The sequence below is a fragment of the Mycobacterium sp. IS-1556 genome (assembly GCF_001499985.1).
GTDB lineage: Bacteria > Actinomycetota > Actinomycetes > Mycobacteriales > Mycobacteriaceae > Mycobacterium.
Genome location: NZ_LQIM01000009.1, coordinates 1 through 56,113, shown reverse-complemented (window position 1 = coordinate 56,113; position 56,113 = coordinate 1). Strand labels below are relative to the sequence as shown.

The window sequence follows — 56,113 nt, the reverse complement described above, 5'->3', positions numbered from 1 at the left end:
CCGTCACCCAGAACACTTGGCAGATGGGCGAATTCGGGAACCTGCTCGGCGACACCGATGCGGATCAGCGCCTGATACAGCGCTATCTGACGCGGGGTTGACGACAGCAGGTCCTCACCGCGCAGCACATGGCTGATCTTCATCAGCGCGTCGTCGACCGGATTCACCAACGTGTACAACGGCTCACCGTTGCCACGGGTCAATGCGAAATCGGGGACCGACCCGGCGGGGAACGTCGTTTCTCCGCGCACGAGATCGCGCCAGCCGATGTCCTCGTCCGGCATCTTCAACCGCACGACCGAGCGCCTGCCCTCGGCGCGCAAGGCCGCACGCTGCTCCGCGGTCAGGTTGCGGTCGAAGTTGTCGTAGCCCAGTTTCGGGTTTCGCCCGGCAGCCAGATGCCGCGCCTCGACTTCCTCAGGCGTGGAGAACGACTCGTACGCGTCACCGGTCTCGAGGAGCCGGGCGATCACGTCACGGTAGAGGTCGAGCCGCTCGGATTGCCGGTACGGCCCATACGGTCCACCGACTTCGGGCCCCTCGTCCCAGTCCAGACCCAGCCAACGCAGCGCATCGAGCAGCGCGCGGTAGCTCTCCTCGGAGTCGCGCGCCGAATCGGTGTCCTCAATGCGAAATACGAATGTTCCGCCGGTATGGCGGGCGTAGGCCCAGTTGAACAATGCGGTGCGGATGAGGCCGACGTGCGGTGTACCCGTCGGCGACGGGCAGAACCGCACCCGGACGGCGTTTTCGGTTGTCATGTTTTCCCTTTGCGCACAACTGGATTCGTCAGTGTGCCGATGCCCTCGACGGTGATACTGACGGTATCGGAGTCCTCGATCGGCCCGACCCCCTCCGGTGTGCCGGTGAGGATCAGGTCGCCGGGCAGCAGCGTCATCACCCGCGAGATCCACTCGACGATGGCCCCGACGTCGTGAATCATGTTCGAGGTCCGGCTGTTCTGTTTGACCGCACCATTGACCTCGGTGCGGATCGCCAGATCCGCGGGGTCGACGTCGGTGACGATCCACGGCCCGATCGGGCAGAACGAGTCGTGGCCCTTCGCGCGGGTCCACTGCCCGTCCTTCTGCTGCTGGTCGCGCGCCGAGACGTCGTTGCCGATGGTGTAGCCGAGGATGTTCTCCGCGGCCCGCGCGGCAGGTACGTCCTTGCAGGGCCGGCCGATCACCACGGCCAGTTCACCTTCGAAATGGACGGGATTGGCGTCGGCGGGCAGTTGGATCGGCACGTTCGGGCCGATGATCGCTGTGTTGGGCTTCATGAAGATGACCGGCTCCTCGAACGACGTCACGCTGTGTCCGGTGCTGCTTCTCGCCTGCGCAGCCATCTCCTCGATGTGCGCGGCATAGTTCTTGCCGACACAGACCACCTTGCTGGCCAGGATGGGCGCGAGCAGGCGGACATCGGCGAGCGGCCACTGCCTGCCGGTGAACTGGGGGGCACCGAACGGATGCTCCGCGATCTCCCGCGCGACTGCCTGGTCGGGATCGTCGGGCGGGCCCTCGACGCTGACGAAGGCGACTCCGTCGGGACTGGCGATTCGGCCAAGGCGCATGCCGTCAGCCTAGTGGGGGTGGTCATCGCGGCCGCGGACCGCTCCCCCGCCGCCGATGTCTCACTACATGAGAATGGGATTCAGCATCGTGAGAAGCCTGTGCCACCATGGACCGATGCCCGTCGAGTCGATCAGCCGTGCGCGGCGCTGGTCGCTGCTGGGGACCGCGCTCGCGGCGACGACGAGCGCCAACGTGTTCATCAACGGCGCGGCGTTTCTCATTCCGACGCTGCACACCGAACGCGGACTCGACCTCGCCGCGGCCGGGCTGTTGTCGTCGATGCCGAGCCTCGGTCTGGTGATCACGTTGATCGCGTGGGGCTATGTGGTCGACCGCGTCGGGGAACGCTTCGTGCTGACGGTCGGCTCGGGCCTGATCGCCGCCGCGGCGTTCGCGGCGGCCTCGGTGGATTCACTGTTCGCGATGGGCGCCTTCCTGCTTCTGGGCGGAATGGCCGCCGCCAGCAGCAATTCGGCAAGCGGGCGGTTGGTGGTCGGCTGGTTCCCGCCGGATCAGCGCGGGCTCGTGATGGGCATCCGCCAGACCGCGACGCCGCTCGGCGTCGGGTTCGGCGCGCTGGTGATTCCGCGGTTGGCCGAAAGCCACGGTGTGTCAGCGGCATTGCTGTTCCCGGCGATCGTATGTGCCGTCTCGGCGGCGGTCTGCGCGGTCGCGGTGATCGACCCGCCCCGGCCGCCGCGCTCCGAAGCGCCCGCCGATCATCTGGCCAACCCCTATCGCGGATCGTCCGTGCTGTGGCGCATCCACGCCGTGTCGGTGTTGCTGGTCGTTCCGCAGGCCGTCCTGTGGACGTTCACGTTGGTGTGGCTGATGACCGACCACGGTTGGTCGGCGGCCTCGGCGGGCGTCCTTGTCACCGTGGCTCAAATACTCGGTGCCGGTGGCCGTATCGCCGCCGGGCACTGGTCCGACCGACTGGGCCAGCGGTTGCGGCCGATCCGGTGGATCGCTGCGGGCGCCGCCGTCTCCATGGGCCTGCTGGCGCTGTCGGACTGGCTCAGCTCACCGGTGAGCGTGGCCGTGATGGTCGTCGCTTCGGTGATCACCGTGTCCGACAACGGGTTGGCCTTCACCGCGATCGCCGAGATAGCCGGCCCGTTCTGGAGCGGACGCGCGCTGGGCACCCAGAACACCAGCCAGCACCTGGCGTCGGCGGCCGCGGCCCCGCTGTTCGGTGCGTTGATAGGCGCGGGGGGATATCCGGCAGCGTTCGCGGTGAGTGCATTGCTACCGCTGGCGGCGATTCCGGTCGTGCCGGCGGACGAACCGGCTTTCGCGAAACGGCGAGAGGTGCGAAACGACTAGAGGTTGGCCGCGATCCGATCACCGATCTGCGTGGTGCTCAGCGTGGCGTCTCCGCGGGTGGCCAGATGCTGTTCGACGGCCTTGTCGACGCGGGCGGCCGCGTCGATCTCGCCGACGTGGGACAACAGCAGCGCGACCGACATGACCGCAGCGGTCGGATCGGCGACCCCCTGCCCCGCGATGTCGGGGGCGCTGCCGTGTACCGGTTCGAACATCGACGGGTTGGTCCGTGTCGCATCGATATTGCCGCTGGCCGCCAGGCCGATACCCCCGCACACCGCGGCGGCGAGATCGGTGACGATGTCGCCGAACAGGTTGTCGGTGACGATCACATCAAAACGATCAGGACTGGTCACCATATGGATGGTTGCGGCGTCGACGTGCTGGTAGGCCACCTCGACGTCGGGGTAGTCGGCGCCGACCTCTTCGACGATGCGCGACCACAGCGCGCCCGCGAAGGTCAGCACGTTGTTCTTGTGCACCAGGGTCAGATGCTTGCGGCGCTGCTGCGCCCGGCCGAACGCATCCGTCACGACCCGACGCACGCCGAACGCGGTGTTGACGCTCACCTCGGTGGCGATCTCGTGCGGGGTTCCGACCCGGATCGCCCCGCCCGTACCGGTGTACGGGCCTTCGGTGCCTTCCCGCACGACGACGAAGTCGATGTCGGGGTCGCCGGCCAACGGACTGGTCACACCGGGATAGAGGCGACCCGGCCGCAGGTTGATGTGGTGGTCGAGGGCGAACCGGATGCGCAGGAGCAGACCGCGTTCGAGCACGCCGCTGGGCACCGACGGATCGCCGATCGCGCCGAGCAGGATCGCGTCGTGCTCGCGCAGTTCGCCGAGCACCGAGTCCGGCAGCACCTCGCCGGTCTCGTGGTACCGGCGCGCCCCCAGGTCGTAGCGCGTCTTGTCCACCCCGGGCACCACCGCGTCGAGCACCTTGACGGCCTCGCCGACGACCTCAGGGCCGATGCCGTCGCCGGCGATGATCGCCAGTTTCATGACAGGTCAACCACTTCCAGCATGTTGGCGCCGACCTGGTCGGCGATCGCGGACCGCACATCGTCGGGCACGTCGCGGTCGATGCGCAGCAGGATCGTCGCGCCCGGTCCCTCGGCGTCCTCGCTCAGTTGGGCGGCGTGGATGTTGATGTCGGCACCGCCCAGGATGGTTCCGATCTTGCCGAGCGTGCCCGGCCGGTCGAAGTAGTTGATGATCAGGTAGACGCCTTCGGCGCGCAGATCGAAGTTGCGCTCGTTGATCTGGACGATCTTCTCGATCAGCTGCGGGCCCGTCAGCGTGCCGGCCACGTTGGCGGTCGACCCGTCGGCGTAGACCGCCCGCACGTCGACCATGCTGCGGTGGTTGGGGCTTTCGGTCGCAGTGGTGATGTCGGCCTGCACCCCGCGTTCGGCGGCGAGCGCCGGCGCATTGACGAATGTCACCGGATCCTCGATGACCGCTGAGAACAACCCGCGAAGCGCCGAAAGTCTCAGCACCTCAACGTCTTCGGCCGCGAGCTCGCCGCGCACCTGAACCGAGAGCGACACCGGCAGCTCGTCGCCCAGCACGCCGACCAGCAAGCCGAGCTTGCGGACCAGGTCGAGCCACGGCGCGACCTCTTCACCGACGACTCCGCCGCCGACATTGACTGCGTCGGGTACGAATTCGCCCGCCAGTGCCAGCTTCACGCTCGCCGCGACGTCGGTACCCGCCCGATCCTGCGCCTCTGCGGTCGACGCCCCCAGGTGCGGGGTCACCACGACCTGAGGCAATTCGAACAACGGGCTTTCGGTGGTCGGCTCCTTGGCGAACACATCGATGCCCGCCGCCCGGACATGGCCCGAGTTGACCGCCTGGGCCAGCGCATCCTCGTCGATCAGCCCGCCGCGGGCCGCGTTGACGATGATCACGCCGGGTTTGGTCTTCGCCAGCGCGTCCTTGCCGATCAACCCCGCCGTCTCCGGCGTCTTGGGCAGGTGCACCGAGATGAAGTCCGCGCGGGCCAGCAACTCGTCGAGGGTCAACAGCTCGATACCGAGTTGCGCCGCGCGGGCCGCCGAGACGTATGGGTCGTAGGCCACGACGTGGGTACCGAACGCGGCCAGCCGCTGGGCCACCAGCTGGCCGATGCGGCCCAGGCCCACCACGCCGACCGTCTTGCCGTAGATCTCGGTGCCCGAGAACGACGAGCGCTTCCAGGTGCGTGCCCGCAGCGACGCATCGGCGGCGGGAATATCGCGCGCCGCGGCCAGCATGAGGGCCAGCGCATGTTCGGCCGCGCTGTGGATGTTCGACGTCGGCGCGTTGACCACCAGCACCCCGCGGGCGGTGGCGGCGTCCACGTCGACGTTGTCGAGGCCCACGCCGGCGCGGGCGACGATCTTGAGTTTGGGCGCCGCGGCGAGCACCTCGGCGTCCACCGTCGTCGCCGAGCGCACCAGTAGCGCGTCGGCTTCGGGCACCGCGGCCAGCAGCTTCGGCCGGTCCGGGCCGTCGACCCAGCGGACTTCTACCTGGTCGCCGAGGGCGGCGACCGTCGACTCAGCCAATTTGTCGGCGATCAGTACAACGGGCAGGCTCACGCGGTCAGCCTAATGGGCTTGACTCGGCGGGTGGTGGGCGGGAGAAATGCGAGCGTGGATATCACCGTCGTCGGAAGCGGACCCAACGGCTTGGCCGCCGCCGTCATCTGCGCCCGGGCCGGCCTGTCGGTGCAGGTGCTGGAGGCGCAACCGACTTTCGGCGGTGGCGCACGCACGCTGCCCGATCCCGAATTCCCTGAAATCTCGCACGACATCTGTTCGGCCGTGCATCCGCTGGCGCTGGCATCGCCGTTCCTTGCCGAGTTCGATCTGCCCGCCCGCGGCGTGACCCTGAACGTGCCCGAGGTGTCCTACGCCAATCCCCTTCCGGGTTCACGCTCGGCGGTCGGTTATCACGACCTCGACCGGACCGTCGCGGAGCTCGAACACGGGCAGTCGTGGCGCAGGCTGTTCGGGCCGATGGTCGAACGCGACGCCGCGGTGCTGGACCTGCTGCTCGGTGACAAGCGCTCGCTCCCGACGAATCCGGTTGCCGCCGTACAGGTGGCCCGCCGGCTTCTCGAACAAGGCACGCCGGCGTGGGGTGCGCTGTCCGGCGCCGACGCGCGCGCGTTGTTCAGTGGCGTTGCCGCGCATGTGATCTCGCCGATGCCATCGCTCGTGTCAGCGGGCGGCGGGTTGATGCTCGGCACGCTCGCACACACCGTCGGCTGGCCGATCCCCGTGGGCGGCAGCCAGGCCATCGTCGACGCGCTGATCGACGACCTACGCGCCCACCGCGGCGCGCTCATCGCCGACCACGAAGTCACCGAACCCCCAACCGGTGTCACGCTTTTCGACACCGCGCCCACCGCGCTGGCCGCCATCTACGCCGACAAGCTACCTCGCCGGTACGCAAAAGCGTTACAGCGGTACCGATTCGGTCCCGGTGTGGCCAAAGTCGACTTTGTGTTGTCCGACGATGTGCCGTTCACCGACGAGCGGTTACGACGGGCGCCCACCCTGCACATGGGTGGCACCCGCGAGCAGATGGCCCACGCCGAACGCGAGATCGTCGCCGGCCGACACCCCGAGTGGCCGATGGTGCTCGCCGCTCTGCCACACCTACTCGATCCTGGTCGAATCGACGCCAAGGGTCGGCGGCCGATGTGGACCTACGCGCATGTGCCGTCCGGTTCGACCGTCGACCAGGCCGAGCCGGTCACCAGAATCTTCGAGCGCTTCGCGCCGGGCTTCCGCGACGTCGTGGTGGCGGTCCGGTCCGTGCCCGCCGCGCGACTGGCAGAGCACAATGCCAACCTCGTCGGCGGCGATATCGGCGTCGGCGGCAACACGCTGATGCATGCTCTGGGCGGACCGACCCCCCGGCTCAATCCGTGGAGCACACCCGTGCCCGGTGTCTACCTGTGTTCATCGGCGACCCCACCCGGTGGCGGCGTGCACGGCATGGCCGGCTATTTCGCCGCCCGAACAGTCCTGCGCCGAGAGTTCGGTATCAAGACGATGCCCGCGCTGTCGCCCTGAGCCCACAGCGTCGCTCAGCCATCGATGCAAAATCGATGCATAGATGCGGCCACCCTGGGGTACCCAGATTGAGTTGCCCCGATTCGGGTACTTGTCGTCGCATCGAGTGAAGGGGACGCTGCTTGAGCGGTACCAACGGATACACGCGCGCCCCGCTGCTGGCGATGGCGGAGCCCGTCGCTCCGCAGAGAGGCCTGCTGGCGACGGCGTTTCCGGTATGGCGCGACTCCTTGCGGCGTGAGGTGTTGCGGTCCCTCGCCGATTTCGTCCGTACACGCTGCGCTGACGAACTCAGCGCCGCAGGAGTCGATGTCGCGACCGAGGTACTGCAGGCTTTCGTCGCCGGCGGCAAGTGTGTGCGCTCGGCGTATATGTATCTGGGGTGGCTGTGCGGAGCCGACGACGATCCGGGCGCGCTGCGGGCCGCCGCCAGTTTCGAGCTGCTCCACGCGTTCGCGCTGCTGCAGGACGACGTGATGGACGGCTCCGAGCTGCGGCGCGGACGCCCCGCGGCCCACATTCGGTTCGCGCAGTGGCACCGCGAGCGAGCGATGTCGGGTTCACCGGAACGCTTCGGTGAGGCGGCCGCCGTCCTGCTCGGTGACCTGTGCCTGGTGTGGGCCGAGCAGATGATGCGCGAGAGCGGAGTCGACGACGTCGCACTGTCCCGCGGCTGGCCCCGCTACGACGCGATGCGCACCGAACTCGCCGTCGGCCAGTTCGCCGACCTTGTCAACGACGCCGCCGAATTCCCCCAGTGGGAAAAGGTTCTCGATGTGCTGCGGCGCAAATCCGGCAACTACACCGTGCGCAGGCCGCTGGAGATCGGGGCCGCCATGGCCGGATGCGCGCCCTCTCAGCTGCGGCTGCTCGGGGAGTACGGCGAAGCGGTCGGCGAGGCGTTCCAGTTGCGCGACGACGTACTGGGTATCTTCGGCTCGCCCGAAGTCACCGGTAAGCCCGCGGGCAGCGATCTCTTCGAGCACAAGGCGACGAGCGTGGTGGTGGCGGCCTACCGGCTCGCCGATGCGACCCGTCGCCGCGAGCTGACGCAGTTGATGAGCACCTCTGATCTCCGCGACGCCGACATCCGGCGGTGGCGGAAGCTCATCGTCGCCACCGGTGCCGTGGAATGGATTGAGCAGCTTATCGATTCGCGCCTCACCCGCGCTCTCGACCTGATCGACACCGGACAGGTGGACCCGCTGATCCGCACCGCGCTGGCCGACATGGCCGCCGCCTGCACCGAACGGGCCGCGTGATGCGCACCGTCGGGGGCAGCACCGACCGCGTGGTGGTCGTCGGCGCCGGGCTCGCCGGACTGTCGGCGGCGCTGCAACTCGCCGGCCGCGGCCGCACCGTGACCGTCGTGGAACGCGGACGGCACCCCGGCGGACGGGTCGGCCGCATGGACATCGGCGGCTACCGCCTCGACACCGGCCCGACGGTGCTGACGATGCCCGACATCATCGACGACGCGTTCGCCGCGGTCGGCGAGACCGTCTCGGACCGACTCGACCTGATCGGCGTCGATCCCGCATACCGCGCGTCGTTCGCCGACGGCAGCACGCTGCAGGTGCGCAGCGATCCCGATGCGATGACCGCCGAGATCGAACGCTTCGCCGGCAGTTCCGAAGCGGACGGCTATGTGCGCCTGCGTAACTGGCTGTCGAAGCTGTACCAGGTCGAGTTCGACGGGTTCATCGCCGCGAACTTCGACTCACCGCTTTCGCTGCTCACGCCGCAACTGGCCCGGCTGGCCGCCATCGGCGGGTTCCGCCGGTGGGACAAGATGGTGCGCCGCTACCTGCGCGACGAGCGATTACAGCGGGTGTTCACGTTCCAGGCGCTGTATGCGGGCGTGCCGCCGCATCGGGCGCTGGCGGTGTACGCGGTGATCGCCTACATGGACACCATCGCGGGCGTCTACTTCCCCCGCGGCGGGGTGCGTGAACTTCCCGACGCGCTGGCCGCGGCCGCATCCGATGCGGGCGTCGAGTTCCGTTACGGCTCCGCGGTATCGGCGCTGGAACGCAGGGGCGACCGCGCGGTGGCCGTGCACACCGACGGCGGTGACCGGATACCTGCCGACGCGGTGGTGCTCACCACCGAGCTGCCCGACACCTATCGGCTACTCGAAAGGACACCGCGTCGCGTGCTTGCGCTGCGACCCGCGCCGTCTGCGGTCGTCGCCCATGTCGGTTGCCGCGCGGTCGGACCGGACGCCGCCGACATCGGCCACCACACCATTGTTTTCGGTGACGAATGGGAGCGGACGTTCACCGACATCATCGACGACGGGCGCGTGATGACCGATCCGTCGTTGCTGGTCACCCGGCCCAGCGCTGGCGACCCCTCGCTGGCGCCCGCCGGCCGCGACCTGCTCTACATCCTCGCGCCGGCACCCAATCTCCAAGTGGGACGGGTCGACTGGGCGTCGATGCGGGACCGCTATGTCGGTCAGATGATGGACGTCGTCACCACCCGGCTGCCCCGATTGGGGGTGGACGCCGAGGTGTTGCACGTCGTGGATCCGGCGGATTGGGCGCGTCAAGGCATGGCCGCCGGCACCCCGTTCGCCCTCGCGCACACGTTCGGCCAGACCGGCCCCTTCCGTCCCGCCAACACCGTGCGCGGCATCGCGAATGTGGTGCTCGCCGGGTCGTCGACCGTCCCCGGTGTCGGCGTGCCCACCGCGCTGCTGTCGGGGCGGTTGGCCGCCGACCGAATCACCGGCCTACCGATTCGGCGGGCCCGCAGCCAGGTGGTGCAAACATGATCGGTTCCGAACTCGACGCCGCGGGCGTCCATGACCCGGCCCTGCGCGAGGCCTATCGTCGTTGCCGCACAATCAACGCCGAGCACGGCCGCACGTTCTTCCTGGCCACCCGGTTGCTGGCTCCCGAACAGCGTCCCGCCGTGCACGCTTTGTACGGTTTCGCCCGCCGCGCCGACGACATCCTCGACGACTTCGACCCCGTCGTCAGCATGGGTGAACGCGCAGACCAGTTGCAGCGGCTGGCCACCGAGCTCTTCAACTGCCTTGCGCAGGGCAGCTGCGACGACGACGACCCGACGCTCGCCGCGGTCGTGCACTGCGCGCGTCGGTACGGCATCCCGTGGGAGCTGTTCGACGACTTCCTCGGCTCGATGCGCATGGACCTGACCGTCACCGACTATCCCGACCGGGCCGCGCTCGACCGCTACATGTACGGCTCGGCGGAGGTCATCGGCCTGCAACTGCTGCCCGTGCTCGGAACCGTCGGACCGCCCGAAGAGGCGGCACCGCATGCGGCTGCGCTCGGAAAAGCATTCCAGCTCACCAACTTCCTGCGTGACATCGACGAGGATCTCGAGCGTGGCAGGGTCTACCTGCCCGCCGACGAACTGGCCAACCACGGCGTGGACCGTGACGTGCTGACGTGGTGCCGCGAGAACCGGCGCACCGACGCCAGGGTGCGGCGTGCGCTGGTCGAGCAAATTGCCGTCAACCGGCGCGTGTACGACTACGCGCGGCACGGTATCGCCCTCCTGCGCCCGCGTTCGCGCCCGTGCGTGACGGCGGCCCTGACGCTGTACTCCGAAATCCTCGATCGCATCGAGGAGATGGACTTCGCCGTGTTCAGCCAGCGCGCCTCCGTGAGCATCGGCCGCCGTGTTCGGGTCGGCGGGAGCGGGCTGTTCAAGGCCTGGGCCGCACGGCATCGGGAGCACAAGGTGTGACGATGGACAACTGGCAGTACCTTCTCGTGCTGGCCGCCTGCCTCACGATCACAGCGCCGTTGGAGCTGCTCGGCGAAGGGGTTTACCGGCAGGCGCGGCGGGCCGCCGCCGCGGTGCTCCCCGTCGCGGCGGTGTTCGTGCTCTGGGATGCCATCGCGATCGCCGCCGACGTGTGGACGTACAACCCGCAATACGTCACGGGTATCGACGTCCCGGGCGTGATGCCCGTCGAGGAACTCCTGTTCTTCGTGGTGATCCCGCTGTGCGGCCTACTGACCTACAACGCCGTCGACACCATACTCGGCTGGCTGCAACGGATGCGGAACCGGGCGGAGCGCGTGAAGTGATCGGACTGGGATACACGGTGCCCGCCGTGCTGGCGGTGATCGCGGTCTGTGCAATGGAATTGGGCGTTCTGCGGACCGGACTGTTCCGCAGGCCGGCGTACTGGATCTCGATGGTCATCGTGACGGGTTTCCAGATCCCGGTCGACGGCTGGCTCACGAAGTTGAGCGCACCCATCGTCATCTACGACGAGAAGCACACCAGCGGGATCCGCTTTCCGTTCGACATCCCGGTCGAAGACTTCCTTTTCGGATGGGCGATGGTCACCGCGGTGCTGCTGCTGTGGGAGCGGCAGCGGCTACGCGCACAAAGAAAGGACGTGTCGTGAAGGTCGGTGCGGGACGTCATTCCGAGGACCCCTGCGATATTCCGGCCGCATTCGACGACGGCGCACCGGCGTATGACACGCTGGTCGACTCCAATCCGGGATACCACGCGCACCTTCGGATCTCCGCACAGCGGATGCGGTTACCCGACGCCGGCCGCGGGCTACGCCTGCTCGACGCCGGGTGTGGCACCGGCGCATCCACCGCCGCGCTGCTGTCCGTGGCGCCGCACGCGCAGATCGTGGGCGTGGACGGCTCGCAGGGCATGCTTGCCGAGGCGCGCGCCAAGCGGTGGCCTTCGACGGTCCGATTCGTACACAGCCGCATCGAAGACCTCGCCGCCGCCGGTGTCCACGGGCCCTTCGACGGTGTCTTCGCCGCCTACCTCGTGCGCAACCTGCCCGACCCCGACACCCAGCTGCGCGAGTTCCGTTCCCTGCTGCGGCCGGGCGCGACGCTGGCGGTGCACGAGTACTCGGTGCGGGACTCACGGCTGGCCACCGCGGTGTGGAACGCCGTCTGTGCCGCGATCATCATCCCGAGCGGTCGGCTCCGCAGCGGTGACGCGTCGCTGTACCGGTATCTGCGCCGCAGCGTGAACCGCTTCGACGGTGCCGCCGAGTTCCGTGACCGGCTGCGCCGCAACGGGTTCACGGCGGTACGCAGCGAGACGATGCCGGGCTGGCAACGCAACATCGTGCACACCTTCCTCGCCGAGGCCCCCCGATGACCGATCCGCGCCGCGTGACGCACGCCGCGCCGACCGGCTCTCCCGCCGCGACCGCGCTGCCGAACAGACCGCAAGTGGTGGTCGTCGGCGCGGGCATCGCCGGTGTGGCTGCGGCCACCGGGCTGGCCGAACGCGGGGTGCGCGTAGACGTCCTCGAACGCGAGCCCTACCTCGGTGGGCGCGTCGGAGGCTGGACCGAGTCGCTCGAAGACGGCACGCCGGTGGCCATGAACCGCGGCTTCCACGCATTCTTCCGGCAGTACTACAACTTGCGCAACCTGCTGCGGCGCATCGACCCTGCGCTGCGAATGCTCAGCCCCGTGCTGGACTACCCGCTCGTCGATGCGCACGGCCGGTGCGATACCTTCCGCGGTCTGCCCCGCACCCCACCGTTGAACGCGCTGGCCTTCGCGCTGCGCAGCCCGACGTTCCGCTTACGAGACCTGGCGCGGCTCAACGCGCGCGCCGCAGCACCGTTGGCCGCGGTCACGGTGCCCGGGATCTACCACGAGCTGGATCACCTCGATGCCGACACTTTCCTGCGCGACATCAACTTCCCCGAGCCCGCACGCCATCTGGCCTTCGAGGTGTTCTCGAGAAGCTTCTTCTCCGAGCCGGCCGAGCTCTCCGCCGCGGAGCTGGCGACGATGTTCCACATCTACTTCCTGGGTTCCAGCGAAGGCCTCGTCTTTGACGTCGCCAACGCCAACTTCGATGCGGCACTGTGGAACCCGTTGCGTGCGTATCTGGATTCACTGGGCGTTCGCGTGCACACCGGCGTGTCGGCGACCGAGGTGCACGGCGGGGCCCGGTTCGTGGTGCGTACGGACCGCGGAGCCCGCATCGAGGCGGACGGGATCGTGCTCGCGACCGACGTGGCGGGCCTGCAGCGCATCGTCGACGGCTCGCCTGCCCTCGGCGACGCCGAATGGCGGTCCCGGATCGCCGCGATGCGTACCGCCGCACCGTTCGTCGTGCAGCGACTGTGGCTGGACCGGCCGGTGAATCCGGACCGCGCCGCGTTTCTCGGGACGGGCGGGCGACCGCCGCTGGACAATGTCAGTGTGCTGGAGAGATACGAGCGCGAGGCCATGAGCTGGTCCGGCAGCACCGGCGGCTCGGTGGTGGAGTTGCATTCGTACGCGGTGACCGACGGGTCGGCCGACGTACGCGAGCACCTGCCGGCGCGGATGCGCGAACTGTATCCCGAGACCGCCGGCGCCACCATCGTCGGTGACCGGGTGCTGTGCCGTCAGGATTGCCCACGTTTCGCCCCCGGTGACTTTGCGCGCCGCCCGACCGTCGCGACACCGCAGGCCGGTTTGGTGTTGGCCGGCGACGGAATTCGCGTCGACCTGCCTGTCGCGCTGATGGAGCGTGCCGCCACCACCGGATGGACGGCGGCCAATCTGCTGTTGAAGCGCTTCGGCCTCACTGGACACGAACTGCACACCGTGCCGACCCAGGGTCGCTTCGCACCGTTGCGGCGTCTGGCCGAAAGGCAGCACACATGAGCATGTTCGCGGACCTGAAAGCCCGGTTGGCGAAAACCACACCGTTCGAGGTACTTCCACGCACCCCGTGGTCCGGGCAGCGGCCCACCTACCGCGACGCCGAAGCGGCGGTCATCCAGTCCGCGCTGCGGCGCTCCCAGCGCAGGCCCAGCGGCAACTGGTACGCGTTCGCGGCCAGCGACACCATCGACAAACGGCCGATCGGTGCCACCGTCGGTGGTATCGAACTGGTCGCGTGGCGGGCCCGAGGCGGTGCGCTCGCGGTCGGTCCCGCGGCCTGCCCACACCTCGGCGCGGACCTCTCGACGGGCACCAACGACTGCGGAACGTTGATCTGCCCGTGGCATGGTTTGCGCTTCGACGGCGCCCGGACATGGAGTTGGCGGCCCTATCCGGCGCATGACGACGGGGTGCTCGCCTGGGTTCGGCTCGACGCGCTAGGCGGTGAAAAACCCACGGCGGCACCGCTATTACCGAAGCGCCCGCGGGGACCACAGCTGTCCGCGGTGACCCGGCTGGTCGGCACCTGCGAACCCCGCGACGTGATCGCCAACCGGCTCGACCCGTGGCACGGGGCGTGGTTCCATCCGTACTCCTTCACGCGACTCGAGGTGCTTTCGTCGCCGGCCGCGGACGACGAACTGCCGGAGGAGGCGGACCGCTTCCTGGTCGCCGTCACATTCCGGATCGGCCGTCTGGGTGTGCCCGTGATCGCGGAGTTCAGCACTCCGGAGCCGCGAACCATCGTCATGCGCATCATCGACGGCGAAGGCGCGGGCAGCGTGGTGGAGACACACGCCACTCCGCTCGGGACTGCCGGCGACGGTTCAGCCCGCACCGCGGTGATCGAAGCGGTCATCGCGCACTCCGACCGTCCCGGCTTCGTCCATGCGCTGCGCGGCGCACCGTTGATCACCCCGTTCATGCGACGCGCGGCCACGCGGTTGTGGCGCGACGACCTCGCCTACGCCGAGCGGCTCTATCGTCTCCGTCAACTCTCTTGAGTCGGTTTTGCATCGATTTCGTCGGGTATCCGCGCCTGATGAGCACAAACATCGGCAAGGGCGACAAGGTTCAGTGGAAGAGCCACGGCAACACCGTGACCGGGACGGTCGAGGAGAAGATCACCTCGGACACCGAGGCCGCGGGTCGCACCGTGCGCGCCGACTCCGACAATCCGCAGTACCGGGTACGCAGCGACAAGAGCGGCCGAGACGCGGTGCACAAGCCGGAATCGCTGAAGAAGAAGTAGCGCCGTGGCCGACACAGCGAGGCGCTACTTTCTCAGGAACTGGGCCACTCCCCATGCACGTAGCGCTCGTCGAGTAGCGGTATCTGGTCCATGGCCCACGGACTGATCGACCACGGCAGCCCGACGGCCGAGCGAAGCTGCCTCCAGGAGACCCACATCCATTCCATGACCTCGTCCGGATCGGGTCGAAGCCGGTCGTCGCAGCGGGCGAAGAACACCGGGCAGATCTCGTTCTCGACGGTGCCGTCGGCGGCCACCGCGCGATACCGGAAGTCGGGCAGCACGCAGACCAGCGAATTGATCGACACGCCCAATTCCTGTGCGGCGCGGCGGCGCACCGCGTTCTCGACCTGCTCCCCCGGCGCCGGATGTCCACAAAACGAGTTGGACCACACCCCCGGCCACGTCATCTTTCCCAGGGCACGACGGGTCAACAGCACGTGACCGTCCGCGTCGAACAGGTAACAGGAAAATCCGAGGTGCAGGGGTGTCGCGGCGTGGTGGACGGTCGTCTTGGCGGCGCTGCCGATGTGGCGGCCGTCCTCGTCGAGCAGCACAACGGACTCATCCGTCGTGGCGGTGGTCGATGCTGACACCTCGAATACATACCCAGAATGGGGCTAACCGACGCGAAGTCGATGCGCGTGCGTCACGAGCCCGGTACGCAGCACTTCACCGCCTCGCGCAGGCTGTGCACGCGCACGCCCGGCTTCACCGCAGACATGGCCTCCCACCCCGGGCCGCCGAGCAGTACCTCGGCATCAGCGGCCGCCGCCCGAACCATGTCCCCGTCGGCGGTATCGGCGGTCTGCGACCACAACATCACCGTGACGGGCGGCCGCACCCGCGCGATCGCGTCGGTCAGCGCCGAAAGTGGAACGTCCGCGCCCAGTGTCAGCGCACCGTGTCCACGTTCCCCGAGCGCAGCGCGCAGTGCCTCGAGCGGCAGTGCGTGCGTCTCCCGCGACGTGCACGCCAAGACCACCGACGTCGACGTGTCGAGCGGCGCGAGCGGCTCCCGCTGCAGGGCCCGCGACACCGCCCAAGACAGCGCGTGCTCGACGTCGATACAACCGCCGCTCGCATCCTGTCTGGCAACGATGGCTGCGAACGCCGGCCGCACGATCAGGTCCCACGTATCGAGTACGCCGAAGTGATGCAGGTGCGACTCCAGCAGCCGGCCCAGCGCAACGTGGTCGAGTTCGAACGCGGCCGCCAACAACGAGTCGACGTCGCCACGCGGGACCAGAACGGATTCCATCGCCAGCCGCGCCGCGCTGCGCGCGCTCGTGCCCTGGCCGATCAGCTCGTGCATGTGCCGCACGACCACGACGTCGTTTTCGCTGTAGAGCCGATGCCGGCCGGGCCGGTGGCGCGAGGGCCCCACGCCGTAGCGCTGACTCCAGCTGCGCAGCGTCGCCGTTGGGACACCGACACGGTCGGCTACCACACGGACGGTGTACCTGGGCTCGTCAGCGTCGTCCATCGGGCTTTCCACTGCGGTTTCGACCTCGTCACAGTAAACCCGTCGGCGAACTCAACGCACAACCGATGCAGTGATTCGTCTTCTGGATATTGCGGGGCCGCGAAGGGGGTAACTGTAGCTCCATGAGCGATCAGGGCAAGGACCACAACAGCCGTCCCGAGGGAGTCGACGACGCGACGGTCGAGGCCGTCGGCGCCCTGTCGGAGGCGCTGGAGTGGGTGGAACGCGCGCGCGGCGAACTGTATTCGTTCCATCAGCTGATGGGCCGGGCCGATGTTCTGCTCGGCGAGGCCTGCGACAAACTGCGCGACGCGGGCCACGCGGCGGTCGCCGACCGGCTCCAGGACGACCTCGTCGGTCGCAATGTCCTCCATGGCCGCTGGACCTTTCAGATCGTCGAGGAGTTCGACGACTGCTACTGGTCGGTGTTCCGCGACCACGAGCGCATGGTGCGCGACGAGCTACAGCAGGGCCGCAGACATGTATACGAGTCCGAAATGAAGGAGCGGCGCCGGACCCACGGCAAGCCGGGTCACGAACGCCGCCCCAACGAGTGATTTGTGGAGTCTTGGCGGCGCTCACCGCCGCTGCGGCTCCACAAATCGCAACTGACTAAGCCGTCTCGGTGATCGGCCGGTCCACCCAGCTCATCAGGTCGCGCAGCTTCTTGCCGGTGACCTCGATCGGATGTTCGGCGTTCTTCTTGCGCAGCCCTTCGAGTTCCTTGTTGCCGCCCTCGACGTTGGCGACCAGCTTCTTGACGAAGGTGCCGTCCTGAATCTCCTTGAGGATGTCGCGCATCCGGTCCTTGGTGTCCGCGTCGATGACCCGCGGCCCCGATAGATAGCCACCGAACTCGGCGGTGTCGGACACCGAGTAGTTCATCCGCGCGATGCCGCCCTCGTACATCAGATCGACGATCAGCTTGAGCTCGTGCAGCACCTCGAAATACGCCAGCTCGGGCGCGTACCCGGCCTCGACCATCACGTCGAAACCCGTCTTGACGAGTTCCTCTGTGCCGCCGCACAACACGGCCTGCTCGCCGAACAGATCGGTTTCGGTCTCGTCCTTGAACGTGGTCTTGATGACGCCCGCGCGGGTGCCGCCGATGCCCTTGGCGTACGACAGCGCCAGCGCCTGGCCCTCGCCCTTGGGGTCCTGGTCGATCGCGATCAGGCACGGCACGCCCTTGCCGTCGACGAACTGGCGCCGCACCAGGTGGCCGGGGCCCTTCGGGGCGACCATGCCGATGGTGACATTCGCCGGCGGCTTGATCAGGTCGAAGTGGATGTTGAGGCCGTGGCCGAAGAACAGCGCGTTGCCGTCGGAGAGGTTGGGCTCGATGTCGCGGGAGAAGATCTCGGCCTGAGCGGTGTCGGGTGCCAGCAGCATGATCACGTCGGCCCACTTGGCCACCTCGGCAGGCGTGTCGACCTCGAGACCCTGCTCGCTGACCTTCTCGCGTGACTTCGATCCCTCTTTGAGGCCGACCTTCACCTGCACGCCGGAGTCGCGCAGGCTCAGCGAGTGCGCATGACCCTGGCTGCCGTAGCCGATGACGCCGACCTTGCGGCCCTGAATGATCGACAGGTCCGCGTCGTCGTCATAGAACATCTCTACTGCCACTGAATTTCCTTATCTCTCATCTGACGGGGCTTACTTGGTGGTGGCGATCCCGCGGGGTCCGCGGGACAGCGACACCACTCCGGACTGTGCGATCTCGCGAATTCCAAAGGGCTCCAACACCCGTAGTAGCGCCTCGAGCTTCTCGGGTGTGCCGGTCGCCTCGATCGTCAACGACTCCGTCGACACGTCGACGACCTTGGCCCGGAACAGGTTCACCGCCTCGATGACCTGACCGCGGGTCGACGCGTCGGTGCGCACCTTGATCAGTGCAAGCTCACGGGAGACCGAGTTCTCTTCTTCCTGCTCAACGATTTTGATCACGTTCACCAGCTTGTTGAGCTGCTTGGTGATCTGCTCGAGAGGCGCTTCCTCCACGCTGACGACGATCGTCATCCGCGACATGTTCTTCTGCTCGGTCGCTCCGACCGCCAGGGACTGAATGTTGAAACCGCGCCGCGAGAACAGCGACGCGACCCTGGCCAGCACGCCGGGTTTGTCCTCGACGAGCACCGATAACGTCTGCGTGGTGGCGCTCATGCGTGTCCTTCTTCCGGATCGTCGAACAGCGGACGGATACCGCGAGCGGCCTGGATCTCGTCGTTGCTGGTGCCCGCCGCGACCATCGGCCACACCTGGGCGTCCGCGCCGACGATGAAGTCGATCACCACCGGACGGTCGTTGATCTCACGCGCCTGCCTGATCACATCCTCGACGTCTTCGGCTCGCTCACAACGCAATCCGACGCAACCCAGCGCCTCGGCCAGCTTGACGAAGTCGGGGATGCGACGGCTGTGGGTGGCCAGATCCGTTTGGCTGTACCGCTCTTCGTAGAACAGCGTCTGCCACTGCCGCACCATGCCGAGGTTCCCGTTGTTGATGACCGCGACCTTGATCGGCGCGCCCTCGACAGCACAGGTGGCCAGCTCCTGGTTGGTCATCTGGAAACAACCGTCGCCGTCGATGGCCCACACCTCGGCCTCCGGCCGGCCGAATTTGGCCCCCATCGCCGCGGGCACGGCGTAGCCCATGGTGCCAAGCCCGCCGGAATTGAGCCACGTCTTGGGGTTCTCGTAGGAGATGAACTGCGCGGCCCACATCTGGTGCTGGCCGACGCCTGCCACGTACACCGCCTCCGGCCCGGCCATCTTGCCCAGCGTCTCGATCACGTACTCCGGCGACAGGCTGCCGTCGCTCTGCGGCCCGTAACTCAACGGGTAGGTCGCCTGCACGCCGCGCAGATACTCGAGCCAGTTGTCGATGTGGATAGCGCCGATGATGCCGTCCCGGTGCAGGGCCGCGATCAGCTCGACGATCACCGCCTTGACGTCACCGACGATGGGCACGTCGGCGTGGCGGTTCTTGCCGATCTCGGCCGGGTCGATGTCGGCGTGGATCACCTTGGCCTCGGGCGCAAAGGAATCCAGCCTGCCGGTCACCCGGTCGTCGAAGCGGGTGCCCAGCGCGATCAACAGGTCGCTGCGCTGCAGTGCGGCCACCGCGGACACCGTGCCGTGCATCCCCGGCATGCCCACGTTCTGCGGATGGCTGTCAGGGAACGCCCCGCGCGCCATCAGCGTGGTGACGACGGGTATGCCGGTCAGCTCCGCGAGTTCCAGCAGCTCGGGGCTGGCCTCGCCGCGGATCACGCCGCCGCCGACGTAGAGCACCGGCTTACGGGCCGCCGCGATCAGCTTGGCGGCCTCGCGGATCTGGCGGCTGTGCGGTTTGGTGTTGGGCTTGTAGCCGGGCAGGTCGACACGCGGCGGCCAGCTGAACGTGCACTGGCCCTGCAGGACATCCTTGGGGATGTCGACGAGCACCGGACCGGGGCGGCCCGACGAGGCGATGTGGAACGCCTCGGCGATCGCCTGCGGGATCTCATCGCCGCTGCGCACCAGGAAGTTGTGCTTGGTGATCGGCATCGTGATGCCGGAGATGTCGGCCTCCTGGAACGCGTCGGTGCCGATCAGTCCGCGTCCGACCTGGCCGGTGATCGCCACCACCGGGATCGAGTCCATGTGCGCATCGGCCAGTGGCGTGACGAGGTTCGTGGCGCCGGGACCCGAGGTGGCCATCATCACGCCGACCTTGCCGGTCGCGTGCGCGTAACCGCTGGCCGCGTGTCCTGCACCCTGCTCGTGACGGACCAGCACGTGGCGCAGTTTCTGCGAGTCGAACAGCGGGTCGTAAACGGGCAGCACCGCCCCGCCGGGGATCCCGAAGATCGTGTCGACGTCGAGTTCCTCGAGCGATCGGATCACCGCCTGGGCACCGGTCATCTGTTGCGGCGCAAGCCGTTTGGCCGGCGTGGGTGCCGGCTTGGCCGCAGGTTTCGCGGCATGTCCATCGTCGGGCACGGTCGCGGCCGCTTGCTGCAGCGGTCGGGTGGTTGGTGCGCTCACGGTGTTCGTTCTCCTAAATCCTGGTCCGGATCCGTATCTAGGGTCTCAAATCAGTGGTCGGGAAAGAAAAAAACCCCCGACAGCTGGGCTGCTGTACGAGGGTCGCGCGTCGGTGCCGGTGGTTATGCCCGAGTAAGGGCGAGCGCGGCATCAACGCGCTTCCCAATTACTACGAGCAACCCCACGGCCTGCATAACCGTCGACCGTAGCCTCCGCACTGGTCACAGGTCAAATTGCGGCACCCCGGCGGTCGATTTCCCGGCCCGCGCAGCAGCGGTGCGAAGATGACCAGGTGAGTCCCGACGCCGTACCCGCCCCCGTCGTCATCCGAATCTCGCCCATGGCGCATTTCGCGGTGGGATTCCTGGCGCTGAGCCTGCTTTCGCTGGTTCTGGCGGGGCTGACGTGGGTGGCCGTCCTGCTGATCATTCCGATCGGACTGTCGGTCTATGTCGTGCGCTACCGGACCGTTGCCGACCGCGACACCGTCACCGCACGATCCCTGCTGGGCAGCGAGACGGTGCGATGGGACGACGTCGACGGTCTGCGGTTCGGTAAGGGTTCTGCGGCCTACGCCCATCTCAAGGACGGTAGGGACCTGCGTCTGCCGGCGGTGACGTTTGCGACCCTGCCGCTGCTGACCGAGGCCAGCGGCGGCCGCGTGCCGAACCCGTATTCGCCGGGTTAGGCGAGCGGGTTGCCGCCGTTGAACAGCACCCAGATCGCGACACCCGCGCCCGCGCCGAGCACCAGCGCACCGAACGACCCGATGAACGGCCGGCGCGCCCACCCGCGTCCGGCGTCGAACCCGTACCGGCCGGGGCCGGTGAGCACGAGAGCGGCCACCGCGCACACCAGGAACACCTTGTACTCATGCCCGTCGGTGAGGAAATCCGACAGCCGCGCCGCTTCGTGGGCCTCCATCGCGTCGGCCAGCACGCCGGTCACCAGGTATGCCAGCGCGCCGGCGGCCGCCACCGGCGTGAACAGACCCAGGATCAGCAACACCCCGGCGGCGATCTGACCGCCGGTGGCGACGTAGGTCAGGATGTCGGCGTAGCGGAAGCCCATGTCGGACAGTTCCGCCTCCCAACCGTTGAGCCCGGGCCCGCCCCACAGGCCGAAGGCCTTCTGTAGGCCGTGGCCGATGAACAGCGCGCCGATCGCAACCCGCAACAGAAGAATGCCGAGGTCGAGGGTGCCGCGCCGGTCCGTCGCACGACCGAGCGGCTCGGGTTCGATTTCGGCCGGTTCGGCCGCGAAGCCGGTCATCGCATGCCGCCCGCCGGGCTGCACGTACGGCAGCGGCTCGGGTTCGTTGAGTAACCCGAACCCCGGCGTGCCCGAAGCGGTGCCGTTGGCGTCGTCGTAGTGCGGGATTGCGGTGGTTTCGAAATCGCCTGCGTAGTTGGCGGACGGCAGATCGTCCTCGGGGTCGACCAGGCTCGCCGACACGGGCCGCCCAGCCGCGTCGTCGGGCCGCTGCCAGGCGAGTGGGTCATTGGAATGACTGGTCACGTTGCCAGCGTAAGTGCTAGTCACCCGCTAGCCGGGTATTGGCGCGGTGCTTTCGGACCTTAATTCACGAGGTCCCCGCGGCGACGTCAAACCGGTGTGCATGGCGCGTCCCGCCGAATGATCCGTAACCTGGCTCGCATGAAACTGCGCCGGCCGATGAGGGGCGTGCTCGCCGTGTTGTGCGCGGCGGCGCTCGTCGGGTCGGGGTGTGCACGGTTCGACGACGCGCAGTCGCAACCGTTCACCACGGAGCCGAAGCTCGAGCCGGGTCCGACATCGACGCCGCCGCCCCCGCCTCCGCTGCCTCCGACGCCGTTCCCGAAGGAGTGCCCGGCACCCGGCGTCATGCAGGGCTGCCTGGAGAGCACGAGCGGGCTGATCATGCTGCCCGACAGCCAGTCGGCTCTGGTCGCCGAGCGCACGACCGGTGTGGTCAAGGAGATTTCGGTCCGGGCTGAACCCAAGGTCAAGACCACGCTGCCGGTCGACGGTTCGGGTGACGGCGGGCTGATGGACATCGTGCTCTCGCCGACGTATCAACAGGATCGGCTGATGTACGCCTATGTCAGCACGCCGACGGACAACCGGGTCATCCGCATCGCCGACGGCGACATCCCCAAGCCGATCCTGACCGGCATCCCGAAGGGCGCCACCGGGAACACGGGAGCATTGATTTTCACCAGCCCCACGACGCTGCTGGTGCAGACCGGCGACGCGGGCAATCCCGCCGATGCGGCGAACCCGGACTCGTTGGCCGGCAAGGTGTTGCGCATCGAACAGCCCACCACGGTGGACCAGGCCCCGACGACGACGGCGCTGTCGGGCTTGGGCGCTGCCGGCGGCATGTGCATCGACCACTCGGACGGGTCGCTGTACGTCACCGATCGCGCGCCGTCCGGCGACCGGTTGCAGCGCATCACCAAGGACTCCAGGACGTCGACGGTGTGGACCTGGCCCGACCGTCCGGGCGTGGCGGGCTGCGCGGCGCTCGACGGCACGGTGTTGGTCAACCTCGTCAACACCAAGCAGACGGTCGCCGTGCGGCTCGCTCCCGATACCGGCGCGGTCACCGGCGACCCCGAGGTCGTGCGGCAGGATCAGCACGGTCACGCGTGGGCGCTGGCGATGTCGCCCGACGGCAACGTCTGGGGCGCGACGGTCAACAAGACGGCAGGCGACGCACAACGACTAGACGACGTCGTCTTCCCGTTGTTCCCGCAGGGCGGCGGGTTCCCGCGGCAGAACGCCGACAACACCTGATCCCCTCGCCATCGCGGGTCACGCATTCGTTCCACCGTCGACGGTGAGCACCGCGCCGGTGATGTTGGACGCGCCGGGGCCCGCCAAGAATGCGACGGCATCGGCGACATCACGGGCGGCGGCGTACCGGCCGAGCGCGCTCATCGCCCGTTGTTCGTCGGCACCGGCAGCGTCGGCGGGGTTCATGTCGGTGTCAGTCGAGCCGGGTTGCACGAGGTTGACGGTGATGTTGCGACCGCCGACGTCGCGCGCCAGCCCCTTGGTGAACCCGACGAGGGCGGCCTTGCTCATCGAATACAGCGTGACGCCCGGAAAGGGCACGCGTTCGGCCAGATTGCTGCCGATGCTGACGATCCGGCCACCTTCGGGCATGTGCCGCAGCGCGGCCTGGCTGGCCAGGTAAACCGCGCGGGCGTGGATGGCGAGCGTGCGATCGATCTCGTCGACCGAGACGTCGTCGATCGGGCCGTACGGGAAGACGCCCGCGTTGTTGACGAGGATGTCGACCCGGCCCAACTCGGCGTTCGTCTGTTCGACGGCGGCCACCACGTCGACGGAGGCGCTGTCCGCCTGAATGGCCAGGCCGCGGCGGCCCTGCGCAGTGACCCCGTCGATCACGTCGTTGGCACGCTCCTTGGACCGGGCGTAGGTGATGGCGACGTCCGCGCCGAGTTCGGCGAGCCGAGCCGCGATGGCGGCCCCGATGCCCCTGCTGCCTCCGGTAACCAGGGCGGTCTTTCCTGACAGGTCCGACATGGCGTTCTCCTTTTTTGTGTCGTTCGATACATAATTGCCTGACGTGCTTATACTTGTCAACGATTACTTTGTCGTTCGATACAAAAGAAGGGTTGCGGATGGCGTCACGCGGCAGGCCCCGCACCTTCGACCGAACGGACGCGTTGGAGCGGGCCATGGAGGTGTTTTGGCAACACGGCTATGAAGGTGCGTCGATGACGGACCTGACGACATCGATGGGAATCAGCTCACCGAGCTTGTACGCGGCGTTCGGCTCCAAGGAGGAGTTGTTCCGCGAGGCCGTCGCCCACTACGACCAGACCTTGGGCGCCGCGGCGGCCGCCGAATTGCGCGATCGGCCAACCGCGCGCGACGCCATCGCGGGGGTGCTGAGACATCACGCCGACGTGTTCTGCGATCCCGACAAACCTCGTGGCTGCATGATCGTGCTCGCCGCCACCACATGCACCGAGCGCACCCGGTCAGTGCATGAACACCTCGCGGAGTGGCGGATCGCCACCGAGGACGCCTTCCGTGCGCGCGTCGAACGCGGCATCGCAGACGGTGACGTACCCCCCGGTGCCGACGCCGCGACGATCGCCGCGTTCTACAACACCGTGAACCACGGGATGGCGATTCAGGCCCGCGATGGCGCGGACACAACCAAGCTGTCGGCGATCGCCGAAGCCGCGATCGCCGCTTGGGACAGTCTCATTCGCTGAAGCATTCGCGAACCTGCGTCCAGGGCTGTGGTTCGGCCCGGGCGAACAGCCCTCAGCGCGGTCTCGCGGTCAGGAGCAAGCAGCCAAGACCAGTTCGCGCACCCGGGCCGCGTCGGCCTGTCCCTTGGTCGCCTTCATCACGGCGCCGACGATCGCGCCTGCGGCCTGCACCTTGCCGCCGCGGATCTTCTCGACGATGCCGGGGTTGGCCGCCAGCGCCTCGTCGACGGCGGACTGCAGCGCCGAGTCGTCACGCACGACCTCGAGGCCGCGGTCCTTCATCACCTGTTCGGGTTCGCCCTCACCGGCGAGCACACCCTCGACGACCTGGCGGGCCAACTTGTTCGACAACTTGCCGTCGTCGACGAGCTTGACCACCGCGGCCACCTGCGCGGGCGTGATGGGCAGCGCGTCCAGTTCGACGCCTGACTCGTTGGCCTTCTGCACCAGGAAATTTCCCCACCATGCCCGGGCGGCGTCGCTGGACGCCCCCTGCGCGACGGTCTCGGCGATCAGATCCAGAGCTCCGATGTTGACGAGGTCGCGCATGACCTCGTCGGAAATGCCCCAGTCGTCCTGAATCCGCTTGCGCAGCAACCACGGAAGTTCGGGGATCGTGCGACGCAGCCGCTCCACCCACTCGGCGTCGGCAGCCACCGGCTCGAGGTCGGGTTCGGGGAAGTACCGGTAGTCCTCGGCGGTTTCCTTGCTCCGGCCCGGGGAGGTGTAGCCGTCCTCGTGGAAGTGTCTGGTCTCCTGCGTGACGTGTCCCCCCGAATCGAGAACCGCTGCCTGGCGGCGCATCTCGTAACGGACGGCGACCTCGACGCTCTTGAGCGAGTTGACGTTCTTGGTCTCGGTGCGGGTCCCGAACTGCTTCTGCCCGATGGGCTTGAGTGAGACGTTGGAATCGCAGCGCATCGACCCCTGGTCCATCCGTACGTCGGATACGCCCAAGCCCCGCAAGAGATCCCGCAGCGCGGTCACATACGCACGGGCGATCTCGGGAGCGCGCGCACCGGTCCCCTCGATCGGCTTGGTGACGATCTCGATCAGCGGCACCCCGGACCGGTTGTAGTCGATCAGCGAGGTCGTCGCACCCTCGATGCGGCCGGTGTCGCTGCCGAGATGGGTCAGTTTGCCGGTGTCCTCTTCCATGTGGGCCCGCTCGATCTCGACTCGCCAGGTGGACCCGTCATCGAGCGGCACGTCGAGGAAACCGTTGATCGCGATCGGCTCGTCGTATTGCGAGATCTGGTAGTTCTTCGGCATGTCCGGATAGAAGTAGTTCTTCCGCGCGAAGCGGCACCACGGCACGATCTCACAGTTCAGCGCGAGCCCGATCCGGATCGCCGACTCGACGGCCTTCTCGTTGAGCACCGGCAGCGACCCCGGCAGCCCCAGACAGACCGGGCACACCTGGGTGTTGGGCTCGGCTCCGAACTTGTTGGCGCAGCTGCAGAACATCTTGGTCGCGGTGGACAGCTCGACGTGCACTTCCAAGCCCAGCACCGGCTCGTATCGCGCGACCACGTCGTCGTAGTCAATGAGTTCGGCGGCGGCGACAGTCATGCGACCGATCCTAGTGGGCCCGCCCTACCCCAGTTTGGGGTGCACACCTGGGGTGAGGCCGGCCGCCACCGCCATCTGTTGCAGGAGCCGGCGCACGGTAGCGCGGTCGTTCTCCGACAACGTCGCGGTGATCTCGTCCTCCTGCGCATCGCCCTGCGCATCAAGTCCCGGAAGCATTTCGCGAGCCCTGTCGGTCAGCGTCACCGCGAACGCCCGCCGGTCGCCGGGGTGCGGCAGCCGCTTGACCAGACCCTGACCTTCCAGCTTGTCGACGACCGCGACCATCACGTTGCGGTGAATGCCGAGCTGCGTCGACAGCTGGCGCTGCGACCGGCCGTCGTCCTCGCTGAGCGCCTTGAGCACCGCATAGGACCGCGGATCGACACCGAAGGGCTCGAGTCGGCGCACGAAATCCTCGGCGAGGTAAACGCCGAGCTGAGAAAGGAGAAACGGAATCCGCTCGTGCAGTCCGGCGATACCGGGCGAGCGCTCGGCCATATCGCGACACTAGCACCTTGGATGATAGTCATCTACCATGATAATCATTACTAGTGACTAATTAGGAGATGACCATGAGAATCGCGATCTTCGGCGCCAACGGACAGACCGGCCGGCTGCTGACACGCCGCGTGCTCGACGCCGGTCATGAGGCGGTGGCGGTGACGCGCCGACCCGCCGACTTCCCGTTCGACCATGCCGAGCTGACGGTGGCCCGCGCCGATGTGCGCGACGCCTGCTCGACAGCCGCGGTACTCGACGGGGCCGACGGCGTCCTGTCGACGCTCGGGGTGCCGTTCAGCATGCGACCGATCGACACGTATTCGACCGGGGTCCGCAACATCACCGCGGCAATGCAGCAGACCGGCGTGCGGCGACTCGTCGTCGTGAGTTCCACCGGCGCATACCACTATCCGGACCGCATCGACACACCCTTCGCGTTGCGAATCGTCGAACCCGTCATCACCCGAACCATCGGCAAGAGCACCTACGACGACCAACGCCGCATGGAGACCATCGTGCGCACCAGCGGACTGGACTGGACGATCGTGCGGCCGTCGGGCTTGTTCGACCTACCCGCCGCGACGAATTACGTTGCGGGCGAGGTGGAACCGGTCGGCGGATTCACCGCGCGCATCGATTTGGCTGACTATATGACCAGACTGGCCGGTGATGCTGCGGCGGCGGGCCGAACCGTTGTCATCTCCACCACAGAACACACGCCGACGATGTGGCAGATGATCCGCCGGGAAGCCTTCAAGAGCGCATGATGACGACGACTGTCTCCCTCGCGCAGCAGTTCGGCCCGGCGATCGGATTCGTCGCGCTCAACGTCGGCGCGCTGGCGGTGGCGCTTCCTCAACCGGCACCTAGCCGAAGAACTCTGCGGCGTCGTCGTAGCGGCTCTGCGGGACCAGCTTCAACTGGCGGGTCGCGTCGGCCAGCGAGACGCGCCCGATCTCCTGCCCGCGCAACGACACCATCATCCCGTACTCGCCGGCGTGTGCGGCGTCGGCGGCGTTGACCCCGAAGCGGGTGGCCAGCACGCGGTCGAACGGCGTTGGAGTGCCGCCGCGTTGCACATGACCGAGCACCGTCACCCGCACCTCTTTGTTGATCCGCTTCTCCACCTCGAGCGCGAGTTGCTGCGCAACGCCGGTGAAGCGTTCGTGGCCGAACTCGTCGATCCCGCCTTCGCGCAACTGCATTGAGCCCTCGGCGGGCTTGGCGCCTTCGGCCACCACGCAGATGAAGTGTGAATCGCCGCGCACGAAGCGTCCTTTGATCAGCCGGCACACCTCTTCGACGTCGAACGGCTGCTCGGGGATCAGCGTCATGTGGGCGCCCGAGGCCAGCCCGGCGTTCAGCGCGATCCATCCGGCGTGGCGGCCCATCACCTCGACGAGCATCACACGCTGGTGCGATTCGGCGGTGCTGTGCAGCCGGTCGATGGCCTCGCTTGCCACGCCGAGCGCGGTGTCGTGACCGAACGTCAGATCCGTGCAATCGATGTCGTTGTCGATCGTCTTGGGCACACCGACCACCGGGACGTTCTCCTCCGACAGCCAGCGCGCCGCGGTGAGCGTGCCCTCGCCGCCGATCGGGATCAACACGTCGATACCGTTGTCGTCGAGCGTCTGCTTGATCTGGTCCAGGCCGGCGCGCAGCTTCTCCGGATGCACCCGTGCGGTGCCCAGCATGGTGCCGCCCTTGGCCAGCAGCCGATCGTTGCGGTCATCGTTGGCGAGTTGGATGCGCCGGTTCTCCAGCAGACCGCGCCAGCCGTCCTGGAAGCCGACGACCGACGACCCGTACCGCACGTCGCACGTGCGCACGACCGCCCGAATGACAGCGTTCAGTCCCGGACAGTCGCCGCCGCCGGTCAGCACTCCGATACGCATGCCTACATCCTCCCCCGTCAGACCGCCGTTGGCAGCGGTCCTCGGGCAGCTTCGTAGGCCGCGCCGACGCGGTACAGCCGGTCATCGGCCAGCGCTGGCGCCATGATCTGCAGCCCCACCGGCAGGTTGTCGTCGGGCGACAGGCCCGCGGGCACCGACATTCCGCAGTGGCCCGCCAGGTTCAGCGGCAGGGTGCACAGATCGAACAGGTACATGGCCAGCGGGTCGTCGACCTTCTCCCCCAATGCGAACGCGGTGGTCGGCGTCGCCGGCGAGACCAACACGTCGACCTTCTGATACGCCTCGTCGAGATCGCGCGCGATCAGCGTGCGTACCTTCTGCGCCTGGTTGTAGTACGCGTCGTAATAGCCCGCCGACAGCGCATAGGTACCAATCATGATGCGGCGCTTGACTTCCGGACCGAATCCCGCAGCCCGGGTCAACGCCATGACTTCCTCGGCGCTGTGCGTGCCGTCATCGCCGACACGCAGCCCGAAACGCATCGCGTCGAACCGCGCGAGGTTGCTCGACACCTCGGACGGCAGGATCAGGTAGTACGCCGACAGCGAGTAGTCGAAGTGCGGGCAGTCCACCTCGCTGACCTCGGCGCCCAGCGCGGTCAGCTGTTCGACGGCGGCGTGGAACGACTGCAGCACGCCGGGTTGGTAGCCGTCGCCGTGCAACTGCTTGACCACGCCGATTTTCACGCCGGCAAGGTCGCCGGCCGCGCCCGCCCTGGCCGCACCGACGACGTCGGGCACCGCGGTGTCGACCGAGGTCGAGTCCTTCGCGTCGTGACCGGCGATCGCCTGATGCAGCAGCGCGGTGTCGACGACGGTGCGCGCGCACGGGCCGCCCTGATCCAGTGACGACGCGCAGGCCACCAGCCCGTAGCGCGACACCGTGCCGTAGGTCGGTTTCACCCCGACCGTCGCGGTCAGCGCGGCCGGTTGGCGGATCGAGCCGCCGGTGTCGGTGCCGATGGCCAACGGCGCCTGGAACGCCGCCAGCGCCGCCGCGCTGCCGCCCCCGGAGCCGCCGGGGACACGGTCGACGTCCCACGGGTTGCGGGTCGGCCCGAATGCGGAGTTCTCGGTGGACGAACCCATCGCGAACTCGTCCATGTTGGTTTTGCCGAGAATCGGTAGGCCCGCCGCACGCAACCGCATCGTGACGGTGGCGTCGTACGGCGCCATCCAGCCCTCGAGAATCCTCGAGCCGCAGGTCGTCGGCATGTCGGTTGTGGTGAACACGTCCTTCAGCGCGACCGGCACCCCGGCCAGCGGCGAGGGTAGGTCCTCCCCGGCGGCCACTGCGGCGTCCACACGCGCCGCCGCGGCCAGCGCGCGGTCCTCCGCGACGTGCAGGAACGCGTGGTAGCGGTCGTCGCTCGCCGCGATCTGGTCCAGGCATGCCTTGGTGACCTCGGTCGAGGACACCTCCTTGGTGGCGATCTTGCGCCCGAGCGTCGCGGCGTCCAACCGGATCAGGTCGGTCACTGGGCCTCTCCCAGGATGCGCGGGACGGAGAACCGGCCCTCGGCCGCCTTGGGCGCCTGGTCCAGCGCCTCCTGTTGCGTCAGGCCCGACTCGACGGCGTCGGGACGGAACACGTTGACATCGGTGAGTGGATTACCGGTCGGCTTGACGCCCGCGACGTCGACGGACTGGATCTGGCTGACGTGGCCGAGGATGGCGTCCAGCTGTCCGGCATAGCTGTCCAATTCGTCTTCGGTCAGGGCGAGGCGGGCGAGACGGGCCAGGTGGGCCACCTCGTCTCGGGAGATCTGCGACACGACACGCAAGCCTAGTCACCGCGTTGTGCAACAGTGTTGCGCGTGCCTTCGTACCTGCTACGGGTCCAGCTGGAGGATCGACCGGGCAGCCTCGGTTCGCTGGCCGTGGCGCTCGGATCGGTGGGCGCCGACATCCTCTCGCTCGACGTGGTGGAGCGGTCGGCCGGCTATGCCGTCGACGATCTCGTGGTCGAGCTGCCCGCCGGCGCGATGCCCGACATGCTGATCACCGCCGCCGAACAGATCAAAGGCGTCTACGTCGACTCCGTCCGTCCACACACCGGGCTGCTCGAGGCGCACCGCGAACTCGAGCTGATCGACCACATCGCCGCCGCGGACCGCGGCGACAAGCTGCAGGTTCTCGCCGACGAGGCACCCCGGGTGCTCCGGGTGGGCTGGACCACGGTGGTCCGGCTGGCCGAATCGGGACCGGAGCGCGTCGTCGGCAGCCCGGGCGCACCCGAGACGCAGGCAGCCCAGACGCCGTGGTTGCCGCTCGACCGGGCACGCGCCCTGGACGGCGACGCCGATTGGGTGCCCGAGCTGTGGCGCGACATGGCGACCACGCTGGCCGCGGCCCCGCTCGGCGATCCGCGCACCGCAGTGGTGTTGGGCCGCCCCGGTGGACCCCTCTTCCGCCCCTCGGAGGTCGCCAGGCTCGGCTATCTGGCAGGCATCGTCGCGACGATTCTGCGCTGACTTGCGCGTACGGCGCGGCTGTTACGGTGACAACGATCCCATCAACCGCACCGCACACTGCTGAACGTCGCGGCCGATCGGAAGGTTTCGCGTGGACACGCTGCTGATCGTGCTCGCCGTCGTACTGCTCCTCGGGGCGGTCGTTGTGTTGGTGATGGCGCTTCGACGGCCGAAGAAGCCGAAAGCCCCGACCACGCGAGAAGATCCGCTCAAGTTCGCCGCCACCATGCCGCAGTTCGGCCCCCGCCAACTCGGGCCCGGCGCGATCGTCGCCCACGGCGGAATCGACTACGTCGTCCGCGGCACCGCCACGTTGCGGCAAGGCCCGTTCGTGTGGTGGGAGCATCTGCTCGAAGGTAGTTCCGAGCCGGTGTGGTTCAGCGTCGAAGAGGACGAGGGCCGACTCGAACTGGTGATGTGGACGCGACGCAAGGACGCGTCGCTGCAACCCGGTGGCGACCTCGTCCTCGACGGAATCAGCTACCGCGAGATCGAGCGCGGCCGCGCATCGTTCACCACCGAGGGCACCACCGGACTGCCCGCAGGCGGCGAGATGGAGTTCGTCGACTACGCCGACGCCGACAAGACGTCATTCCTCGGATTCGAGCGGTGGGCTGCGGACATGCCGTGGGAGGTGTCGGTCGGGAAACCGGTGCTGCCCGGCGAACTCACGGTGTATCCCGCGCCTCCGCCCACCGAGTAGGACGCCGGGTGCCGTTTCACCGACTGGTAGTGAACCCGGCCGACGTGTCGGGAACGACGCTGCGGCTGGCGTTGAACTCTCCTGCACCGCGGCCGCTGGCGACCTTGCCGCTGGCCCGTCCCGACGGCAGCACGCTTGTGCTCGGCGTGCTCGGCGCATCGCATCTGGTCACCGTCGAACATTCGAAACACCCGTTCTCCGAGGAGGTTTCGTGCACAGCACACACAGATGCCGCCTTGCCCGGCTGCGCCGTCGCGCCCGGTTACCGCATCGAGTCCCGCACCGAAACGCATGACACTGCCGGTTTTCGCAGGCTCGCGGAGAAGCTGCAGATCAGGTGTGAGCGGATGGACGGATGGCTCGGCGGTGTGTTCCCCGGTGACGATGCCGCACTGACGGCACTGGCCGCCGAAGCCGACGGCACCGGATGGCGTTGGCGGACATGGCATCTTTATCCCGACGGAGCCGCAGGTGGCACGGTCGTCTACACCAGCAGCCGGTGGCGGCCGTGAGCCGCACCGCGTTGTTCTGGCTGGCCGGCGGGCTCGCCGTGGCGGGCATCGCATGCCTGCTTCTCGGTATCTCGTTGCAGAACCGCGACATTCGTACGTACGTCGCCGAGAACTACGCCGCGTACTCCCACGGCGCGGAGGCCAGCAGCTACGAATGCACCGGCTCGCCCGCCGAAGTGGCCGACCGGCTTGCCGACTACCGGCGTCCGGAGGCGCGGGCCACCGACCGCGGTATCGAGTATCTGCGTTACGAGGACGACATCGTGATCGTCGGGCCCGACGGCAACCGTCCGTGCACCATCCGGGTCGAGGACGTTCGCGGCAGCAGATACAGCGGGGGCGGGTTCATCTTCCTCGGACCCGGGTTCTTTCCCGGGTCACCCGCCGGCGGCGCGGGCGGCAGCCCGGGCGGACCGGATGGGACGAAATGACCCGCGCATCGAGGCCAACCGGTAAGGAGAACCCATGAATCTGGCGGTCGAATTCGGCACCATCAGCGGCGAGAGCCTCGCTCAGAATGTGGTCGCCGCGATCCTGTACTTCATCGTCGGCGTCGCCGTTCTCGCGGCCGGTTTCGCCATGGCCGACCTGCTGACCCCGGGCAACCTGCGCCGGTTGGTGTTCGTCGAGCGGCGGCCCAACGCGGTTGCGGTCGCGTCGGGAATGTATGCCGCCCTCGCCATCGTGGTGATCTCGGCGATCGTGGCCAGTGCCAACGAACTCGGCCAGGGACTCGTCGACGCGGCGGTGTACGGCCTCGTCGGCGTGGTGCTGCAAGGCCTGGCGCTGGTCGTGCTGGAGGCGGTGGTGCCCGGACGTTTCCGCGACCTGATCGCCGAGGAACGGTTGCACCCCGGCGCCGTCGCCACCGCCGTGATGCTGATCGCCGTGGGAGGGGTGAACGCCGCCGCGCTGTCATGACGGTGACCGATCACGACGCTCCTTCACCGGCACCGCGGCTGGCAGGTTCGGCGACGCGCTGGCGCGCGGTGTTGCTGGCGGCAGTGGCGGCGTGCGCGGCGTGCGGCATCGTCTACGAACTGGCACTGCTGACGCTGTCGACCAGCTTGCACGGCGGCGGTGTCGTGGCGATGTCGCTGATCGTCGCCGGCTACGTCGCCGCGCTGGGCGTCGGCGCGTTGCTGGTGAAGCCGCTGCTGCACCGCGCCGCGGTCACCTTCATCGCCGTCGAGACGGCGCTGGCGATCGTCGGCGGATTGTCGGCGGCCGCACTGTATGTCGCGTTCGCGTTCGTGGGCGGCTCGCTGTGGGTGCTCGCGCTCGGCACCGCGCTGATCGGCTGCCTCGTCGGCGCCGAGGTGCCGCTGCTGATGACGCTGCTGCAGCGCGGACGGACAGCAGGCGCCACCGACACCGGCCGGGTGCTGGCCAACCTGAACGCCGCGGACTATCTGGGGGCGCTGATCGGCGGGCTGCTGTGGCCGTTCCTGCTGCTGCCGTACCTGGGCATGATCCGTGGCGCCGCCGTCACCGGGATCGTCAACCTCTCCGCGGCGGCCGTGGTGGCGGTGCTCCTGTTGCGCCACATCGTCAGCGCGCGTGAGCTGGCCGCGTCCCTGATGGTGCTGGCGACCGCGCTGGCCTTGCTCGTCACGCTGCTGGTGCGCGCCGACGGCATTCAGGCCTCGACGCGCCAACGGCTCTACGCCGACCCGATCATCGCCCATGAGCATTCGGCGTACCAGGAGATCGTGGTCACCCGCCGCGGCGACGACATGCGACTGTATCTCGATGGCGGACTGCAGTTCTCGACCCGCGACGAGTACCGCTATACCGAAAGCCTGGTCTACCCGGCGCTCGCAGACGACGCCCGGTCGGTGTTGATCCTCGGCGGCGGCGACGGGCTGGTGGCGCGGGAAGTGTTGCGCGACAAGGACGTCGACACGATCGTGCAGGTGGAGTTGGATCCCGCGGTCATCGAGATGGGGCGCACCACATTGCGTGAGGCGAACGGCGGCGCGCTGGACGATCCGCGGGTTCAGGTGGTGATCGCCGACGCGATGACGTGGCTGCGGGACGCGCCGCGCGACGTCGCGCCGGGCGGATTCGACGCGGTGATCGCCGATCTGCCCGACCCCGACACCCCGGTGCTGGGACGGCTGTATTCAGTGGAGTTCTACGCGTTGATCGGCCGCGCGCTGGCTCCGGACGGTCTGTTGTCCGTGCAGGCGGGCAGCCCGTTCTCCACCCCCACCGCCTACTGGCGCACGGTGTCGACGATCCGGGCCGCCGGGTACGCGGCGACGCCGTACCACGTGCACGTGCCGACGTTCGGCGACTGGGGCTTCGTGCTGGCCCGCCGCGGGCCGACCGCGCCGAGGCCGACGGTCCCCACCGACGCCCCGCCCCTGCGCTATCTCGACCAGCGTGCGCTCGACGCCGCCACGGTGTTCGGCGGCGACATGCGGCCCCAGTCGTTGGAGCCCTCGACGCTGGACCACCCGCGCATCGTCGACGATGTGCGGCGCGGCTATCGGTGACCTTCAGCCTCCGGCGGGCACCGGGTAACGGTCATTGACGTCGGCGTTGCTGTCCTTGCGCGCGCAGTGCGCACAGCAGAAGATCGCTTCCTCGGTTTCGATGCCGTGGCCGAGGATGCGGCATCCGCAGTGGGCGCATTCGGGTGCCACCTGTACGGCGGCGCACTCGATGCTGTCGAACGTCGCGTTGCGGCCGTCGGGCCATGTCACGGTGAACGCCTTGTCGTAGTCGTTGCCGCAGGTATCGCAGATAGCCATCACAACTCCTTGTCGCCTCGAACCTGTCGAGTGCCCGGTGGAGGGGGCAGACAAACGCCGGAGCGCTCGAGATCGAAGGCCGCGGAGCGCGTGCTCAGATCCCGTCGGGCCCGTTCTCCAACAGCCGCGCGAACCCGTCTTCGTCGAGGATCGGCACGCCCAGCTCGACGGCCTTGTCGTATTTCGAGCCGGGAGAATCGCCCGCGACCACATAGGCGGTCTTCTTCGACACCGAGCTGGCCGCCTTTCCGCCGCGCGCGACGATCGCCTCTTTCGCGTCGTCGCGGGAGAATGCGGTCAACGACCCGGTGACGACGATCGAGAGTCCCTCGAGGGTGCGCTCGACGGTCGGGTCGCGTTCGTCGGCCATCCGCACCCCGGCGGCGCGCCACTTGTCCACGATCGCGCGATGCCAGTCGACGGTGAACCATTCGGTCACCGCGGCCGCGATCGTCGGGCCCACGCCCTCGACCACCGACAGCTCGGCCTCCGACGCCGTCATGATGGCGTCCAGGCTGCCGTACTCGGTGGCCAGGGCGCGGGCAGCCGTCGGACCGACGTGCCGGATCGACAGCGCGACGAGTACCCGCCACAGCGGTTTGGACTTGGCCTCGTGCAGGTTCACCAGCAACCGCTTGCCGTTGGCCGACAGGTTGCCGTCCTTGGTCCGGAACAACTCGGTGCGCAGCAGGTCCGCACTACCGAGCGTGAACAGGTCCCCCTCGTCGGCGATGACGCCGGCCTGAAGCAGAGCGGTTGCAGCCTCATAGCCCAACCCCTCGATGTCGAACGCGCCGCGGCCCGCGACGTGAAAAACCCGTTCGCGCAACTGCGCTGGACACGACCGGGTGTTCGGGCAGCGGATGTCGGCGTCACCCTCTTTGGCCGGCGCCAGCTTGGTGTGGCACTCCGGACAGTGCGTGGGCATCACGAACTCGCGTTCGGAGCCGTCGCGCAGATCCACAACCGGGCCGAGCACTTCGGGTATCACGTCACCGGCCTTGCGGATCATCACCGTGTCGCCGATGAGCACGCCTTTGCGCTTGACCTCGGACGCGTTGTGCAACGTGGCCTGGCTGACCGTCGAACCGGCCACCTTGACCGGCTCCATCCACGCGAACGGGGTCACCCGGCCGGTGCGCCCGACATTGACCTTGATGTCGAGCAGCTTGGTCTGCGCCTCTTCGGGCGGGTACTTGTAGGCGATCGCCCAACGCGGCGCCCGTGACGTCGATCCGAGGCGGCGTTGCAGTGCGACGTCATCGACTTTGACCACCACACCGTCGATTTCGTGTTCCACGTCGTGGCGATGCTCACCCCAGTAGGCGATGCGCTCGGTGACCGCGTCCATGCCCGCGACTCGAGCGGTGTGCTCGGAGACCGGCAGACCCCACGCCTTGAGCGCCCGGTAGGCGTCGTGCAGGGTCTTCGGCCGGAAACCTTCGGCGCGGCCCAGGCCGTGACAGATCATCCGCAACTTGCGCCGCGCCGTGACGGCGGGACTCTTCTGCCGAAGCGAGCCGGCCGCGCTGTTGCGCGGATTGGCGAACGGCGGCTTGCCCTCGGCGACCAGTCCGGCGTTGAGTTCCTCGAAGTCGGCCACCCGGAAGAACACCTCGCCCCGCACCTCGAGAACCTTCGGGACAGGGAATTCTTTTGTGCCGGTGAGTCTTTCGGGAACATCGTCGATGGTGCGGGCGTTCAGCGTGACGTCCTCACCGGTGCGGCCGTCCCCTCTGGTGGCGGCGCGTTCCAGGCGCCCGTCGCGGTACACCAGCGACAGCGCCACGCCGTCGATCTTGAGCTCGCACAGGAAGTTCGCATCGTCTCCGATCTCGCCCTTGATTCGGCCCGCCCACGCGGCCAGTTCCTCCGGCGTGAACGCGTTGTCGAGGCTCAGCATTCGCTCGAGGTGCTCGGCGGCGGTGAAGTCGGTGGCGAAGCCGGCGCCGCCGACCAACTGCGTCGGCGAGTCCGGGGTACGCAGCTCCGGGTGGTCGTCCTCGAGGGCCTGCAGTTCGCGCAGCAGCTTGTCGAACTCGGCGTCGGTGATGATCGGCGAGTCACGCACGTAGTAGCGGAACTGATGCTCGCGCACCTCGTCGGCGAGCTCCTGCCAGCGGCGACGCACGTCCGCGTCGGGTCCGTCGTCGGCCTGTGCGGCCAGCGTCGTCTCGGGATCGGGCGTTGCCTCGGGACTCACTCTCGCAGGCTAACGGAGCGGCCCGACAGGACCGCACCATTACCCTGGCCCCATGCCGCACCCGATCATGTTCCGCGACGACGACCCGGTACTGGCGCGGGTGCGGGCGGTCGCGCTGGCGTTCCCCGAGGCCTACGAGAAGGTGTCGCATGGCAGGCCGGCGTTCTTCGCCGCGAAGATGTTCCTCATGTACGGCGGCAGCGTGCGACCCGAGACCGGGGGCGAATACCTCCAGTACCCGCAGTCCATCATCGTCAAGGTCGACCAGAGCGACCAGCAAGCACTGCGCCAGGATGGCCGGTTCTTCTACCCCGCTTACCTGGGCCCGTCGGGTTGGCTGGGCCTGGACCTGACGGCCGCGAAGAAGGCCGACTGGGCTGAGGTACGTGAGCTGATCGATGCCTCATACCGGCTGACCGCTCCGAAGAAGCTCATCAGACAGCTCGACGAAGTTTGACCCGGTAGCCGGCAGGCCATGATTCGATCGGAGGCGCCATGAGTTTCGCGAGCCCGTTCCCCGAAGTCGACATTCCGTCCACCAGCGTCTACGACTATCTGTTCGGTGGCCTTGCCGACACCGATGCCGAAGCCGACCTCGATCGCGTCGCGCTCGTCGACGCGAAGTCCGGGCGACAGACCACCTACCGCGAGATGGTCGCGCGCGTAGACGCGTTCGCGGGCGCGCTCGCCGGCCGCGGCATCGGCGTCGGCGACGTCGTCGGTCTGCTTTCGCCCAACAGCTCGGGGTTCGCGGTCGCCTTTCACGGCATCCTGCGCGCCGGTGCGACGGCCACCACCATCAACGCGTTGTTCACCGCCAAGGACATCGCCAAGCAGCTGACCGACTCGAACGCCAAGATGCTGGTGACGGTGTCGCCGCTGCTGGCGCAGGCCAAGGAAGCGGCCGCGGCCGTCGGAATTGCCGACGACCGCCTCGTCGTGCTCGACGGCGCCGGCCGACACGCCGACGGGCATCCCAACGCCGCCGACCTGATGGGCCCCGGGCAGCCGCCACCGCGGGTGAGCTTCGCGCCGTCGTCACACTTGGCGGTGCTGCCGTACAGCTCGGGAACGACCGGAAACCCCAAGGGCGTCATGCTCACTCACCGCAACCTGGTGGCCAATGTCGCCCAGATCCGGCCGCTGCACGGGATGGTCGCCGACGACACGGTGCTGGCCGTGCTGCCGTTCTTCCACATCTACGGGATGACGGTCCTGCTCAACGCCGCACTGCATGCGCGTGCCCGGTTGGTCATCATGGGTAGCTTCGACCTCGCCGACTTCCTGGCCAACATCCAGAATCACCAGTGCACGATCGCGTTCATCGCACCGCCGGTCGCTGTGGCGCTGGCCAAGCATCCACTGATCGATGAGTACGACCTGTCGTCTCTGAACGTCGTGATGTCGGGAGCGGCCCCACTGGACGCCGACCTGGGCCACGCCGTCGCAAAACGCCTCGATTGCCGCGTCGTGCAGGGCTACGGCATGAGTGAACTCAGCCCGGTCAGCCACATCACGCCGTTCGACGGCGGCCAGCAGGAGATGAACATGGTCGCGCCGCTCAGCTCGGTCGGCTGGACGGTGTCCAACGCGGTGTCGAAGATCGTCGACCCCGAGACCGGTGACGAAATCGACCCGCCCGCAGACGGTCTGAGCGAAACCGGCGAACTGTGGTTCAAGGGCCCCAATGTGATGGCCGGTTATCTCGGCAACGAGAAGGCCACCCGGGAGACGATCGACGACGCGGGCTGGTTACACACCGGCGACCTCGCCCAGGTCGACGCGAACGGCTGCGTCTACATCGTCGACCGGCTCAAGGAGTTGATCAAGTACAAGGGCTATCAGGTGCCTCCCGCTGAACTGGAGGCCGTGCTGCTCAGCCATCCCGACATCGCCGACGCCGCGGTAATCGGGGTCAACGACGCTGAGGGCGAAGAGATCCCGAAGGCGTTCGTGGTCAAGCGATCCGGCGCCGAGTTGACCGAAGACCAGGTGATCGAGTTCGTCGCCGGCCAGGTGGCGCCCTACAAGAAGGTCCGCGAGGTCGCGTTCATCGACGCGGTGCCGAAGTCGGCGTCCGGAAAGATACTTCGCAAGGACCTGCGTGCTTGATCAGGGCCGGCGTATCCGTTCGGCGGCCTGCGCCGCACGCGCCTGCCAGTAGCCTAGCACGGCGCCCGCCGCCGGGATGAGCAGCAACCCAGCGACGCCCCACAGCGGGTCGGTCGACCCGGCGCCGGGCGCGACGACGAACTGCCGCGCGCTCGCCGGCGGCGTGGCCACCCGGTGCACCCACGCCGGTGCGGGCGTCGGCGGTGGTGGTGGCGGCGGCAACGGGGGTGGCGGCGGCGGGGGATCGGCGGGTGCCGGTGCGGGAGCCTGCCGACGCGGTTCGGGTCCGCCGCTCTGGATTCCCGGTGAACGTCCGTTGCCGAACGTCACCTGAGGCGGGTCGAATGCCGACCCTCCTGCGCCGGGCGCATCTGATCCGGCGGGCGAACCTCCGCCGCCCGCGCCGCCCGACGGGATTTCGCTGCCTGCGATCGACTCGCTGACGACGGGCCCGCCGCTGACCGCCGCCCGGTCAGCCGATCCGCCGCCGACCGCCGAGCGTCGCGCCGCATTCGAGTCGTCGGCGACCGCCGACCGGTTACTCGACGACAACTGGGGTAGGTCCTCGCGGCCGGACCCGACCCGTGACGACGGACTGCCGCCGGTCTTCTCGGTGCCGCCGCCACGGTTGCTGGTGCCGTTGCGGTCGCCGCGGTCATGATCACGTCGACCGCTGCCGTCGTCGTCATTGTCCGACCCGCGACCGTGATTGCCACCACCACGGTCGGAGCTGCTTCCCCGGTCGGAGCCGTGTGAATCGCCGGGATGCGCCGATGCGACGGCAGCGCCCCACCCGCCCAACAAAAGAACGGCGGACACCGCTCCGACACCTGCCGCGAGGCGCGGATTCACTCGGGGCACCATTCCTCTCGGGCAAAGAAGATCGACGACGCGTGCGAAGCATTCTTGCACGCGGGCCAACTCCACATCCCGCGTCTGGACATAACGCGCGCAAATCGTCCAGCGAACCGCGGCTTCAGTCCTCGACGTAGGCGCGCAGCCGGTCGATTGCGCGGTCCCACCGCTGCGACAGCTTCGCGAGGTATTCGCTCGCGTCGCCCAGCGAGGCGGGTTGCATCCGCCAGATGCGCTCGCGGCCACTGCGTTCACTGCTCACCAGGCCCACCGATTCCAGCAGCAGCAGGTGTTTGGTCGTCGCCTGCCGGCTCACCGGCACCACCGCGGTGATCTCGGTTGTCGAACACGGTCCGCCCTCGCACAGTTGGGTGACTATGCGCAGGCGGTTGGGGTCGCCGAGTGCGTTGAAAATGGGGGCTTCGACCGGTGGGGCGCTCACACCGTCTCGCTGATGGCGAGGTACTTGCGCACGAGTTCGACCTGCGCGGCCCAGCCCTCGCTGTTGCCCTCGAAGGCCGATGCGCGGCGCTCGGCGGGGAGGGCGTCGAATCCGGATTCAACGATGCGCAGCAGCACTCCGTCGGCGGTCTCTTCGAGCGTGAACTCCACCAGCGTGGTCGGTTCGTCGGTGACGTCGACGCCTTCCTCGACGCCGTAGGGGTGCCAGCGGAACGCCAACCGCCGTTGCGGCTCGACCGCCTCGATGTGCCATGCGTCGGCCGTGCCCGCATACGGCTCCTGAGCCTTGGCGACGTCGGCGTCGACCACCGTCGGGGTCATGACGCCGGTCACCGACCTGCCGGCCACGAACGGTCCGTCGAATCGCACCCCGAACCACTGCCCGAACTCGTCGGCGTCGCTGATCGCCCGCCAGACGCGCGCGAGCGGCGCCTTCAACAGAACTTCCTTTTCGATACGATCCGTACTCATATGCAACCTCCTGGTTGCGCCTCACCGTATCGCTTGTCGCGACTTAATGCAACCATTTGGTTGCGTTTCCTTTCGTGCCGGCTGGGATCTCGCGCGAATTCTGCAGGAGGGCAGCGATTCCGACGAAGCACAGCCCTCGTGCCGATCTCGAGACCGGCGTCAGATCGCGTCGGGATCCTCGGCGAAGGCGTCCGCCGTTTTCTGCGCCAATCCGATCGCTGCGCGTGCCCATTCGGCGGTGGTGCCGGCCAGGCCGCACGCCGGCGTGATGCCGATGCGCTCGCTCAGTACGGAACGGGTGAAACCCAGCCGATCGGTCACCGAGGTCGCGGCCCGGGCGATCTCTTCGACCGACGGTCGGACGTCCGGAGCCGTCGAGGGCACCACGCCGAACATCACAGTGCGCCCCGCGTCGACGAATTCACCGATACCGTCGAGGTCGGCGGCGACAAGCGTGGTCGTGTCAACGGAGACAGCATCGACATAGCTGCGCTGCAACGCTTTCCAAGGCACGCCCGATGCGCAGCTGTGCAACACCACGGGAGCGCCCACCGCGGCGACGCACTCGTCGAGCAGGCCGACGGCCACCGGCTCGTCGACCGGATGCACCGGCGTCAGACTGGTCACCCCCGTCAACCGGCCCTCCAGCGCGGCGGGTAACAGGGGCTCGTCGAATTGCACCACGACCGCCGCGTCCAACCTGCGCGCCACCTGTGCCCGGTGCGCTGCCACCCCGTCGGCCAGCGAGGCGGCCAGGTCACGCACCGCGCCGGGATCGGTGAGCGCGCGGTGCCCGTTGGCGAGCTCCAATTGCGCCGCAAGTGTGACGGGACCCGGCGCCTGGACCTTGACGGTGCGGCCTCCGCCACGCAAACCCGCCTTCTCCCAGGCCTCCTCGAGCGCGTCGAGATCCTCGTCGAGCAGGCTCAGCGCCCGCCTTGCCGCGGCCGTGCGGCCCGACGCGATCCGATAGCCGCGTGGGACGGTGTCCATGCCGATGTCGACGAGCAGCGCCGCGGCCCGCCCGATCATGTCGGCGCCCACGCCGCGGCCCGGCAATTCGGGCAGATGCGGCAAGGTGTGCAATTCGCCGATGACGATCTCGGCGGCCTCGCGTGGCGACGTCCCCGGCCACGACCCGATGCCGGTGGCTGCGGCGAAGGCATTCACTCGTTTGACAGTATTCGATCGGGCTAATCTCGGTCCGGAAGGGTTCGGAAGAACGCACATGCCCGCAGTGCTGAGAACGATCGTGCTGTGGTGTGCGACGGCGGCGCTCACGGCAGCGTGCACGCAGAGCATCAGTGGTCACGCGATTCGAGCCGTCCCCGGCATCGACGACGACTCGCTGTCGCCGATCGACGTCGAAACGATCATGCTCGACCAGTCGCAGATGCGCGCAATCACCGGTGCCGGCGAGGATCTCACGATCATCCCGACGATGGACGGCAAGACTCCGGTCGACATCGAGCCCCTGGCCGAGAGTACTCCCCCGCAATGCCAATGGATCTTCGCCGAAACCCAGACGTTCGGACCCGACGTCGAGGAGTTCCGCAAGACCACCTTCCAGCACCCGCCCGACGGCGGGCTCATCTCCGAGGGCGCGGCCGCCTACCGCGACGCCATGACCGCGCGCCGGGCCTTCGATGATCTAGCCGCCCTCGTGGAGGGGTGCAGCGCAACGGCTTTGGGGTCGATGTTCGTCGGCGATTGGACGATCGGTGCTGACATCCTGCAAACCCGCCCGGCAGGCGCCTGCGGTCGCGACTACCGGGTGAAGTCGGTCGTGCTGGTGGAGGTGACCGCATGCCGGTTTCCCGACTCCGTGCCCGAGATCGTCATGACGAACATCCTCGCCAATGTGCCCGAATAGCGCGGCTATCGGGTGATCGTCGCGCTGCCCAGCACCTCGTCGCCGGCGGGGTCGGGGCGGTACAGCACCATGGTCTGGCCGGGTGCCACACCGCGCAGCGGAGCGCGCAGGTCGACGGTCAGCAATCCGTCGCGAAGCGCGGCCACCCCGTCGCCGAGGCCGCCGTGCGCGCGGACCTGCACCTGGCATTCCACCGGACCCGTGGGCGCCACACCGGAGGTGAAGATCGGCCGCTCACCGGTCAACGTCCACACGTCCAGATCGGCGGCGTCACCGACGCGCACCGTCGCGCTGTCGGGGTCGATCTCGGTCACATAGCGCGGCCGCCCGTCGGGACCGGGCCCTGCGATGCCCAGCCCTTTGCGTTGACCGACGGTGAACCCGTGCACACCGTCGTGTTCGGCCAGCACCGTGCCCGCAGCGTCGACTACCGAGCCCCGCCGGACCCCGATCCGGGCGCCGAGGAACGCGCGTGTGTCGCCGGAGGGGATGAAGCAGATGTCGTGACTGTCCGGCTTGTCGGCGACCGCAAGACCGCGGCGCGCGGCTTCCTCGCGGATCTGCGGCTTGGGCGTGTCTCCGACCGGGAACACGGCGTGGCGCAACTGTTCTGCGGTCAGGACGGCCAGCACGTAGGACTGGTCCTTGTCTGCATCGACCGCACGCCGCAACCGTCCCTCGGACAGCCGCGCATAGTGACCGGTGGCCACCGCGTCGAAACCCAGCGCCAGCGCTCGGGCTGCCAACGCGGAGAACTTGATCCGTTCGTTGCACCGGACACACGGGTTCGGGGTCTGGCCGCGCGCATAGGAGGATACGAAGTCGTCGATGACGTCTTCTTTGAAGCGGTCGGCGAAATCCCAGACGTAGAAAGGGATACCGAGTACATCGGCAACTCTGCGCGCGTCGCCGGCGTCCTCTTTCGAGCAACAACCGCGAGATCCGGTGCGCAAGGTGCCCGGCGCGGCCGACAACGCGAGATGCACACCGACCACGTCGTGGCCGGCGTCGACCATCCGGGCGGCGGCGACCGACGAGTCGACACCACCGCTCATGGCCACGAGTACCTTCATCAGTCGACCACCCCCGAACTGGCCAGGGCGGCTTGCCGGGCACGGTCCACCGCGGCGGGGAGCACCGCGAGCGCAGCGTCCACGTCGTCCTCGGTGCTGGTATGGCCCAAGGAAAGTCGTAGCGAACCGCGCGCGCTCACCGGGTCGGCGCCCATTGCGATCAGTACGTGCGAAGGCTGCGCGACACCGGCGGTGCACGCCGACCCCGTCGAGCACTCGATACCCTTGGCGTCCAGCAGCATCAACAACGAGTCACCTTCGCAGCCGCGGAATGTGAAGTGCGAATTGCCCGGCAGCCGGTCTGCTCCCGTCGCCCCGTTGAGGTCGACGTCGGCGATGGTTGCCAGCACACCCTCGACCAAGCGGTCACGTAGCGCCGAAACCCGCACGCTGTTGGTCTCCAGCCCTTCGACCGCGACCTTCGCCGCCGCGGCCATCGCGACGGCGCCGGCAACATACGGTGTGCCCGAACGAACGTCGCGCTCCTGACCTCCGCCGTGCAGCAGCGGCACGCAGGCGGTGTCGCGGCGCAGCAGCAACGCGCCGATCCCGGTCGGCCCGCCGAACTTGTGCGCGGCGATGCTCATCGCCGACAGTCCGCTCGCCGTGAAGTCGACCGGAATGTGGCCGACCGCCTGGACAGCGTCGCTGTGCATCGGCACATCGAATTGCGCTGCGACGGCCGCAAGTTCGGCGATCGGCATGATCGTGCCGACCTCGTTGTTGGCCCACATCACCGACACCACTGCCACGTCGTCGTGATCTTGCAACGCCTGCCGCAGCGCAGCCGCTGTCACCGAGCCGTCCTGTTCGACGGGCAACCAGGTCACCTCGGCGTCCTCGTGCTCGACCAGCCACTCGACGGAGTCGAGCACGGCGTGGTGTTCGACCGGGGTGGTCACGATGCGCCTGCGGCGCGGGTCGGCATCCCGGCGCGCCCAGTAGATGCCCTTGACGGCCAGGTTGTCGCTCTCGGTGCCGCCCGCGGTGAAGATCACCTCCGACGGGCGCGCGCCGAGCAGCTGGGCCAGCGTCTCGCGCGACTCCTCCATCCGCCGGCGCGCCGCGCGGCCGGTTCCGTGCAGCGATGATGCGTTGCCGACCGTGGCCATCGCAGCCGTCATCGCGTCGATGGCAGCGGGGTGCATCGGCGTGGTGGCGGCGTGATCGAGGTAGACCGGCTTGTCCGAGGTCATAACCAGTCAAGAATAGCCGCCGACCCGGTCGGCCCCCGATTCGCTCAGGCCGCGAGCGCGTGACCGGCCGAGCGTGGCGTGGTGTCGCCGCGCACCGCGCGCTCACAGCGGGCTGCCAGGTCACGACGGTCGGCACCGGGCAGCTGCAGGGACTCGACCTGCACCCGTACCACGGTGCGCTTCGCGGTGATCAGGCGGCGGATCGACGCGAGCAGTGTGTCGTCGCCCACATACGCCGCGACCGTGGACGCCCTGCCGTCGCGGTGGTGGTAGCTCAGCCGCAGCGGTTGGACCGGCCGGCCCGCGTCGACGGCGGCCTGGAACATCGCGGGCCGGAACCGGCCGTAGCCCAGGCCGCAGTAGGTGGTGCCCTCGGGAAAGGCCACGACGGTCTGGCCCGCGCGCAGGCCGCTCGCGATGGTGTCCACCACATCGGGGAGCCGCCGCAGATTGCCCCGCTCGATCGGTATCACCTTCAACAGCCGGGCCAGCACGCCGAGACCGGGCCAGTTGATGAGTTCTGATTTCGCGACGAACCGTCCCGGCAGTACCGAGCCGATCACGAAGATGTCCACCCAGGACACGTGTCCGCTCACCACCAGAACGCCGCTGAGGTTGCGAATGGGTCCGCCCGACACCGTGGTTCGCACGCCGAGGCCACGCAACAGGAGCCGGCAATAGCCGCGCTGGAGGCCGGATCGGCCCGGGGCGGGGACCGCCAGTAGCGGCGCGAACGCCAGCAGCGTGACCGCGAAGACGAGACGCAGCGCGGCACGGCACGCGACGACCATCCGCCGACCGGCCTGGCCGGCCCCGGCGCTGACGCAGCTCGCGTCGCACGCCGCCCGCGGCACCCAGCCGTTGGCGGTGCTCACGACCCGATCCCGTCGGCCGCGGCGGTGGCCGCGCCGACGGTCCTCAGCCTGCGCAGGTACCTGATGTCGGCGCGACGTTTGTCGAGTAGCGCCGGGAAGTCGCCGACCCCGAAGTCGGGATCGTGCGCCGGTTCACCGCAGATCTGCGCACCGAGCCGCAGATATCCCCGCATCAATGCGGGCACGGCCACCCGGGCGGGTGGCTCGATGTCGTCGAGCCGTCTGCCGTCCACGGTCACCGGCCGATACGGATGCACGGTGTACTGCGCCGGGGCGGCGTGCCGGCGACGGACGAAGTCGCGCACACCGCGGATCTGTGCTCCGGGCACCTGGCCCTCGGAGCCCCGGACCGGTACCGACACGCATCCGGTCACGTAGTCATAGCCGCACCGGTCGAGGTACGCCAGGATCCCCGCCCACATCAGCAGCACCACCGCGCCGTTGCGGTGATCCGCCCGCACCACCGCCCGGCCCATCTCGACCAGGCCGGGACGCAACGGATCGAGCCCGCGAACGTCGAATTCGGTCGCGCTGTACAACCCTCCGGCGGCGGCCGCGCCCGCCGGCGGCAGCATCCGGTAGCAGCCGACCAGCTCGCCGGAGCCCTCCTCGCGCACCAGCAGGTGGTCGCAGTGCTGGTCGAAGCGGTCGGCGTCCAAGCCGACGGTGTTGCCTTGCAGGGCGAATCCGGGTTCGGAGGTGAACACCTCGTGGCGCAGACGCTGCGCGGTCTCGATGAGCGTGGCGTCCGTCGACAGCAGCAGGGTGTAGCGGGGCACGGGCGTGGAAGAAGCCGCCCGCCCGTGGTCGATTTCGTCCGGGGCGATGAGTACAGAAGCAGTGCTCATGGCTGCACGGTCGCCCAGTCGCATCTACAAGTGGCATCGGGCGCATGACGTGTCTGTGAGCGCTAGGTGACGAATTGGTCGCGCAGAGCGCGCTGCGATCAGCGACTCGTGGAAAGCCAGTCAGAAAACCGCGTGCTCGACAACACCCCGTCCTCGCCGGTGACGAGGCTCGAGTCGTCGACGCGCGTGCCGAAGTAGGTGCCCTGTGCGTCGACGACCACGGGCGTATCAGCGCCCTGCGCGGCCAGCACGGCGCGCGCGAGGTCGGCGAAGCTCATCTTGTCGGGGCCGCCGACGTTGAGGACACCGTTGACCGGTCGGCCCTCGGCCGCACGGGCGACCTCAGCGGAGACGTCGGCGGCCGCGATCGGCTGAATGCGTCCGTCCGGTGCCCTGACGTCCCCGTCGACGATCAGCGATCCGACGATCGCCTCGGCGAATTCGTGGAACTGCGTCGCGCGAACGATCGTGTACGGCAGCCCCGACTCGGCGACGATCTTCTCCTGGGCGACCTTGGCGCGCATGTAGCCGCTGTCGGGCAGCAGATCGCATCCCACGATCGACAGGGCCACATAGTGGCCGATGCCGCGGTCGTGGGCGGCCGCCACCAGGTTCGTCGACGATGCCGTGAAGAAATCCATCACCGGGCCGTCGTCGAAGGACGGTGAATTCACCACGTCGACAAGGACATCGGCGTCCGACAGCGCTTCGCCGAGACCCTCGCCGGTGACGACGTTGGCGCCCGTGGACAGCGATGCCGCGGTCACCTGATGACCGTTCGCGCGCAGCAGGTCGACCACTTTCGAACCGATCTGCCCGGTGGCCCCGATAACCGTGATCTTCATGTCGGAGATTGTCCGCCTTGTTAGCCGTCCAGATACGCCAAACCCCGGTGCGCGATGCACCGGGGTTTGCGTAGCGCGAATCGCCCTCGATCAGCCCTTGCGGGCCTTGACCGCCTCGGTCAGCTGCGGGGTGACCTTGAACAGGTCTCCGACGATGCCGAGGTCGGCGATCTCGAAGATCGGCGCCTCTTCGTCCTTGTTCACCGCGATGATCGTCTTGGACGTCTGCATGCCGGCGCGGTGCTGGATCGCACCCGAGATGCCCAGCGCGATGTACAGCTGCGGCGACACCGTCTTGCCGGTCTGGCCCACCTGGAACTGGCCCGGGTAGTAGCCGGAGTCGACGGCCGCACGCGAGGCACCGACGGCGCCACCGAGCGAGTCCGCCAGTTCCTCCACCACGCTGAAGTTCTCGGCGCTGCCGACACCGCGGCCGCCCGAGACGACCACGGTGGCCTCGGTCAGTTCCGGGCGGTCGCCCGCGACGGCGGGCTCGCGCTTGGTGATCTTCGTCGCGTTCTCCGCCTGCGCGGGGACCTCGATGTCGACGACCTCGCCTGCACCGTCGGCGGGTTCGGCGTCGACGGACCCGGCGCGCAGCGTGATCACTGGGACCTCACCGGTGGACTCGGCCTCGACGGTGAATGCACCACCGAAGATCGAGTGGATGCCCTTGCCGCCCTCCTGGACGTCGACGACGTCGGTCAGCACACCGGCACCGATGCGGGCCGCCAGGCGCCCGGCGATCTCCTTGCCGTCGGCGCTGGAAGACAGCAGCACGCCCGCGGGCGAGGCGGATTCGACCAACGAGGCCAACACGTCGACCTGCGGGGTGATCAGGTAGTTGTCCGCGTCGTCGGACTCGGCGACGTAGATCTTGGCCGCGCCGGCGGCCTTCAGGCCGTCGACGAGCGGTTGTGCGGTGCCCGGCGCGCCGACGACGACGGCCGAGGGCTCGCCGAGCTTGCGAGCCGCGGTGATCAACTCCGAGGTGACCTTCTTCAGCGCACCTTCGGCGTGCTCAACGAGCACGAGTACTTCAGCCATGAGTGTTTCTCTCGTCTCTTGTGTTCGGAAGTCAGAAGGAATGATCTGCTAGATGATTTTTTGAGCGACCAGGTACTCGGCGATCTTCGTTCCACCGTCGCCTTCGTCGGTCACCTTCTCGCCCGCGGTCTTGGGCGGCTTCGGCGTCGACGAGAGCACCTTCGATCCGGCGTTGGCCAGACCGACCTCGTCGGCCTCGACACCGATCTCGGCGAGGGTGAGCTTGGTGACTTCCTTCTTCTTGGCGGCCATGATGCCCTTGAAGGACGGGAAGCGGGGCTCGTTGATCTTCTCGTTCACGCTCACCACGGCGGGCAGCGGCGCCTCGACGGTGAACACGCCGTCGTCGGTCTCGCGCTCGCCGGTCACCTTGCCGTCCTCGACGGTGACCTTGCGCAGGTGCGTCAACTGCGGCAGGCCCAGGTACTCGGCGATGATCGCGGGAACCGCGCCGCCGGTGCCGTCGGTGGCCTCGTTGCCGGCGATGACCAGTTCGGTGCCCTCGATGGTGCCCAGCGCGCGGGCCAGGGCCCAGCCGGTCTGGACCATGTCCGAGCCGTGCATGCCGTCGTCGATGAGGTGCACGGCCTTGTCGGCACCCATCGACAGCGCCTTACGGATGGCCTCGGTCGCGCGCTCGGGGCCGGCCGTAAGCACTGTCACAGTGCTTTCGCCGCCTTCCCGCTCCTTGATGAGCAGCGCTTCCTCGACCGCGCGCTCGTTGATCTCGTCGAGCACCGCGTCGGCGGCCTCCCGATCGAGGGTGAAGTCGCCGTCGGTCAGCTTGCGCTCCGACCAGGTGTCTGGGACCTGTTTGATCAGGACCACGATGTTCGTCATGAGTCTGGTTCGTCCTCCTCGAAGGGACCGATGGTCGGCCCGCAATACCACGCTTTGAGCAACCACCACCATGTTACTCGTCGGTAACTTGCGGTGGTTCGCAGGAACACCATAGCGGGTCGAAGTTCGTGTTCTAGCAGCACGTAGGCGGTGAACCGTTCGTCTGTGGGCCGATTCACGTTAGCCTGCCTTGCAATGAGCGCATTTGTTACCGACGGTCCGGACCTCCCCCTGACCGGGGAACGCACGGTTCCGGGACTGGCGGAGGAGAACTACTGGTTCCGCCGCCACGAGGTCGTCTACGAGCGGCTGGCCGAACGCTGCGCGCAGCGCGAGGTGCTCGAGGCGGGCTGCGGTGAGGGCTACGGCGCCGACCTGATCGCCGATGTGGCCCGCCGCGTGATCGGTCTCGACTACGACGAGTCGGCGGTCGCCCACGTCCGCGCACGGTATCCGCGGGTGGACATGCGCCAGGGAAACCTCGCCGAGCTACCGCTCGCCGACGGTTCGGTGGACGTCGTCGTCAACTTTCAGGTCATCGAACACCTCTGGGATCAGGGGCAATTCGTGCGCGAATGCCTGCGTGTGCTGCGTCCCGGCGGCACCCTGTTGATCTCGACGCCCAACCGGATCACCTTCTCCCCCGGTCGCGATACGCCGATCAACCCGTTTCACACCCGTGAGCTCAATGCCGCCGAGTTGACCGAACTATTGACCACGGCCGGTTTTTCGGTGGAGGCGATGCTCGGTGTCTTTCACGGCCCGCGGCTCGTCGAGCTCGACACCCGGCACGGTGGATCGCTCATCGACGCCCAGATCGCCCGCGCGCTGGCCGATGCGCCGTGGCCCGAAGACCTGCTCGCCGACGTGGCGTCGGTGCGTAGCGACGACTTCGATCTGGTGGATGCCAGCGATCGCAACAGCCCCGATATTGATGACAGCCTGGACCTGGTGGCGATCGCGGTGTCGCCGTGACTTCTGCGGAACCCGTACCGGGGCTGTTCACCTTCGTCCTGCACACGCATCTGCCGTGGCTGGCTCATCACGGCCGCTGGCCCGTCGGCGAGGAATGGCTCTACCAGTCGTGGTCGGCGGCGTACCTGCCGCTCATGCGGGTGCTGCGGACGCTGGCAGCAGAAGGCCGCCGGCACCAACTGACCCTGGGCATGACGCCGGTGGTGACCGCGCAACTCGACGACCCGTACTGCCTCACGGGTATGCATCACTGGCTGGCGAACTGGCAGCTGCGGGCACTCGAGGCGACCACGCTCGGGGATACCTTGCGCCAGTTGGGCCTTCGTGAGCACGCCGAAGCCGAGCAGGCAATCGACGACTTCGCGATGTTGTGGTCCCACGGCGGCAGCCCGTTGCTGCGCGAGCTGATCGACGCCGACACCATCGAGCTGCTCGGCGGACCGCTGTCGCATCCGTTCCAGCCGCTGCTCAACCCGCGGCTGCGCGAGTTCGCCCTGCGCGAGGGACTCGCCGACGCCCGACTGCGGTTCGCTCACACCCCCGTCGGCATCTGGGCCCCGGAATGCGCTTACGCGCCGGGGATGGAGAGTGACTACGCCGCAGCAGGAATCGGCCACTTCATGGTCGACGGACCGTCGTTGCACGGTGACACGGCGCTGGGCCGCCCGGTCGCTGCCTCCGACGTCGTCGCGTTCGGCCGGGATCTTCAGGTCAGCTACCGGGTGTGGTCGCCGAAGTCCGGTTATCCGGGGCACGCCGCCTACCGCGACTTCCACACCTACGACCACACCACCGGACTCAAGCCGGCCAGGGTGACGGGCCGCAATGTGCCGTCGGAGGCGAAGGCGCCGTACGACCCCCAGCGTGCCGACCGCGCAATCGACTCCCATGTCGCCGATTTCGTCGAGGTGGTCCGGCAGCGCCTGCGCGACGAGAGCGCACGCATCGGACGCCCCGCCCACGTCATCGCCGCGTTCGACACCGAATTGTTCGGCCACTGGTGGTACGAGGGCCCCGTATGGCTCGAGCGGGTGCTGCGCGCACTGCCCGACGCCGGTGTGCGCGTCGGCACGCTGGCCGACGCGAAGAGCGACGGTTTCATCGGCTCACCGGTCGAATTGCCGCCCAGCTCTTGGGGTTCCGGTAAGGACTGGCAGGTGTGGGCCGGCGAGCAGGTCGCGGACCTGGTGCAGTTGAACACCGAGGTCGTCGACAGTGCGCTGACCACCGTCGACAAGGCGCTCGGTGGGAAGACCGGGTCGTTCGGCGCACCCGCCCCTCGCGATTTCGTCGCCGACCAGATCCTCCGCGAGACCCTGCTCACCGTGTCCAGCGACTGGCCGTTCATGGTCAGCAAGGATTCCGCGGCCGACTACGCGCGCTACCGCGCGCATCTGCACGCCCACGCGACCCGTGAGATCGTCGACGCCCTGGCGTCCGGCCGCGACGAGCAGGCCCAGCGTCTCGCCGCAGGCTGGAACCGCGCCGACGGCCTGTTCGGCGCGCTCGACGCCAGGCGGTTACCGCGATGACCCACAGTTTCGCGAGCGACCGTGTTCCCCTCGCAAGCGGTGGGCCCAGCCCACCGACACGCCGCGTGATGTGTGCATTTTCGGGTCACTCGGCAGGAGTCGAGCGACCGTGAAAATCCTGATGGTGTCGTGGGAGTACCCGCCGGTCGTCGTCGGCGGCCTCGGACGCCATGTCCATCACCTGGCGACTGCGCTGGCCGAGGCCGGCCACGAAGTCGTCGTCCTCAGCCGTAGACCAACGAACACCGATCCCAGCACGCATCCGTCGACCGATGACATCGCCGAGGGGGTGCGTGTCATCGCGGCGGCGCAGGACCCGCACGAGTTCGACTTCGGCAGCGACATGATGGCCTGGACGTTGGCCATGGGTCACGCGATGGTCCGTGCGGGCCTGGGCATCCGGGATCGGCGCGGCCGGTCGTGGCGCCCCGACGTGGTGCATGCACACGACTGGCTGGTCGCCCATCCGTCGATCGCACTCGCCGAATACTTCGACGTACCACTGGTTTCGACCATTCACGCCACCGAGGCGGGCCGGCATTCGGGATGGGTGTCGGGCCGCATCAGCCGACAGGTGCACGCCCTGGAGTCCTGGGTCGTGCACGAATCCGACTCACTCATCACGTGTTCGAGGTCGATGAGCGACGAGATCACCGAGCTGTTCGGCCCCGGCTTGGCCGAGACCCGTGTCATCCGCAACGGAATAGACGTCGCGCGTTGGCCTTTCGCCGAACGCACGCCCCGCACCGGACCCGCACAGCTGCTGTACGTGGGCCGCCTCGAGTACGAGAAGGGCATTCACGACGCGATCGCGGCGCTGCCCCGTATCCGGCGTACTCATCCCGGGACGACGCTGACCATCGCCGGCGAAGGAACACAACAGGACTGGCTCGTCGAACAGGCGCGAAAACACAAGGTGCTCAAGGCGACGTCGTTCGCCGGCCACCTCGATCACGACGCGCTGGTGCGGCTGCTGCACACCGCCGACGCCGCCGTCCTGCCCAGCCACTACGAGCCGTTCGGCATCGTGGCGCTGGAGGCGGCGGCCACCGGGATTCCGTTGGTCACCTCGGACGCCGGCGGTTTGGGGGAAGCGGTGATCAACGGGCAGACCGGCGTCTCGTATCCCCCGCGGGATGTGGCCGCGCTCGCCGCGGCAGTGCGCTCGGTCCTCGACGATCCGCAAGCCGCCCAGCGTCGCGCAATCGCCGCCCGTGACCGGCTGACCTCCGATTTCGAATGGCACACGATCGCGGATGAAACCGCTCAGGTGTACCTGGCCGCCAAACGGCGCGAACGCGAGCCGCACCGACGCCGTGCGATCGTCGAGCACGCGCTACCGGGTCGCTAGACCAGATGGTCGCGCGGTCACCATATGCTTTTCAGTGCCAGGTCAGACGCCGTCCAGCGCAGCTCTCGGTGTCGAACCAGCGGCGTGCGCGCGACACGGATTCCGGCCAGTGTTGATAGGCACCCTCTCACCGAACGGTCCGCGAGAAGCTCACCAGCGCTGAGGCACGGTTGGAGCTCTCACCACATGCATGGCACCAGGCGAAAACGAACCTTTCGCATGTACTCGCGGTAGCCGTCCAACTCATCCTGGAGCAATTTCTCCTCGTCGTGGATGCGCGAAGCGAATACAACGAGCCCGGGAATGACGAACAGGAGTGCCCAGTAGGACCCGAGCGCAAGGGGGATGCCCACCATGATCATCACGCTGCCGCTGTACATGGGGTGCCGCACCAGCCCGTAGAGACCGGTGGAGACGAGTTTCTGGCCTGCTTCCACCTGGACGGTTGCGGCCGCGTAGCTGTTCTGGATGACCACCAGCATCGCTACACCAACTCCAGCCGCCACCAGAACAGCGCCAACCAGGCAGATCGCGGTTGGTACATCCGACCAGCCGAAGCGGTGGTCGAGGCCGCTGACCACGAACATCGCCGCGGCGGTCAACCATGCGCAACCCGCAACGACCTTTTGCACCATCCGCGTCTCCGCCGTCGGCCCGCCACGCGTCCGGCGCTGAAGCGCCGCGGGATTCGTACGCTGCAAGTAGATGCCGGGGATCCACGTCGGGACGACCAGCGCCGCCAGCAAAACCCATGCCTGCCAGTATTTGAACGTGCCGGCCGGCAAGAACAACAGCAAGCCCGACACGGCCAGCCATACAACGCTCAATACCACCGCCTGAGAAATGATTTTCACGGGTGCTCCTTGTCGTGGATGCCGGAAGTTGCGGCGCCCATCGCTATGCCGGAAGGTCGTGGATAGGTGTGTCCGCCGTACTGTTGGAATGCTCATCGACCAATGAGGGTTCGAGTTGGCTGCCGTACTTGCTGATCGATTCGGTAGTCAGCATCTCGTGATGCGTACAGTCGACGGCGTACACCGCGACGTCGCCAGCAACGTAGGGTCGCCAACTCGCCAGAAGAGACGAACTGCGATCGCGCTCATCCCTTTCGGCGGAGAAGATCACTACGTCACCGTCGAAGACGCGTGGTTCGTGATCTCGATACAGCGCCATGTTCGTATTGAAATTCTGAACGAAAAATTGCAGGAACTGTTCGTATCGAGATGATTCGACTGCTCCTCGTTCGCGAATCAGTTCTTCTATCCGCTCATAGCCAAGCGACTCGTTCTGTTCGGGAAGGCCTATTCGATAAAATCGCAAGACTTCTTCGCGTACGCGCTCCTCGATCAAAGCACCGTCGGGTGGGGTGACGCCGCTATCGGTACTGGGCTGAGCGTCGAGAAGGAAAAGCTGTGCGATTACGTGTCCGCGTCGCTGGAGCTCGATGGCGATTTCATGGGCAACGACGCCTCCGAGAGACCAGCCGAGAAGGCGGTACGGCCCCGTCGGGTCGACCGCTTGGATCCTGTCGGCATAGTTTCTTGCCATATCGCGAATTGACCGGGGTTCGGTTTCTCCGTCCTGCAAGATTTGTTGAATTCCGATGATCGGGCAGTCCAAGTGATTTCCAAGGGACTGGTACTGCCAGCTGAGCCCACTAGCCGCATGAATGCAGAACAGCGGAAGGCCGGCGCCGTCCTTCAAGGGTTCGATGGGAACTATTTCAACCCGGCTGGAATCCCTGCCCAACTGCTCGCTCAGGCTTCTGACGGTGGGTGCTTGGAAGAGGGTGCGTATTGCGAGGTTGGTGTTGAGGGTGGTGTTGAGGGCGGCGATCAGGCGCATTGCCTGTAGTGAGTCGCCGCCGAGGTCGAAGAAGGAGTCTACGACGCCGACGCGCTCCAGGCCCAGGGTCTGGGCGTAGATGTTGGCCACGATCTGCTCGGTCGGGGTCACCGGGGCCCGGTACCGATCGCCATCCTGGTAGTCAGGGGCCGGCAACGCGCGGGTGTCGAGTTTGCCGTTGGGGGTCAACGGCAGGTTGTCGATCCCCACCACCGCGGCCGGAACCATGTAGGCCGGCAACCGCTCAGCCAGCACGCTGCGCGCGTCGGTCGGGTCGGCGGTGCCGGTGATATAGCCGATCAGGCGTTTGTCACCGGGGCGGTCCTCGCGGGCGATCACCGCCGCCTGGGCCACCCCCTCCAGGGCGGCCAGCGCCGTCTGGATCTCGCCGAGCTCGATGCGATACCCGCGGATCTTGACCTGCTCATCAGCGCGGCCCAGATAGTCCAGCTGCCCATCAGCGCGCCAACGCACCAAATCCCCGCTGCGATACATCCGTTGCCCCGGCGCACCGAACGGGCACGCCACAAACCGTGACCCGGTCAACGAAGCCCGCCGCCAATACCCGACCCCCACCCCGGCGCCGGCCACATACAACTCCCCGACCACCCCCGCCGGCACCGGCCGCAACCACCCATCGAGCACAAACAACGC

The 56,113-nt window shown here is 67.9% G+C and carries 59 protein-coding genes (1 of these 59 cut by a window edge); 28 read left to right on the top strand and 31 right to left on the bottom strand.

The window, feature by feature from the left end; all coding sequences use genetic code 11:
* Positions 1-761, bottom strand: the 5' portion of a protein-coding gene (gltX, locus tag AU187_RS08285) for a glutamate--tRNA ligase (RefSeq protein ID WP_059166547.1). It extends 721 nt beyond the left edge of the window; 761 of the gene's 1,482 nt are visible here — the first part of the coding sequence; its start codon is at positions 759-761; its stop codon lies off the left edge, out of view.
* A complete protein-coding gene (locus AU187_RS08280; protein ID WP_059099604.1) occupies positions 758-1,576 on the bottom strand; it encodes a fumarylacetoacetate hydrolase family protein in 819 nt (272 codons plus the stop codon). Before AU187_RS08280 ends, gltX begins: the two co-directional genes overlap by 4 nt.
* A gap of 115 nt (positions 1,577-1,691) precedes the next feature.
* On the opposite strand from AU187_RS08280, the gene AU187_RS08275 reads away from it, so the two are divergent.
* On the top strand, positions 1,692-2,903 hold the full coding sequence (locus AU187_RS08275) for an MFS transporter (RefSeq protein ID WP_059166575.1): 1,212 nt from the start codon (positions 1,692-1,694) through the stop codon (positions 2,901-2,903).
* Here AU187_RS08275 and AU187_RS08270 read toward each other — a convergent pair.
* On the bottom strand, positions 2,900-3,910 hold the full coding sequence (locus AU187_RS08270; protein ID WP_059166546.1) for a 3-isopropylmalate dehydrogenase: 1,011 nt from the start codon (positions 3,908-3,910) through the stop codon (positions 2,900-2,902). The two genes, AU187_RS08275 and AU187_RS08270, sit on opposite strands and share 4 nt — an antisense overlap.
* Complete coding sequence (gene serA / locus AU187_RS08265; RefSeq protein ID WP_059166545.1) at positions 3,907-5,493, bottom strand: phosphoglycerate dehydrogenase; 1,587 nt, start codon at positions 5,491-5,493, stop codon at positions 3,907-3,909. The genes AU187_RS08270 and serA overlap by 4 nt, the downstream gene beginning before the upstream one ends.
* Positions 5,494-5,547: 54 nt before the next feature.
* On the opposite strand from serA, the gene AU187_RS08260 reads away from it, so the two are divergent.
* The 10 genes from AU187_RS08260 (at position 5,548) to AU187_RS08215 (ending at position 14,868) form a co-directional block, all read left to right on the top strand.
* Positions 5,548-6,978 carry a phytoene desaturase family protein gene (locus tag AU187_RS08260; RefSeq protein WP_172800188.1) on the top strand — a complete coding sequence of 477 codons (1,431 nt, stop codon included), beginning with the start codon at positions 5,548-5,550 and terminating at the stop codon, positions 6,976-6,978.
* Between the two features lie 164 nt (positions 6,979-7,142).
* Complete coding sequence (locus tag AU187_RS08255) at positions 7,143-8,240, top strand: polyprenyl synthetase family protein (RefSeq protein ID WP_059166574.1); 1,098 nt, start codon at positions 7,143-7,145, stop codon at positions 8,238-8,240.
* Complete coding sequence (crtI, locus tag AU187_RS08250; protein WP_059166543.1) at positions 8,240-9,757, top strand: phytoene desaturase family protein; 1,518 nt, start codon at positions 8,240-8,242, stop codon at positions 9,755-9,757. Before AU187_RS08255 ends, crtI begins: the two co-directional genes overlap by 1 nt.
* Complete coding sequence (locus tag AU187_RS08245; protein ID WP_059166542.1) at positions 9,754-10,701, top strand: phytoene/squalene synthase family protein; 948 nt, start codon at positions 9,754-9,756, stop codon at positions 10,699-10,701. Before crtI ends, AU187_RS08245 begins: the two co-directional genes overlap by 4 nt.
* A 2-nt stretch (positions 10,702-10,703) precedes the next feature.
* On the top strand, positions 10,704-11,048 hold the full coding sequence (locus AU187_RS08240; protein WP_059099597.1) for a lycopene cyclase domain-containing protein: 345 nt from the start codon (positions 10,704-10,706) through the stop codon (positions 11,046-11,048).
* Positions 11,045-11,374, top strand: coding sequence for a lycopene cyclase domain-containing protein (locus tag AU187_RS08235; protein ID WP_059099596.1), 330 nt, complete (start codon positions 11,045-11,047; stop codon positions 11,372-11,374). The genes AU187_RS08240 and AU187_RS08235 overlap by 4 nt, the downstream gene beginning before the upstream one ends.
* A complete protein-coding gene (locus AU187_RS08230; protein ID WP_059166541.1) occupies positions 11,371-12,102 on the top strand; it encodes a class I SAM-dependent methyltransferase in 732 nt (243 codons plus the stop codon). Before AU187_RS08235 ends, AU187_RS08230 begins: the two co-directional genes overlap by 4 nt.
* Positions 12,099-13,616: an FAD-dependent oxidoreductase gene (locus tag AU187_RS08225; RefSeq protein WP_059166540.1), complete on the top strand. Its 1,518-nt coding sequence runs from the start codon at positions 12,099-12,101 to the stop codon at positions 13,614-13,616. Before AU187_RS08230 ends, AU187_RS08225 begins: the two co-directional genes overlap by 4 nt.
* Entirely contained in the window at positions 13,613-14,620 is a 1,008-nt protein-coding gene (locus tag AU187_RS08220) for a Rieske (2Fe-2S) protein (RefSeq protein ID WP_059166539.1), read from the top strand. Before AU187_RS08225 ends, AU187_RS08220 begins: the two co-directional genes overlap by 4 nt.
* Before the next feature lie 38 nt (positions 14,621-14,658).
* Entirely contained in the window at positions 14,659-14,868 is a 210-nt protein-coding gene (locus AU187_RS08215) for a hypervirulence associated TUDOR domain-containing protein (protein WP_059099592.1), read from the top strand.
* Between the two features lie 32 nt (positions 14,869-14,900).
* Here AU187_RS08215 and idi read toward each other — a convergent pair whose 3' ends face one another.
* Both idi and AU187_RS08205 read right to left on the bottom strand, forming a co-directional pair.
* Positions 14,901-15,464 (bottom strand): isopentenyl-diphosphate Delta-isomerase, encoded by a 564-nt coding sequence (gene idi / locus AU187_RS08210; protein WP_059099591.1) that lies wholly within the window; start codon positions 15,462-15,464, stop codon positions 14,901-14,903.
* A 53-nt stretch (positions 15,465-15,517) separates the two neighbouring features.
* Positions 15,518-16,354: a MerR family transcriptional regulator gene (locus AU187_RS08205; RefSeq protein WP_059166538.1), complete on the bottom strand. Its 837-nt coding sequence runs from the start codon at positions 16,352-16,354 to the stop codon at positions 15,518-15,520.
* Positions 16,355-16,476: 122 nt separating this feature from the next.
* Between AU187_RS08205 and AU187_RS08200 the strand changes: the two genes are divergently transcribed.
* The gene (locus tag AU187_RS08200; protein WP_059099589.1) at positions 16,477-16,911 is read left to right on the top strand and encodes a hypothetical protein; all 435 of its coding nucleotides are present in this window, start codon (positions 16,477-16,479) and stop codon (positions 16,909-16,911) included.
* 55 nt (positions 16,912-16,966) lie between these two features.
* On the opposite strand, the gene ilvC is transcribed toward AU187_RS08200, so the two are convergent.
* Genes ilvC through AU187_RS08185 form a run of 3 tightly spaced genes read right to left on the bottom strand, consistent with a single transcriptional unit; the run spans position 16,967 to position 20,382 of the window.
* The gene (ilvC, locus tag AU187_RS08195; RefSeq protein ID WP_172800191.1) at positions 16,967-17,968 is read right to left on the bottom strand and encodes a ketol-acid reductoisomerase; all 1,002 of its coding nucleotides are present in this window, start codon (positions 17,966-17,968) and stop codon (positions 16,967-16,969) included.
* A gap of 42 nt (positions 17,969-18,010) precedes the next feature.
* Complete coding sequence (gene ilvN / locus AU187_RS08190; RefSeq protein ID WP_059166537.1) at positions 18,011-18,517, bottom strand: acetolactate synthase small subunit; 507 nt, start codon at positions 18,515-18,517, stop codon at positions 18,011-18,013.
* Complete coding sequence (locus AU187_RS08185) at positions 18,514-20,382, bottom strand: acetolactate synthase large subunit (protein WP_059099586.1); 1,869 nt, start codon at positions 20,380-20,382, stop codon at positions 18,514-18,516. Before AU187_RS08185 ends, ilvN begins: the two co-directional genes overlap by 4 nt.
* Positions 20,383-20,722: 340 nt before the next feature.
* Here AU187_RS08185 and AU187_RS08180 point away from each other — a divergent pair, with 340 nt between their 5' ends.
* A complete protein-coding gene (locus tag AU187_RS08180) occupies positions 20,723-21,070 on the top strand; it encodes a PH domain-containing protein (RefSeq protein WP_059166536.1) in 348 nt (115 codons plus the stop codon).
* On the opposite strand, the gene AU187_RS08175 is transcribed toward AU187_RS08180, so the two are convergent.
* Positions 21,067-21,900, bottom strand: a complete 834-nt coding sequence (locus AU187_RS08175; protein ID WP_082683907.1) for a DoxX family protein — start codon at positions 21,898-21,900, stop codon at positions 21,067-21,069. The two genes, AU187_RS08180 and AU187_RS08175, sit on opposite strands and share 4 nt — an antisense overlap.
* 138 nt (positions 21,901-22,038) lie before the next feature.
* Here AU187_RS08175 and AU187_RS08170 point away from each other — a divergent pair, with 138 nt between their 5' ends.
* Complete coding sequence (locus AU187_RS08170; RefSeq protein WP_059099583.1) at positions 22,039-23,160, top strand: PQQ-dependent sugar dehydrogenase; 1,122 nt, start codon at positions 22,039-22,041, stop codon at positions 23,158-23,160.
* Between the two features lie 18 nt (positions 23,161-23,178).
* Here the strand turns inward: AU187_RS08170 and AU187_RS08165 are convergent, their stop codons facing one another.
* On the bottom strand, positions 23,179-23,916 hold the full coding sequence (locus AU187_RS08165) for an SDR family NAD(P)-dependent oxidoreductase (protein WP_059166535.1): 738 nt from the start codon (positions 23,914-23,916) through the stop codon (positions 23,179-23,181).
* Positions 23,917-24,014: 98 nt separating this feature from the next.
* Here AU187_RS08165 and AU187_RS08160 point away from each other — a divergent pair, with 98 nt between their 5' ends.
* Complete coding sequence (locus AU187_RS08160) at positions 24,015-24,617, top strand: TetR/AcrR family transcriptional regulator (RefSeq protein WP_059166534.1); 603 nt, start codon at positions 24,015-24,017, stop codon at positions 24,615-24,617.
* 69 nt (positions 24,618-24,686) lie between these two features.
* Here AU187_RS08160 and gatB read toward each other — a convergent pair whose 3' ends face one another.
* Positions 24,687-26,189, bottom strand: a complete 1,503-nt coding sequence (gene gatB, locus AU187_RS08155; protein WP_059166533.1) for an Asp-tRNA(Asn)/Glu-tRNA(Gln) amidotransferase subunit GatB — start codon at positions 26,187-26,189, stop codon at positions 24,687-24,689.
* Between the two features lie 24 nt (positions 26,190-26,213).
* Positions 26,214-26,687 (bottom strand): MarR family winged helix-turn-helix transcriptional regulator, encoded by a 474-nt coding sequence (locus tag AU187_RS08150; protein WP_059166532.1) that lies wholly within the window; start codon positions 26,685-26,687, stop codon positions 26,214-26,216.
* Positions 26,688-26,761: 74 nt separating this feature from the next.
* Here AU187_RS08150 and AU187_RS08145 point away from each other — a divergent pair, with 74 nt between their 5' ends.
* Positions 26,762-27,457 (top strand): NAD(P)-dependent oxidoreductase, encoded by a 696-nt coding sequence (locus AU187_RS08145; RefSeq protein ID WP_059166573.1) that lies wholly within the window; start codon positions 26,762-26,764, stop codon positions 27,455-27,457.
* Between the two features lie 99 nt (positions 27,458-27,556).
* Here AU187_RS08145 and AU187_RS08140 read toward each other — a convergent pair whose 3' ends face one another.
* Genes AU187_RS08140 through gatC form a run of 3 tightly spaced genes read right to left on the bottom strand, consistent with a single transcriptional unit; the run spans position 27,557 to position 30,383 of the window.
* A complete protein-coding gene (locus AU187_RS08140; RefSeq protein WP_059099577.1) occupies positions 27,557-28,588 on the bottom strand; it encodes an ATP-dependent 6-phosphofructokinase in 1,032 nt (343 codons plus the stop codon).
* Between the two features lie 17 nt (positions 28,589-28,605).
* Positions 28,606-30,087 carry an Asp-tRNA(Asn)/Glu-tRNA(Gln) amidotransferase subunit GatA gene (gene gatA, locus AU187_RS08135; protein ID WP_059099576.1) on the bottom strand — a complete coding sequence of 494 codons (1,482 nt, stop codon included), beginning with the start codon at positions 30,085-30,087 and terminating at the stop codon, positions 28,606-28,608.
* Entirely contained in the window at positions 30,084-30,383 is a 300-nt protein-coding gene (gatC, locus tag AU187_RS08130; RefSeq protein WP_059166531.1) for an Asp-tRNA(Asn)/Glu-tRNA(Gln) amidotransferase subunit GatC, read from the bottom strand. The genes gatA and gatC overlap by 4 nt, the downstream gene beginning before the upstream one ends.
* Before the next feature lie 42 nt (positions 30,384-30,425).
* Between gatC and AU187_RS08125 the strand changes: the two genes are divergently transcribed.
* From AU187_RS08125 to AU187_RS08100, 6 genes are all read left to right on the top strand, one after another.
* Positions 30,426-31,082, top strand: a complete 657-nt coding sequence (locus AU187_RS08125; RefSeq protein WP_059166572.1) for an ACT domain-containing protein — start codon at positions 30,426-30,428, stop codon at positions 31,080-31,082.
* 91 nt (positions 31,083-31,173) lie between these two features.
* Positions 31,174-31,785 (top strand): DUF4178 domain-containing protein, encoded by a 612-nt coding sequence (locus AU187_RS08120; RefSeq protein ID WP_059166530.1) that lies wholly within the window; start codon positions 31,174-31,176, stop codon positions 31,783-31,785.
* An 8-nt stretch (positions 31,786-31,793) separates the two neighbouring features.
* Positions 31,794-32,297 (top strand): DUF2617 family protein, encoded by a 504-nt coding sequence (locus tag AU187_RS08115; RefSeq protein ID WP_059166529.1) that lies wholly within the window; start codon positions 31,794-31,796, stop codon positions 32,295-32,297.
* Positions 32,294-32,728 (top strand): DUF4247 domain-containing protein, encoded by a 435-nt coding sequence (locus AU187_RS08110; protein WP_059100094.1) that lies wholly within the window; start codon positions 32,294-32,296, stop codon positions 32,726-32,728. Before AU187_RS08115 ends, AU187_RS08110 begins: the two co-directional genes overlap by 4 nt.
* A 34-nt stretch (positions 32,729-32,762) precedes the next feature.
* Positions 32,763-33,218 (top strand): DUF350 domain-containing protein, encoded by a 456-nt coding sequence (locus AU187_RS08105; RefSeq protein ID WP_059166528.1) that lies wholly within the window; start codon positions 32,763-32,765, stop codon positions 33,216-33,218.
* On the top strand, positions 33,215-34,798 hold the full coding sequence (locus tag AU187_RS08100; protein WP_059166527.1) for a polyamine aminopropyltransferase: 1,584 nt from the start codon (positions 33,215-33,217) through the stop codon (positions 34,796-34,798). The genes AU187_RS08105 and AU187_RS08100 overlap by 4 nt, the downstream gene beginning before the upstream one ends.
* A 3-nt stretch (positions 34,799-34,801) precedes the next feature.
* Here AU187_RS08100 and AU187_RS08095 read toward each other — a convergent pair whose 3' ends face one another.
* Together AU187_RS08095 and ligA are read right to left on the bottom strand one after the other, a co-directional pair.
* Positions 34,802-35,056, bottom strand: coding sequence for a metallothionein (locus tag AU187_RS08095; protein WP_059099570.1), 255 nt, complete (start codon positions 35,054-35,056; stop codon positions 34,802-34,804).
* A 94-nt stretch (positions 35,057-35,150) separates the two neighbouring features.
* Positions 35,151-37,223 carry an NAD-dependent DNA ligase LigA gene (gene ligA, locus AU187_RS08090; protein ID WP_172800190.1) on the bottom strand — a complete coding sequence of 691 codons (2,073 nt, stop codon included), beginning with the start codon at positions 37,221-37,223 and terminating at the stop codon, positions 35,151-35,153.
* A gap of 88 nt (positions 37,224-37,311) precedes the next feature.
* On the opposite strand from ligA, the gene AU187_RS08085 reads away from it, so the two are divergent.
* A complete protein-coding gene (locus AU187_RS08085; protein WP_059166525.1) occupies positions 37,312-37,716 on the top strand; it encodes an MmcQ/YjbR family DNA-binding protein in 405 nt (134 codons plus the stop codon).
* 38 nt (positions 37,717-37,754) lie between these two features.
* Complete coding sequence (locus AU187_RS08080; RefSeq protein WP_059166524.1) at positions 37,755-39,371, top strand: 4-coumarate--CoA ligase family protein; 1,617 nt, start codon at positions 37,755-37,757, stop codon at positions 39,369-39,371.
* Here AU187_RS08080 and AU187_RS25400 read toward each other — a convergent pair whose 3' ends face one another.
* The 4 genes from AU187_RS25400 to AU187_RS08060 form a co-directional block, all read right to left on the bottom strand.
* Positions 39,372-40,190: a hypothetical protein gene (locus AU187_RS25400; protein WP_156442339.1), complete on the bottom strand. Its 819-nt coding sequence runs from the start codon at positions 40,188-40,190 to the stop codon at positions 39,372-39,374. It lies immediately after the preceding gene.
* 157 nt (positions 40,191-40,347) lie between these two features.
* Positions 40,348-40,668, bottom strand: a complete 321-nt coding sequence (locus tag AU187_RS08070; protein WP_059166522.1) for an ArsR/SmtB family transcription factor — start codon at positions 40,666-40,668, stop codon at positions 40,348-40,350.
* Positions 40,665-41,159, bottom strand: a complete 495-nt coding sequence (locus AU187_RS08065) for an SRPBCC family protein (RefSeq protein ID WP_059166521.1) — start codon at positions 41,157-41,159, stop codon at positions 40,665-40,667. Before AU187_RS08065 ends, AU187_RS08070 begins: the two co-directional genes overlap by 4 nt.
* A 159-nt stretch (positions 41,160-41,318) precedes the next feature.
* Positions 41,319-42,329, bottom strand: coding sequence for a uroporphyrinogen decarboxylase/cobalamine-independent methonine synthase family protein (locus AU187_RS08060; protein WP_059166520.1), 1,011 nt, complete (start codon positions 42,327-42,329; stop codon positions 41,319-41,321).
* 58 nt (positions 42,330-42,387) lie between these two features.
* On the opposite strand from AU187_RS08060, the gene AU187_RS08055 reads away from it, so the two are divergent.
* Positions 42,388-43,032, top strand: coding sequence for a sensor domain-containing protein (locus tag AU187_RS08055; protein WP_059166519.1), 645 nt, complete (start codon positions 42,388-42,390; stop codon positions 43,030-43,032).
* A gap of 5 nt (positions 43,033-43,037) precedes the next feature.
* On the opposite strand, the gene mnmA is transcribed toward AU187_RS08055, so the two are convergent.
* From mnmA to AU187_RS08020, 7 genes are all read right to left on the bottom strand, one after another.
* Positions 43,038-44,105, bottom strand: a complete 1,068-nt coding sequence (gene mnmA / locus AU187_RS08050; protein ID WP_059166518.1) for a tRNA 2-thiouridine(34) synthase MnmA — start codon at positions 44,103-44,105, stop codon at positions 43,038-43,040.
* Complete coding sequence (locus tag AU187_RS08045) at positions 44,105-45,301, bottom strand: cysteine desulfurase family protein (protein ID WP_059166517.1); 1,197 nt, start codon at positions 45,299-45,301, stop codon at positions 44,105-44,107. The genes mnmA and AU187_RS08045 overlap by 1 nt, the downstream gene beginning before the upstream one ends.
* Positions 45,302-45,345: 44 nt before the next feature.
* The gene (locus tag AU187_RS08040) at positions 45,346-46,176 is read right to left on the bottom strand and encodes a lysophospholipid acyltransferase family protein (protein WP_059166516.1); all 831 of its coding nucleotides are present in this window, start codon (positions 46,174-46,176) and stop codon (positions 45,346-45,348) included.
* Positions 46,173-47,024 (bottom strand): GNAT family N-acetyltransferase, encoded by an 852-nt coding sequence (locus AU187_RS08035; protein ID WP_059166515.1) that lies wholly within the window; start codon positions 47,022-47,024, stop codon positions 46,173-46,175. Before AU187_RS08035 ends, AU187_RS08040 begins: the two co-directional genes overlap by 4 nt.
* Positions 47,025-47,122: 98 nt before the next feature.
* A complete protein-coding gene (locus AU187_RS08030) occupies positions 47,123-47,869 on the bottom strand; it encodes an SDR family oxidoreductase (RefSeq protein ID WP_059166514.1) in 747 nt (248 codons plus the stop codon).
* Between the two features lie 90 nt (positions 47,870-47,959).
* Positions 47,960-48,916, bottom strand: a complete 957-nt coding sequence (locus AU187_RS08025) for an electron transfer flavoprotein subunit alpha/FixB family protein (RefSeq protein ID WP_059099549.1) — start codon at positions 48,914-48,916, stop codon at positions 47,960-47,962.
* Between the two features lie 48 nt (positions 48,917-48,964).
* Complete coding sequence (locus tag AU187_RS08020; RefSeq protein WP_059099548.1) at positions 48,965-49,756, bottom strand: electron transfer flavoprotein subunit beta/FixA family protein; 792 nt, start codon at positions 49,754-49,756, stop codon at positions 48,965-48,967.
* Between the two features lie 195 nt (positions 49,757-49,951).
* On the opposite strand from AU187_RS08020, the gene AU187_RS08015 reads away from it, so the two are divergent.
* The 3 genes from AU187_RS08015 (at position 49,952) to AU187_RS08005 (ending at position 53,614) form a co-directional block, all read left to right on the top strand.
* The gene (locus AU187_RS08015) at positions 49,952-50,731 is read left to right on the top strand and encodes a class I SAM-dependent methyltransferase (protein WP_059166513.1); all 780 of its coding nucleotides are present in this window, start codon (positions 49,952-49,954) and stop codon (positions 50,729-50,731) included.
* Positions 50,728-52,263, top strand: coding sequence for a 1,4-alpha-glucan branching protein domain-containing protein (locus tag AU187_RS08010; RefSeq protein ID WP_059166512.1), 1,536 nt, complete (start codon positions 50,728-50,730; stop codon positions 52,261-52,263). Before AU187_RS08015 ends, AU187_RS08010 begins: the two co-directional genes overlap by 4 nt.
* Before the next feature lie 109 nt (positions 52,264-52,372).
* Entirely contained in the window at positions 52,373-53,614 is a 1,242-nt protein-coding gene (locus AU187_RS08005; protein WP_156442338.1) for a glycosyltransferase family 4 protein, read from the top strand.
* Positions 53,615-53,793: 179 nt separating this feature from the next.
* Here the strand turns inward: AU187_RS08005 and AU187_RS08000 are convergent, their stop codons facing one another.
* Both AU187_RS08000 and AU187_RS07995 read right to left on the bottom strand, forming a co-directional pair.
* Positions 53,794-54,468 carry a methyltransferase family protein gene (locus AU187_RS08000; protein ID WP_059166511.1) on the bottom strand — a complete coding sequence of 225 codons (675 nt, stop codon included), beginning with the start codon at positions 54,466-54,468 and terminating at the stop codon, positions 53,794-53,796.
* A 43-nt stretch (positions 54,469-54,511) separates the two neighbouring features.
* A partial coding sequence (locus tag AU187_RS07995; RefSeq protein ID WP_156442336.1) for a thioesterase domain-containing protein occupies positions 54,512-56,113 on the bottom strand: 1,602 nt, incomplete at its 5' end.

What these genes read in the sequence shown, in the direction of transcription:
- AU187_RS08145 (WP_059166573.1), top strand. Translation starts at nt 26,762, where the DNA reads ATGAGAATCGCGATCTTCGGCGCCAACGGACAGACCGGCCGGCTGCTG.
- AU187_RS08215 (WP_059099592.1), top strand. Translation starts at nt 14,659, where the DNA reads ATGAGCACAAACATCGGCAAGGGCGACAAGGTTCAGTGGAAGAGCCAC.
- ilvC (WP_172800191.1), bottom strand. Translation starts at nt 17,968, where the DNA reads ATGTTCTATGACGACGACGCGGACCTGTCGATCATTCAGGGCCGCAAG.
- AU187_RS08055 (WP_059166519.1), top strand. Translation starts at nt 42,388, where the DNA reads ATGCCCGCAGTGCTGAGAACGATCGTGCTGTGGTGTGCGACGGCGGCG.
- AU187_RS08170 (WP_059099583.1), top strand. Translation starts at nt 22,039, where the DNA reads ATGAAACTGCGCCGGCCGATGAGGGGCGTGCTCGCCGTGTTGTGCGCG.
- AU187_RS08225 (WP_059166540.1), top strand. Translation starts at nt 12,099, where the DNA reads ATGACCGATCCGCGCCGCGTGACGCACGCCGCGCCGACCGGCTCTCCC.
- AU187_RS08025 (WP_059099549.1), bottom strand. Translation starts at nt 48,916, where the DNA reads ATGGCTGAAGTACTCGTGCTCGTTGAGCACGCCGAAGGTGCGCTGAAG.
- AU187_RS08255 (WP_059166574.1), top strand. Translation starts at nt 7,143, where the DNA reads ATGGCGGAGCCCGTCGCTCCGCAGAGAGGCCTGCTGGCGACGGCGTTT.
- AU187_RS08045 (WP_059166517.1), bottom strand. Translation starts at nt 45,301, where the DNA reads ATGACCTCGGACAAGCCGGTCTACCTCGATCACGCCGCCACCACGCCG.
- crtI (WP_059166543.1), top strand. Translation starts at nt 8,240, where the DNA reads ATGCGCACCGTCGGGGGCAGCACCGACCGCGTGGTGGTCGTCGGCGCC.
- AU187_RS08275 (WP_059166575.1), top strand. Translation starts at nt 1,692, where the DNA reads ATGCCCGTCGAGTCGATCAGCCGTGCGCGGCGCTGGTCGCTGCTGGGG.
- AU187_RS08015 (WP_059166513.1), top strand. Translation starts at nt 49,952, where the DNA reads ATGAGCGCATTTGTTACCGACGGTCCGGACCTCCCCCTGACCGGGGAA.
- AU187_RS08270 (WP_059166546.1), bottom strand. Translation starts at nt 3,910, where the DNA reads ATGAAACTGGCGATCATCGCCGGCGACGGCATCGGCCCTGAGGTCGTC.
- AU187_RS08160 (WP_059166534.1), top strand. Translation starts at nt 24,015, where the DNA reads ATGGCGTCACGCGGCAGGCCCCGCACCTTCGACCGAACGGACGCGTTG.
- AU187_RS08020 (WP_059099548.1), bottom strand. Translation starts at nt 49,756, where the DNA reads ATGACGAACATCGTGGTCCTGATCAAACAGGTCCCAGACACCTGGTCG.
- AU187_RS08095 (WP_059099570.1), bottom strand. Translation starts at nt 35,056, where the DNA reads ATGGCTATCTGCGATACCTGCGGCAACGACTACGACAAGGCGTTCACC.
- AU187_RS08245 (WP_059166542.1), top strand. Translation starts at nt 9,754, where the DNA reads ATGATCGGTTCCGAACTCGACGCCGCGGGCGTCCATGACCCGGCCCTG.
- mnmA (WP_059166518.1), bottom strand. Translation starts at nt 44,105, where the DNA reads ATGAAGGTACTCGTGGCCATGAGCGGTGGTGTCGACTCGTCGGTCGCC.
- AU187_RS08280 (WP_059099604.1), bottom strand. Translation starts at nt 1,576, where the DNA reads ATGCGCCTTGGCCGAATCGCCAGTCCCGACGGAGTCGCCTTCGTCAGC.
- AU187_RS08105 (WP_059166528.1), top strand. Translation starts at nt 32,763, where the DNA reads ATGAATCTGGCGGTCGAATTCGGCACCATCAGCGGCGAGAGCCTCGCT.
- AU187_RS08240 (WP_059099597.1), top strand. Translation starts at nt 10,704, where the DNA reads ATGGACAACTGGCAGTACCTTCTCGTGCTGGCCGCCTGCCTCACGATC.
- AU187_RS08200 (WP_059099589.1), top strand. Translation starts at nt 16,477, where the DNA reads ATGAGCGATCAGGGCAAGGACCACAACAGCCGTCCCGAGGGAGTCGAC.
- AU187_RS08085 (WP_059166525.1), top strand. Translation starts at nt 37,312, where the DNA reads ATGCCGCACCCGATCATGTTCCGCGACGACGACCCGGTACTGGCGCGG.
- AU187_RS08100 (WP_059166527.1), top strand. Translation starts at nt 33,215, where the DNA reads ATGACGGTGACCGATCACGACGCTCCTTCACCGGCACCGCGGCTGGCA.
- ilvN (WP_059166537.1), bottom strand. Translation starts at nt 18,517, where the DNA reads ATGAGCGCCACCACGCAGACGTTATCGGTGCTCGTCGAGGACAAACCC.
- AU187_RS08030 (WP_059166514.1), bottom strand. Translation starts at nt 47,869, where the DNA reads ATGAAGATCACGGTTATCGGGGCCACCGGGCAGATCGGTTCGAAAGTG.
- AU187_RS08035 (WP_059166515.1), bottom strand. Translation starts at nt 47,024, where the DNA reads ATGAGCACTGCTTCTGTACTCATCGCCCCGGACGAAATCGACCACGGG.
- AU187_RS08165 (WP_059166535.1), bottom strand. Translation starts at nt 23,916, where the DNA reads ATGTCGGACCTGTCAGGAAAGACCGCCCTGGTTACCGGAGGCAGCAGG.
- AU187_RS08205 (WP_059166538.1), bottom strand. Translation starts at nt 16,354, where the DNA reads ATGGACGACGCTGACGAGCCCAGGTACACCGTCCGTGTGGTAGCCGAC.
- AU187_RS08065 (WP_059166521.1), bottom strand. Translation starts at nt 41,159, where the DNA reads ATGAGTACGGATCGTATCGAAAAGGAAGTTCTGTTGAAGGCGCCGCTC.
- AU187_RS08150 (WP_059166532.1), bottom strand. Translation starts at nt 26,687, where the DNA reads ATGGCCGAGCGCTCGCCCGGTATCGCCGGACTGCACGAGCGGATTCCG.
- AU187_RS08140 (WP_059099577.1), bottom strand. Translation starts at nt 28,588, where the DNA reads ATGCGTATCGGAGTGCTGACCGGCGGCGGCGACTGTCCGGGACTGAAC.
- AU187_RS08220 (WP_059166539.1), top strand. Translation starts at nt 13,613, where the DNA reads ATGAGCATGTTCGCGGACCTGAAAGCCCGGTTGGCGAAAACCACACCG.
- AU187_RS08180 (WP_059166536.1), top strand. Translation starts at nt 20,723, where the DNA reads ATGGCGCATTTCGCGGTGGGATTCCTGGCGCTGAGCCTGCTTTCGCTG.
- gatB (WP_059166533.1), bottom strand. Translation starts at nt 26,189, where the DNA reads ATGACTGTCGCCGCCGCCGAACTCATTGACTACGACGACGTGGTCGCG.
- AU187_RS08080 (WP_059166524.1), top strand. Translation starts at nt 37,755, where the DNA reads ATGAGTTTCGCGAGCCCGTTCCCCGAAGTCGACATTCCGTCCACCAGC.